Here is a 57,671-nt window from a genome sequence, read left to right as displayed (position 1 = left end):
CTGACTCTTAATCAGTGGGTCTAGGGTTCGAGTCCCTAAGGGCGCACACAGACAGGCTTTTGACCCAGCCTTTTTCGTTCGGCAGGCGCCCTTAGCTCAGCTGGTAGAGCAACTGACTCTTAATCAGTGGGTCTAGGGTTCGAGTCCCTAAGGGCGCACAGAGAAGGATTCCCGTTCGGCGGGAATCCTTTTTATTTTCCCGCTTTTCCAATAGGTAATCCAATATTTTTTGTGTAATTTTGCAGGGTATGAAGCAAGATAACCTAAGGATACATATTCTGTTCCTGCTCTCGTTCGTCACGTCTCTTGCGTGGGCGGGCAAGGGCAACGGCGGTCTGATAGCCTATCCCGGTGGAAAATGTTACATGTTCCGCATCACGCTGGCAGACAAGGCCGGTACACCCTATACGCTGGATAAGCCGGAACAGTTTCTCTCGAAAGCCTCCATCTTCCGGCGGCAGCGGCAGGGGCTGAAACTTGACTCTACCGACCTTCCCGTGACGCCCGCCTATGTCCAGCGGATCAGGAAGGCTGGTGGAAAGGTCGTGGCCGTGAGCAAGTGGAACAATTCTGTCCTTGTCCGAGGCAGCGACCGGAAGGCCCTGGAGGACTTGAGGAGGCTGCCGTTTGTGAAGGAAAGCAGACTGGTATTTGTCTCTCCCGACTCGCTCCGTCCTCTGTCCCAGCGTGTCCGTTACCGCGCGGACCTGCAGGTGCTGGACTCTACCGTCCACGACTACTATGGAATGGGCAAGGAACAATTGGAGAGTCTGGGCGGAAGGCGGCTGCATAACCTTGGCTTTATGGGACAGGGGATGACGATTGCCGTTCTGGATGCAGGTTTCATGAATGTGGACAGGCTCCCGGCCTTCAAGAACGTGAATGTCTGTGGCACGCGTAACTTCGTGGCCGGATACGACGAGGATGTCTTCAGAGAGATGGATCATGGGACAAAGACCCTGTCCACGATCGCCATGAACCAGCCGACGGTCTTTGTGGGGACGGCTCCCAAAGCCGGCTTCTGGCTGCTGCGTACGGAGGATTATCTTACGGAGAGTTCGGCAGAAGAGGACTTCTGGATCGCGGCTGTCGAGTTTTCCGATTCTGTCGGAGTAGATGTTGTCAGTTCCTCCCTGGGGTACCATGGCTATGACGACAAGTCGACGAGTTATCATTATCCGGACCTGGACGGCCGGACGGCTCCCGTATCGCGGGCTGCCTCCCGTATGGCAGGCAAGGGCATGATCCTGGTCAACAGTGCTGGGAATGACGGGATGGGGACGTGGAAGAAAGTCAACGTCCCGGCTGACGCTTCCGACATCCTTACGGTGGGGGCGATCTCTCCGGACGGTGTGAATGCCGCCTTCTCGTCCGTCGGGCCTACTGCCGACGGACGTGTCAAGCCCGACGTGATGGCCTATGGATGTCCTACGAATGTGGTGTCGGGGAGGGGGTACATCACGCCTGACACGGGTACGTCGTTTGCCTGCCCGCTTGTAGCCGGCATGGTGGCCTGCCTGTGGCAGGCTCTGCCCCATAAGTCTGCGAAGGAAATCATCGAGCTTGTCCGCAGCGTGGGAAGCAACCTCCTCCATCCTGACAATATCATGGGATATGGCGTTCCGGACTTCTGGTCAGCCTACCAGTCGGCTACACGTTGCACACAGGGCTGACCGTCGAAGGAACCTTCAGGAGACGGGTTCAGGATACGGACGGCGCTTCAGAGACAGACCTTAATGTATAGGAAGATTCAAGGAATATGACGAAGGCACTCACGCTTTACGATCTGAACAGTCTGGTAGCAGACGTTATCGACACAGCCCTGACACGGGCTTACTGGGTAGAAGCCGAACTCTCCGAGGTGCGGGAGAACCGGGGACACTGTTACATGGAACTGATAGAGAAGGACGACACCGGCAATGTGCCCATAGCCCGTGCCTCAGCCAAGTGCTGGCGCAATGTATGGTCAGCCATTTCCCCTTATTTCGTCCGCATTACCGGACAGCAGATACATGCCGGGATGAAGGTGATGCTGCAGGTGCATGCCCAGTTCCATCCTCAGTATGGCTTCTCCTGGATCGTCGATGACATCAACCCGGAGTTCACGATGGGCGACATGCTGCGTAAACGCCGCGATATTGTTCGCCGGCTGCAGGCAGAGGGGGTGTTCGACCTGCAGAAGGGACTCCGTCTGTCCCTGTTCGCCCAGCGCATTGCCGTCATTTCTTCTGAGACGGCAGCAGGTTATGGCGACTTCTGCAGCCAGCTGGAAACGAACGAGTACGGATTCCGGTTCCGTGTAGAGATTTTCCCGGCGGTCATGCAGGGCGAGCAGGTAGAGCAGAGCATCATAGCCGCATTGGACAGCATCAACGAACGTGAGTCCGAGTTCGATGCTGTCGTCATCATCCGGGGCGGGGGAGCGACGGCCGACCTCAGCGGCTTTGACACGCTGGAACTTGCAGAGAACGTAGCGAATTTCCCCCTTCCCGTCATAACGGGTATCGGACACGAACGTGATGAGAGCGTGCTGGACATGGTGTCGTTTCTGCGTGTGAAGACACCGACGGCTGCAGCAGCGTTTCTCATTGACCAGCTGTCGGTGACGCTCGGGCGCATAGAGCGTGCGCAGACGGCCATTGCCGACGGAGTCAGGAGGAAGATGGAGGCGGAGAAGATGCGCATCCGCCATCTGGAGTCGCACATTCCGGTGCTCTTTTCCGTAGTCCGCGCGAAGGAGGAGGCACGGCTTGAGAGACTGTCCCGGAACCTTTCGGAAAAGACGGCTGAACTTCTGCATCGTTCGTACTATCGTCTCGATCTGCTGGGGCAGCGGCTCCGGTCAGGCCTGAAGATCCGTCTGTCCGCCGAAGGACACCGGCTCGATATGCTTGACCAGCGCCTGCATCTGCTCGACCCTTCCCTGCTGCTGGAGCGGGGATACAGCATTACGCTGTACAAAGGCAGGGCGGTCCGTAGCGCGGCAGAGCTGGAGGAAGGAGAGGTGATTACGACGAGGTTTGCGACGGGAGAGGCCGACAGCAGGATCGAGCATCGGAGACAGTCTTCAATGTGAGAATCGTGGAAACGGCATGTCGGGATGCAGTCCTTTTCCCCTGCTCCCTGATTCCGGGCTCTTTTGCCAATGGCGGTCCTGTAACGGCAAAAGCATAATGAAAAAAAGAACGAATAGAATGAAAGATGTGAATTACGAAGAGGCTGTCCGTCAGCTGGAGGACATTGTAGAGAAGATGGAACGCGGTGAACTGGATGTGGATTCCATGGCTTCCCGGCTGAAGCAGGCGCAGGGGCTTATAAAGCTCTGTAAGCAGAAGCTGAAGCATACGGATGACGAGATACAGAAGCTGCTTTCCGACCGGTAGAACCTCCCTGCTCACGGAGGAAGAACATGACTGAAGTCAATAAAAATCTAAATGGACTTGCATGGTAAGCCGATTTTATGTACTTTTGTGTTTCAGAGTCATTAAGTTGAATTTAAATACTTATATAATATGAAAAATATGGATTGGTCAAACTTGACATTCGGTTATGTACCAACTGATTACAACGTACGTTGTTATTACCGTAACGGAAAGTGGGGAGAGGTGGAAGTCTGTTCGGATGAATATCTGAAACTGCACATGGCCGCGACCTGTCTTCATTATGGTCAGGAAGCCTTTGAGGGCTTGAAGGCTTACCGCTGTCCTGATGGGAAAGTGCGTGTCTTCCGCATGGAAGAGAATGCAGCCCGTCTGCAGAGTACCTGCCGTGGCATTGTCATGCCCGAGGTCCCTACGGAGCTGTTTGTCGAGATGGTCAAGAAGGTCGTCCGTCTCAACCAGCCTTACATACCGCCCTATGAGAGCGGAGCCTCTCTGTATATCCGTCCGCTCCTGATCGGTACGTCTGCACAGGTAGGGGTCCGTCCTGCCGAGGAATACTGTTTTCTGATCTTCGTCACACCGGTCGGTCCTTACTTCAAAGGCGGATTCTCTACCAATTCGTATGTGATTGTCCGTGATGCGGACCGTGCGGCGCCGCTGGGAACGGGAATGTACAAAGTGGGCGGGAATTACGCTGCGTCGTTGAGAGCCAACCGGCGTGCGCACCAGGAAGGGTACGCCTCCGAGTTCTATCTCGACTCCAAGGAGAAGAAGTATGTTGACGAGTGCGGTGCGGCCAACTTCTTCGGCATCAAGGACAACACCTACATTACGCCTGAATCGACCTCGATCCTGCCCTCCATCACCAACAAGAGCCTGATGCAGATAGCAGAGGACCTGGGCATGAAGGTGGAACGTCGTCCTGTTCCCGAGGAAGAGCTTGCCAGCTTCGAGGAAGCCGGCGCGTGCGGTACCGCGGCTGTCATTTCCCCCATTTCCCGGCTCGATGACCGGGAAACCGGCAAGGTCTACCGTTTCGGCGACAAGCCCGGCCCATGGTCGACACGGCTCTATGAGATGCTCCGGGGCATCCAGTACGGAACGGTCGAAGATCGGCACGGCTGGACTACGGTCGTGATAGAGTAGTCGCCGGAGGGTGATTATATGGTTCTATATTTGGACTGCTGACAGTAAATTGTTACTTTTGCAATGTAAATTGTCCGTTGACAACGGATGAAAGATTTTTCTATTAATAATATTTAAATTCAGGAGAGTAAGAAAATGAATATGACAAAGAAGATGCAGGATGCGTTCAACGCACAGATTGCAGCCGAAATGTGGTCGTCAAACCTCTATCTGCAGATGGCGTTCTGGTTCCGTAAAGAGGGCTGGAAGGGTTTCTCCAGTTGGATGTTCAAGCAGTCTGAAGAAGAGAGACAGCATGCGATGGACATGGCGCAGTTCGTTCTTCGGCGCGGAGGTGAGGTGTGTCTTACTGCGATTGAGGCTGTCAAGACAAGCTGGGCCGATGCCAAGGAGGCCTTTGTCGACACGCTGGCTCACGAGCAGAATGTCACGGGGCTCATCAACCGTCTGGCAGATGTCGCCGATGAGGAGAAGGATCGTGCTTCACAGAACTTCATCGCCAAGTACATAGACGAGCAGGTCGAGGAAGAACGGAATGTACAGGACATCCTCGACTCTTTCGCACACTTGTCAAGCCACGCCGTCGCACATATCGACAGCCATCTTGCCCAGCGTCAGTAAGAAGGAGGACATAGACGGAAGCGTGCCGGAGGCTGTCCAGTCTCCGGCACGCCTTGTTTCAGGCATAAGTTTTGCATCCTTTCCTCTAAAGGAAAAGCATTTTCTTCATCCCGCTGGCTTATAAATCACAGTTTTTATGTATATTTGCCCATTGCAAAAGTCCATGGATGGTTGGGATGCAGGAAGCCGCATGCCTGTACATCAGAATGTACCGTCGTGGCCGGGAGGTGTAAGGACTGTAAGAATCATGTTATGTTCAAATTTGTCAGAGAACTCATAGAAAGTTTTAAAGAAGGTGTTGCAGAGGGGAAATCCGAACTCGAAAGCGAGAGGCTGGCCGAGTACGCTCCTTATGAAGCGGCTTTGAAAGTAAGGGAACAGTGCAGTCCGACGGTTGAGAATCTCGCCTTGGCGTTAAGCTGTCCTTTCCGTTCCGTCCTCACTTCTGGTGTCCCGCTGCGTTTGATGGAGTTCGGACACTTGGGAGGTGGTGAAGTTGAGAGCCTGCGGAAGCTGCTCAGAAGAGATTTCGGATTGGAAGATGCCGCTGGTGTTTCCAATGTCTTAGACGCATTGGAAGAAGCGCATGACGAGGAAGACAATCTCGCACGCTCCGTGTTTTTAGCAGGGATAGACCTTTATGTCCTTACCTCTGCCGTGGAAGTAGGATACCTGTCTTTCCACGAAGTCGAAGCCCTCTGCCGTGATAAAATCAACTTCATCAGTATCCATGCAGATTCGTGGCGGCAGTTCGGACAGCTGTTCATGGAGGGTGAGTGCATCAACAACTTCATCGGGAGGCGGTTCCTGAAGAAGAGCGTACAGTCTTTGCTGGAGGAAGATACAAGTCCATGGCGAATTTTCTCATGGGAAAGTATTCCCCGGGTTCTTGGCTCTGTGCCGTGACGGTTGTGATGGCGCTTTTCTATTCAAAATAAGGATGGGGCTTTTCTATTCAAAATAAGAATGTGGTCTCTGCAGGAAGACTTGTTGTCTGTGCGCCAGGAGCTGCATGCAGAGAAGTCCCGCTGAGGACATTATTAAATTTGTTTTTCAATACATAGAAACAGAAGAGAAGAAATGATAGCAATAGAGGGTTTGACGGTGGAGTTCGGCGTGAAGCCATTGTTCAAGGATGTGTCTTTCGTCATCAACGAGCGCGACAGGATAGCCCTGGTAGGCAAGAACGGTGCCGGGAAATCCACGATGCTGAAGATTCTTTGCGGTCTGCAGAAACCTACAGGAGGGACGGTATCTGTCCCCAACGATACGACCGTAGGCTATCTCCCGCAGGTGATGAAGCTGTCTGACGATACGACCGTGAAGGAAGAAACGCGCAAGGCCTTTGCCGACACGACAAAGATGGAAGAGCGGATCAGGAAGATGGAGCAGGAGATGGCCGAGCGTACCGATTATGAGAGTGACGGGTATGCGGCGCTTGTAGAGCGGTTCACGACGGAGCATGAACGGTATATGATGATGGGAGGAGAGAACTATGAGGCTGAGATTGAGCGCACGCTGACGGGACTCGGTTTTACGAGGGAAGACTTTGAACGTCCTACACGTGAGTTCTCCGGCGGATGGCGTATGCGCATCGAACTGGCAAAGATCCTTCTCCGTCATCCTGACGTGCTCCTGCTGGATGAGCCGACGAACCACCTTGATATAGAGTCTATCCAGTGGCTTGAGCAGTTTCTCTTGCAGAGTGCCAAGGCTGTCGTTCTCGTGAGTCACGACCGTGCCTTCATCAATAACGTCACGAACCGTACGCTGGAGATCACCTGCGGCCATGTGGAAGACTACCGTGTGAAGTACGACGAGTATCTCGTCCTGCGCCGTGAACGCCGCGAGCAGCAGCTCCGTGCCTATGAGAACCAGCAGAAGGAAATTGCCGATACGAAGGCGTTTATCGAACGTTTCCGTTACCAGGCTACCAAGGCGGTACAGGTACAGCAACGCATCCGCCAGCTGGAAAAGATCGTGCCGATAGAGGTGGACGAGGTGGACAACGCTGCAATGCACCTGAAGTTTCCTCCCTGTCTGAGGAGCGGGGATTATCCTGTCATTGCGGAAGACCTCAAGAAGGTTTATCCCAGCAGGCTGCACAGCGACGGGCCGGGACAGACGGTTTTTGAAGACGTGAACCTGACAATCAGAAGAGGAGAGAAAGTGGCTTTTGTCGGAAAGAACGGTGAAGGAAAATCGACTTTCGTGAAGTGTGTCATGGGGGAGATTCCTTTTGAAGGTACACTGAAGATCGGGCATAATGTGCAGATTGGTTATTTCGCACAGAACCAGGCGCAGCTGCTGGATGAAAACCTTACGGTCCATGAGATGATAGACAGGGTGGCGACAGGTGAGATGCGCCTGAAGATCAACGATCTTCTTGGTGCTTTCATGTTCGGCGGCGAAACGTCTGAGAAACGTGTCAAGGTGCTTTCGGGCGGTGAGCGTTCACGTCTGGCCATGATCAAACTTCTGCTCGAACCTGTTAATCTCCTTATTCTTGACGAGCCGACGAATCACCTTGACATTCCCTCAAAGGAAGTGCTGAAGGAAGCCATCAAAGCCTTTGACGGTACGGCGATCATCGTGAGCCATGACCGTGAGTTCCTCGACGGACTGGTCAGTAAAGTATATGAGTTCGGCGGTGGACGTGTGAGAGAACATCTGGGAGGAATCTATGATTATCTTGAAAGGCTTTCCGTCCTCCCCCCTTTTTCTGCAGAGAAAGGAGGTACCGGCCGTGACCTGCCGGTACGCAATGGTCGCCAGTCGGCAGTTTCTTCTCCGAAAGGAAAGGTAGAGGAAGGGACTGGGAATGCCGGAGCCTCTGCCTATGCTGAACACAAGGCCCAGCAGAAGAAGATCCGTAAGGCGCAGCGTGCCGTGGAAGATTCGGAGGCGAAGATAGCAAAACTGGAAGATCGTAAACGGAAACTGGATGAACTTCTCATGGTGCCTGAAAATGCTTCGGATATGGAACTCGTAACGGAATATACCAATATCCAGCGGGAACTTGATGAAGAGAACGACAGATGGATGGTGCTTTCGGAAGAGCTGGAGACGCTCAAGAACTGACCAGTCCCGCTTCCTGTTGCGGAAGAAGCAAGGGGGAGGCTGTAGAAAGGAAGATTTTACTTTTAACTTATTAGAATATGAAAATCAAGACACTTTTACCAATGATGCTCATTGCATCTGCTCCGGTTGCCGGCATGGCGCAGGGCCAGGCTGGTATCAGAGCCGAGAATCTTGACAAGTCCGTCCGTCCGGCTGACGACTTCTTTACGTTTGCCACAGGAGGATGGCAGAAGCGCAATCCGCTCCCTGCCGCATTCTCACGTTTCGGATCGTTCGACCAGTTACAGGAGAACAATAACAAACGTATCAATACGATCCTTACAGACCTGCTCAAGAAGCAGGGAGAAACAGGAAGCGTCGAGAAAAAGCTGGGTGATTTCTATCGGCTCGCCATGGATTCTGTACGCCGTAATAAGGAAGGGATCAATCCTGTCAGACCCTTGCTTGACGAGATGGAAGGTGCAGCGACGCTTTCGGATCTCCGTGCGCTCCAGCTGAAGTATGCCGTCTTTGGCTACGGTGTTCCGTTCGACTACGGCTTTGATGCCGATGAGAAGAATGCGAAAATGAATATCCTCAACATCTCCCAGGGCGGGCTGACCCTCGGGCAGAAAGAGTACTATCTTGACAATGACAAGGCGACGAGCGACATCCGGAATGCCTATCGGAAGTTCATTGCCAATATGTTCCGTCTCTATGGATTCTCCGACTGCCAGGCACAGGCAAGACGTGATGCCGTGATGCGTTACGAGACGATGCTGGCGTTAATCTCTAAAAGCCGTACGGAGCTGCGTGATGTGGAAGCCAACTACAACAAGATGACACTCGAGGAGTTCAAGGCGAAGTACCCGGCAATACCTCTTGAGCAGCTGGCGAATGCGGAAGGCATTAAGAGTGAATATATCCAGTCGATGGTCGTCGGGCAACCGGCTTTTCTGGCAGGTGTCGACAAAATGGCTTCAACCGAGAGCGCCGATGAACTCCGTGCACGTATGGAATGGAGTGCCATCCTCGCTTCAGCCAACTATCTGAGCGATGCCGTCCGTGCTGAATATTTCAACTTCTTCAGCAAGACGATGCGCGGGACGAAGCAGGACTATCCTCGCTGGAAACGTGCCACACAGCAGGTGGAAAGGCAGATGGGGGAAGCGCTCGGACGAATTTATTGTGAACGTTACTTCCCCGCAGCAAGCAAGAGACGCATGGAGGACCTTATCGGGAACCTCCGGATCAGTCTTGCCGAACGCATCAGGGCACAGGACTGGATGAGTGAACCGACGAAGCGGGCTGCCCTCGAGAAGCTCTCGACTTTCTATGTCAAGGTGGGGTATCCCAACAAGTGGAAAGACCTGAGTGGACTCAGGATCGACCCGGCCAGGTCGTATTACGAGAATGTACAGACCTGTCAAAGATTCTGGTCAGAAGATGCCGTCAGGGAGAAAGCGGGTAAACTGGTCGATAAGGATCTGTGGCTGATGACACCCCAGACGGTGAACGCCTATTATAATCCGACGACGAATGAGATCTGCTTCCCGGCAGGTATTCTCCAGTATCCGTTCTTTGACCCCAAGGCGGATGATGCCTTCAATTATGGTGCTATCGGCGTGGTAATCGGACATGAAATGACTCATGGATTTGACGACCAGGGACGTCACTATGACAAGGATGGAAATATGACCGACTGGTGGACTGCGGAAGACGGCAGGAACTTTGAGACCCGTACGGCCAAGTATGCCGACTTCTTCAGTGCCATCAAAGTGTTGCCGGACCTCAATGCAAATGGGAAACTTACTTTAGGTGAGAATCTTGCCGACCACGGTGGTCTCGAGGTTGCCTTCAATGCGTTTGAAAAGACGGCAGAAGCCAAGAAAGGAAAGACCCTCATGGGCTTCACGCCTGAACAGCGCTTCTTCATTGCATACGCTGGCGTATGGGCCAACAATATCACCGAGGCGGAGATACGCAGCCGTGTGAAGAGCGATCCACATTCCTTGGGCGAGTGGCGTGTGAACGGTGCTCTCCCGCATATTGACGCATGGTACAAGGCCTTTGGTGTGAAGGAGGGCGACAAGCTCTTCATCCCGGAGGCAGATCGCCTGAAGCTCTGGTAAGTAGCTGCATGCAGTGAATTATAGGTAAATCTGTCCTTGCTCCGCTGTCGGTCCGGCTTCTTGAAGAAAGGTGTGCAGGCTGTGTGATGGATGGGGAAGGTAGAGCACAAGGCTGGAGGATAGATTTGCAAAGGGCGTGGATGTGGATTTCCAGTCCAATCTTTGCAGATTTTAGAAGAGGGTGTGTCAAAATATTGATTACCTATCGTCTGACCGCCTTTAATCTGTATGGAGAGCCTCTGAAAAACGGAGAAAAGACCATTTCCTTACTCGGAATCGAGTTTTGAAATGGTCTTTTCTTTATTGCCTTGTCTCATGTTGTAAGATTCTCAGAAAGAGAATTGCATTCGGACATGTCCTCTTCTTCTTTTCATTGTGTCAGTCGTCTTCCCTGTGGAATGAAGTCTTGTATCCGTTATGGTCGAACATCTGTTTCAGCAGGCGGATACCGGCCCCCGTCCTGAAAATGTGCTTGCAGGCTGAGCTGATGGCATGTTCCGAACATCTGTCCTCATAGAGGTTGACGAGGAAGTCTGCTTCTACAAGAATCTGATAGTCCATCCCCTCAATAGAATTGTACGTATGGTGATGCCCGATGAGGAAGCAGATGCGTTCCGTCTCTTCTTCTGTGAAGTTCTTCATTTGTGTCATCAGTTTCCGCGCTTCCTCCGGCCCCTCTATCTCCTGATACTTGCCGTTGCAGGATCCGTATTTCTGTTCGCTGATGTGGATGCCGATGTCGTGGAGAATGGCAGCAGACTCAAGGATGTCCTGCGTCTTGGCATCAAGTCCTTCGAGTGTCCCGATAGTAGCGGCATAGTCATGTACTTTCATGAAATGCTGAATACGCTTTGGATCTCCTTTGTCGTATTCGGTCATAGCCGCGATGAGCTTTGCATGTTTCACATCCATAGTTGTATATGTTTCTATTCGTTTGCAAAAGTAGTCTTTTATTGTTAAAGAAAAGAATTCGGAAGTCTGAATTGACAGATAATCATTGCAGTCTGGCAGACCTTGACAGTCGTAGATTCCTATGCGTGTTCCATTAAACGAGGATTCCCAATTGCCTGGGGAGGAAGCGTTCCTTTTCCATCCGATAAGGTTACGTTGGCGGTTGGCAGTACGATGTTGCTTCCACGACAAGCTGCACACGTTCCCGCAGATAGCAGAGGTGTTAGCCCTCAGCACGCCCGGTGTTCGCCGCCGACACGGCATGTGCCGGGCATCGGCTCATCGGCGGAAGGTGGTGAGTCTGGACTTGCCTTGTCGCTGGAATGCAGACAGGTAAGAGTCCGTGACGGGCTTGTGTGGAAAAGGTTTACCAGACGGCGGTAACGGAGAAAATATGGCTTTTCCGTTAAAGGTATAGATTGGAAATAGAATTAAAGGCTTATGCACTTGCAGGGTATGACTATCCAAAATCAGATGGTCTTACAAAGGGGGATAAACTACAGGATAAAATGCAGGAAAGGCGAATTGATGCGACGCCTGTCCATCAGCCTGTCTTTCTGTCTTCTACAAACGACTTATTCCCATACTATCGCTGTTTGTAAACATTTTTATGCAGCTCAAAGCTGACACATGCTCTTCTGGCTTCTAAAAGATGCCTGATTGACTTGCAACAGGTGCTCTTTTAGCGTGTTACCAACGCCCTATTGAAGTCCAATCAAGTACCTTTTGTGGACGGCTTAATAACCAATTGATTGCCTGTTGGTTACAGACCTGATTTTTGCACGCTTTGTTTTTGTTTGCAGCTGATTTGTTTGAAATTATGTAATGACTTTTCAAAATCTTGTCTGTGTTTTCACGTATTAAAATGAAAATGGTTTTGTATCGGAGGATGATAACAGCACAGACGGTTGACGGTCTTGGCTATGTCTCTGATTAAAATGGAAGAACCGAAAATATCACAGCCTCAATAAAGTGAGGTTGTGATATAAGTCTGTCTCGGACTGTTGGGACTCTTCCTGTCTGTAGGTTCCAGTAAATGTGCATCCAGCAGATGTGTGAGAATCCTTCGACGGAAACTCGTCCGGCTTTTATATCCTGTCAGTTCCATCATGTTGAGTATCGATTTGGGTGTCATGCAGAACCTGAGGATCTTCTCTGCACGTTCCTTTTCTTCCTTGGGAAGTTCTGGACAGTATCGTTCTATACTGGAAATGCGCCTTGACGGATGACCGTATTCCATTATGGGCTCGGACACCATGTCCGGCATGTCATAAGAAACAGGGCGGTAAAGTACACATTTGAATTGGTTTCCCGATTCGTCATTGATGAAGTCGATCTTCGGATACTCGTTCATGGCGCGGATGATACCCGAACCCAATCCGCGGTAAAGCATTGTCTTCGCACAGAAACTTGCCATCAGACGGTTGCGTATGAAGCTGTTGCCGAGCTTTATGTCGTCTACATCCATTCCTCCAGGCAGTTTGCCGGGAGATATGATTTCCACCCGGTTGTCGAAGATGAGCAGACGGATAGCGGCTGGTTTCAGATAGTCGCGATGGACGAGTGCATTCTGCAAGACTTCTTCCAAGGCGATCTCTGAAATCTCCAGGTGACCAACGGAATTGAAGTTCTGTCCGTCCTGTAAGGCATGCAGATTGCTTCGGAGGAACGACATCCCTTCGGAAAAGAGCCTTGGAATCGTCCCGTCAATGTCTCTGCTGTCCCGATAGCTGGTACTTCCGATGCTGTTGCCGTAGAATGAAACCGCCTTAATGACCATTTCCGGGCGGAACATCTGCGGTATGTTGCCGAAATAGAGAAGTCCGGCCAAGGTCAGCCTGCCGTCTAAGGTCGTGATCTGCATGTTGCGCATCAGGGCTTCAAAAGGGAGGCTGAAGTCGGAGGCTTTCTTGTGGAACACTTCCATGAGGTACTTGTCTACCAGCCATTTGTCAAGGTCTGCGATGCTTGTATGCTTTACGCCTTCTTCATCAGGATGATAAGTACCAGATTCGTAGAACAGCTCCAGAAGTTCATTGTTCTCTGTAATGCGTCGTTTGTCTGCTCCCTGTTTGACGAAAATATTCCCGCTGATGTCCTTGTAAGGCTTGCTTATGCCTTCCTTGACATGTATGACAAGTAGTTTCTTGCCTTCAATGGCTACGGTTTCACTTTCTACATAAAGTGTAGGGCGAATGTTCTCGTTGGCTGTATTGCCTACTTGGCTGCTGATTCTCTGTATCTCTTCGTAGCTTAATCCTTTGACTTTACCCGACTTGTCTTCTACACCGAAGATGAGGTAGCCGCCTTTGCTGTTTGCAAATGCGACAATCTCGTCTGCAATGGCTATGTCTTTGCTGAAGTGTTCTTTGAACTCAACGCGGCTGTTCTCTCCTAATGAGATGATTGTTTTTAGTTCTTCTGCATCCATGGGGGCTTATCACTTTCTGTTTGGTTAAGTACTTGTCCTTACTTATCCACAAAGGTATATAAAATAAGTTTTCTTGGTTAAGTAAACCCTGCTTTTAACATTAAATTAACAATATATTCGCCTTTTCCTATTGCTACTTAACCATTTGCGAGCAGGTGTGGTTAAGTAAATATGTTGTTGGTCAAGTGTGCTTCGTGTGTTTGTTTGTTTGGTTATGGATAATGGAGGGAATCTTGTAATTTTTATCCATAATTCCATAACGTACCTTTGTTATATATATGTATCTTTGCAGTCGATAGGGGATGAGTATCCTCTATTGTTATGAATTGTATTAATGAAGAAAGGAACAGGAATAATGAAAAAGAAAGTATTTGCAGTAAGTGGTATGAAGTGTGTACATTGCAAGGCCAATGTGGAGAATGCCTTAAAGGCTGTTGCAGGTGTCCGGACTGCTGAAGCCAGTCTTGAGGATGCTGATGTCACGGTGGAGTATGATGAGAACAAGGTGACTCCTGATCAGCTGAAAGCGGCCGTTGACAATAGTGGACGTTATGAAATGAGTCTGTAAGCCGCTGCGATTCATCCGGATAGTTGGTTCTTCGTCTGGATGGAGTATGCGGTATAAAGAGACATATTAAGTCTGATGGAATCGTGGAAAGTGGGGGCGGATCCGCAGATGAGGTTTTACTCGTCCGAGTGTTTGCTCACTTTCTGAGACCTCTGCAAAGCTCCCTTGCAGAGACTCTCGTAAATCGCAGCTTGTTGATAATCAAATATATGGTTTTGAGACAAATAGAGTTTTGCAGAGGTCTCTTTCTTGGGATCTGGAATGGAACCTTTCCCTTGTACAGAAGAATTATTCGATAAAAAGTGATAGATTATGAAACAGACCATTCCTGTTATTGGTATGGCATGTTCGGCATGCTCGGCCAATATAGAAAAGAAATTGAATGGACTTGACGGCGTTGATTCTGCCTCGGTGTCGCTTCCGGCCCGGTCGGCTCTTGTAGACTATGATCCTGACAGGATTTCACTTGAGAAGATGAAGGCCGAGATCAATGGAATCGGTTATGATCTGGTCATTGACAGGAAGACGTCGGCAGAGGAGATAGAAAAGCATGAGTACATCTTGCTGAAGCGCAGGACGCTGCTGTCATGGCTGTTTGCAATAGCCGTAATGTGTGTGTCGATGCGGTGGATAGACCTTGGCTCGCATGATGTTTCCAACCAGGTGTCATTGCTGATAGCCCTGGCAAGTATGCTTTATTGCGGCCGTCAGTTCTATGTCTCTTCATGGAAGCAGCTGCTCCATGGTGCTGCCAGCATGGATACTTTGGTGGCATTGTCTACCGGCATAGCCTTCTTGTTCAGCTCCTTCAATACGTTTTGGGGTGATGTGGCATGGACGGGTAGAGGTGTTGTGTGGCATACTTATTTCGATGCGTCGGTAATGATCATTACCTTTGTTCTGACAGGCCGCCTGCTGGAGGAGAAAGCCAAAGACGGTACGGCGTCCTCTATTCGCCAGATGATGGGCATGGCGCCTAAGACCGCCCATGTCGTTGAGGGCGGAAAGATAGAGGAAGTCCCTGTCTCGACAATAGAAGTGGGGGATGTCTTGGAGGTACGTCCCGGCGAGAAAGTGCCTGTTGACGGTGAGGTTATATCTGCGGAAAGCTTCATGACGGCAGATGCCGCATACGTCGACGAGAGCATGATTACGGGAGAGCCGACTCCGGCAGAGAAGAAGAAGGGGGCAAAGGTACTGGCCGGAACGATACCGAGTCAGGGAAAGTTCCGTATGCGTGCCTGTCAGGTCGGTGAAGACACGGCTCTGGCCCACATCATCCGTATGGTGGAGGAGGCGCAGGGGTCAAAAGCTCCCGTGCAGCGGGTTGTCGACAAGGCGGCTTTGGTATTTGTCCCAGTCGTAGCATGTATTTCCTTTGTCACATTCCTGTCGTGGTGGATTATCGGAGGAAACGCTTTCCTTCCTCAGGCTATCATGTCGGCTGTGGCGGTGCTGGTCACCGCCTGTCCCTGTGCCATGGGGCTGGCGACCCCGACGGCTCTCATGGTGGGTATCGGAAAAGCCGCCCAGAAGCAGATACTCATTAAGGATGCCACGGCTCTGGAAAGCCTGCGCAAGGTGAATGTCTTGATAACGGACAAGACCGGAACACTGACCATTCCTGACAGGAACATCGACTTTACAAAGGCTGACAACCTTCCCCTTGAAGTACGCGAGACATTGAAGCCCCATGCCCGTGAAGCGATGGAATCCCTGCAGAAGGACGGAATAGATGTCTATATGATGAGCGGTGATAAGGAGGAAGCGACCCGCTACTGGGCGGACAAGGCGGGCATCAGGCACTACCACAGCAGGGTCCTGCCGCAGGACAAGGAGAATCTTGTCAGGCAGCTGCAGGCCGAAGGGAAGCGTGTCGCCATGGTCGGTGACGGCATCAATGACACACAGGCTCTGGCACTGGCGGATGTAAGTATTGCCATCGGGAAGGGGACGGATGTCGCCATGGATGTCGCCCAGATGACGCTTATGGGGAATGACCTTTCTGCGATTCCGGAGGCGATTCGGCTGAGTCGCAATACGGTACGCATGATTTGGGAAAACCTTTTCTGGGCGTTTGTCTATAACATCGTCTGCATCCCTCTTGCCGCCGGTTTGCTCTATGCTTTCGGCATCGACTGGCAGATTACCCCCTCATGGGCAAGTGCCCTGATGGCATTCTCCAGTGTCAGTGTCGTGCTTAACAGCCTCCGCCTGAGGTGGATGAAATGAAAACAGGAATCCTGACAAACGGCAGTCTGCTGCCTGTCAGGATTCCTGTTGATTGTTGATGATCCTTTATCTTACCGGATAATCATATCTGCCGGTGTTGTAACAGCCGTTGCGTTGAGCGGGGACATGGTCAAATTCGACATTGACGGAGATGGAGTTCTGATTGTGGGAACCCCATTGATAGGTTACGCCGCCACCGATTCTGTCCATATAGCGGCTGATGCCGGCACCGTAGTCCCATCCTGTCGGGTCGTATCCGTATGCTGCCAGGCCGTAGCCGAAGGAGGAGTATCCCCAGGTTCCATAGCCGCCCCAGTAAGGTGAACCGTAACCGGCATATCCAAAGATATTCCGGAAGTTGTCTGAAGTAAAGGCTTTCTGTACGAATGCGTAGGCGCTCCAATGTTCATTGAACTGATAGCCGAGAACAGCATTGACACCGCCTACAAAGTAGTTGTCGCCGCGGTAAGTGAGATGATTCACATATCCGCCTACTGCCAATGTCGCTTTCTTTGACAGGTTGGTAACATACATCAGCGAGACATCCTGCGAGAAGCCTGCACCGTGATAGTCTCCATGCCCGAAGCTCGCAAAGGCCGATGCACCGAGGTTTACATTCAGTCCCTCATGCAGTCTCCATAGCCCGATGCCGTATCCCCAGCCCGGATAATAGAACCCGCCGGGTGTAACGGTTTGACCGTTCTCTGTGATGAGAGGCAGGTTGTTGTCTATCTGTGCCTGCTGTTCCCGGTCTTCTGCCAGTCTCCTCGCATACGCTTTCTCCGCTTCGGTGGCTTCACGTGGTCCTTGCAGACGTGCCGACTCTATGGGTTCCACAGCGGAAGTGTCACCGTTGTGTCCCCCTTCTGTGTTCTGTGCATACAGCGGTGTACACAGAACGGCTGCTATTATGAAAATATATTTTCTCATTCACTTGCAAATATAAGTATTCAGTAGTCACCCGCCAAGTATTTTAAAGATAATTAGAGCTTTTTCAAGTTGCACAGGCGATGGATACCTGTAGGTAGGAACTAACTTATAGGGAGCAGCAAGACGAGCTGGATAGTCCTGTGTTATTTTGTCCGCATAAGCAATGGAGGATCGGTGGTGAAGAAGAACACCGTAGCACCGTGGAAGACCTGCCCGGGCTCGAGTCCTTGGCTTATCTTTTCCATGCCGCTATTGTATCCTGAGTGGAGGGGCTGCAGGGAGATGCTGCTGCTTGCCTTGCCGTAAGTGTTGATGCAGAGTGTCGGTTCGCTTGAATAGACGGTCATGGCGCGGCCGCTCTGTGCGTCGAAGAGGATGGCGGCCGGCTTCTGCATATTGTCAGGATGGCGCAGCTGGTAGGCATTGTCATATCCGTTGTTCGTGCGCCTGATGCGCTCGCCGATCTCACGTGGTTTGGTAAAGTCGAACGGTGTGTTCCTTATGCGCTGCAGTACTCCCGTCAGCTGCTTTTGCTTGTTGTAGGCGTTGGACAGGAAAGCGTCGATCCACAGATGCTGCTTGAGGATGGAGCGGTGCATGTCTCCCGACAGATTGAAGCAGATCCCGTTTGTCACTTCCAGTTGTGTCCGGGCCGTCGTCGTGATGCGATAGTCCACGTCCAGTGCATTCTGATCCGACAGGGTATAGGTGACGGTCACATTCAGTTTCCCGTCCAGTCCGTTCTCTCCTTCGGAAGTCACATATCGCAGGCAGACGGACTGATTGTCCGAGCTGACCACTTCCCATGTCTTCCCAGACAGCGTCTCTTCATTGTTCTTCCCGAAGTAGACGAGGGTGGCGCCCAGGCTCTTGTCGTTCTGGTAATCATTGTCATGGGCATGACCTTTTACGACTGGCTCCAGTCTGCCGTTCCAGTTGTAGGCTGTCAGTGAGACGAGGCGTGCTCCATAGTTGCTGATGACCGCCTCCATGCCATTCCCGTTGACGATCCGGAACCGTTTCTGTTCCTGGCTATATGAACAGAGAACAATGCTGAGCATTGCTGCTGTCAGGATTGTGCGTAAATGCTTCATAGCTTGTCTGTTTTTATTCCTCACATTGCAAATTTACATAAAATCTGTGATTTCTAAGTCTTCGGGATAAAGAATTTGCTTTTCTCTTTAGAGGAAAGTCCATGAAAACGTAAGCCGGAAGTTGAATACCGTTTTTATCGTCAACTTTCCGGATCGTCATACTACAGGAATCCTCGTCGACCAGGTTTGAATGTAAGGTGGAAGGTAGTCAACCTCAAGCATTGAACTACATCTTGAAGTGTTCCCGGCTGTTGGGGACAGATGTCCCGGCTGCCGGGAACACAAATGCGGTGCTGTAATTTATATGAGATGCTGTGTGCCGAATATAAAAGCCTGACAGTGCTGCCCCTTCCGGGACAATACACTGTCAGGCTTCCGCTGGCCGTGATGAGTAAATGTGGCTCTATGTCATTTCACTTCGGCCGGTGCTTTCTCACGTTCTTCCACGCCCTTTCCTTTCTGGGAAGATTCGGCAGAAGTCTTGATGTAGTAGCGTCGGTGTGCCTCTTCCTGACGGGGGACGGAGAAGTTGCTGACACGCTTCATGTAGCCGATGATGCGGGTGAGGTAATCCACGTTCTTGGAGTGACAGCGGGGACACTCATGCAGATAACGCTTGTCGATATAGCCACAGTCGTTGCAGATGGTGTTGGGGATGTTGAAGGTGAAGTAATTGCAGCCTTCCTGTGCCGCAACACGCAGGAGCTGGCGGTACTGTGGTTCTGAGAGATGCTCCTCGAGGTTCATGTGGAGGGCGGAACCACCCGTAAGGTGTTCGATGTAGGGCGCACCGTGCAGTTTGAACTTGTCGAGGATGGTCAGCGAGTTGTCCTCTACGCGGTAGAAGTAGCTGTTGTAGCAGTCGCGCGGCACGAAGTATCCGTCCTCACGGTCCCATTTCGCATGTTTCACGCCCACGTTCTCGGCCGGGATCATCTCGCAGTTGAACATCGCCTCCTTGGTGCGGAAAGCCTTGTTCTGCTTCTCGATCAGTCCGAGTACCGTCTGTACGAACTTCTTGTAGCCGTCGTTAGGAGTTATGTCCAGACCCATGAACTCCGCAGCCTCTACCAGTCCGTTGATGCCGATGGTGAGGTACTGACGGTCGATGTTGATGTATCCTGCATCGAAGAGTGGCAGCATGTGGTTGTGCAGCAGTTCCTTGAGATTCTCGTTATACGCCAACTGAACTTTATGGCACAATACGATCACATGCTCCAGGTATTCCTTGTAGTCGAGGTCGTGGTTGACAGCATACTGGATGCAGCGGTTGAGATTGATGGTCAGTACGCTCTTTGAACCTGTCGAGACACCGCCTGCCCCGAGTGTATAGGAGAAGCCGTTATCCTGGATCTCGTTGCGCAGCCGGCAGCAGGAACTGAGTGAGTCGGCGTTGTCGCTCATATAGGTGAAGAAGCTGTGTCCTTCTGAGTACATCTTTGCGGCGAAGTCGCCCCATTCCTTGTCCTTGCAGTCACCGTTTTCAGCCAGCAGTGCCATGGTCTCTACCGGGAAGGTGAGCACGGTCTTCAGACGTTCCTGATTGAACCAGGTCATGAAACGTTTCTGCAGCCATGACAGGCTCTCCCAGTCGGGCTGTGAACCGTCGGGAAAGTAGAAGTTCCCGAAAAGCGACTCGAAATACGGACGGTCGTAATAAGAGATGTTCCAGAAAACGGCCTGGTAGTTGCGTGCCCCGGTAGGCTGGTTGAGCGAGTAGACAATCTGCTCGAAGTCATCGGTGATGATCTTGTCAATCGTACGCTTTCTGAGACTGAGGTCCACCACTTCGTCGGCCCGCTTCCAGTAGTCCTTGCCGTATTCTTTCTGGATGAAGTAGTTCATGTACATCAGGAACTCCGGTGTGGCGCAGGCTCCGGCAAGCATGGAGGAGACCATGAACACCATGTTGATGAATCCTCCGCAGAAGCTCTTGAGGTTGGTCGGTGCTGTGGAGTTGCCGCCGATGGAGGTTGTCCCGCCGATGAGCCAGGGGTACATCGTTATCGAAGCGCAGTAGTTGGCGAGGTTCGTCTCGTCGTTCTTGTAGATAAAGTGGTGGGTGAGGAGGTCGATATATTCCTCGGCCAGTTCCTTCCCGTACATCTTCTTGATGCGGTCGACGAGCAGACGGCGGTTCAGGCGGATGAATCCCTGCTTCGGCAGTTCGCCGATGAGGGTCGCGATGTTCTTGTGTTCGACGTTGGCATTGGCGTCAAACTTGGAGCCGGTGGCGGCGTTCTTGGCAATGCAGTAGTCCGAAAGGAACTTCATCTTTTCAAGTGTCTCGCGGTCTTCGGTATGCTGCTGGCGGTAGACGATGAAGCTTTTTGCTACCTTGTAGAAGCCTTCTTTCATCAGTGCCGTCTCCACCTGGTTCTGGATGTCCTCTACTTTGATGTCGTTCTGGATGTCCAGATCGGCGAGGATTTTCGACATGGTTCCCAGGTCGGTCGGTTCGTTGACGCTCTCAAATGCCTTGAGAATGGCATTCATGATCTTGTCGAGGGAGAACCGTTCCTTCGACCCGTCGCGTTTGGTAATTGTGAAGTTCTTTATTTCCATTGCTTTGCTTTTATTTTTAGGCGTCGGTGAATACTGTGTAGACATTGGACAGCATCAGTAGGGGAATGCGCCGGAGTCGGATGACTTTTGCCGCAGCGTGCATGATGATGTCTTTAGTAGAGATAAAAGTTATCCGTTTTGGACAACTTTTTTGTTTTCTGTTCTCTAAAAGTTTTCCGTTTTGATAAACTTCGATGATGCAAAGTTAGATAAAAGTATTCATTCTTCAAAGTATTGTCTGTCTTAAAAATATTGAAAAGTTCGCCTCTTTCAGAGGGTCGAGATGTGCAAATGTCAGTAAGATAAAGGTTTAAGATTTAGAGTTGTAGTTGTACTTTATTCCGTGTGGGCGAAGTGTGCTGTAAGATGTCTCGGATACATGACATCCGTGCCTTCAATGCAGATTTTCACAATGGTAGTTCTGAAGCAAGCGATAGCTTCCTTCGCTGGAATTAAACGAAATAGGGAGACAGCAGATGCTTTAAGGAATTTCCTTAAAACGCACGAAGCCGTATGTCGCTGCGATGGAAGCCGTCGGTTTCGCCGCCTTGTATAACCGCCTCTTTTCATTCCGCTCTCTGCCAGCCGTCGTGTTGCCGGCTGTGTTCTCTCTGCATCGGCTTCATTCAGCTGTCGTATTGTTAGGAACGTGTTTTTTTTGATGAAGTGATGCTTTTAGAGGCTGTATTAAATTTGTGCGCAATTAATTTTGAACACCTGTTTAAAAAACGTACTTTTGCAGTTTGAAATGTGAAGATTATGGGAGATATATCACTGATCGCCTTCGATGCTGATGATACATTGTGGGAATGTCAGTCTTATTTTGAGAAAGTGGAGGAGGAGTATTGCCGTCTGCTTGCCCCTTACGCACCGGCGGACAAGGTGTCGGAAGCGCTTTTTGCAACGGAGACGGCGAACATGCCCCTTTTCGGTTATGGCTGTAAAGCTTTTATGCTTTCATTGCTGGAAAATGCCGCCCGGGTGAGCGGCGAGCAGCTGACAGCTGACGAAGTGACGAAGATTATCAGGCTTGGAAAGGGGCTGTTGCAGTTGCCGGCCCAGCCGATAGACGGGGTGGAGGAGACGCTGAAGACGTTGCATGATGCCGGCAAATATCATCTGGTGGTGTTTACGAAAGGAGAACTGCTTGATCAGGAAAGCAAGTTCAAGCGTTCCGGACTGCATGCTTATTTTGATGATTTTGTCGTGGTGTCGGATAAGACGGAATCGTCTTATCATCGGCTTTGCCGTCAGTTCGGTATAAAGGTGGGACAGCTGCTGATGGTGGGGAATTCCTTCCGGTCTGATATTGAACCGGTGCTGAAACTCGGCGGCTGGGCCGCTCATATCCCTTTCCGTACAGTATGGCAGCATGAAGTCGTTGAAGAGTATGATCATCCTCACCTGATGAGGCTGGATGACTTTTCGCAGTTGAAGAATCTTTTGTGAGACTTGACAGGGCGGCAGTGGAAGCACCCTCTCCGTCAAGATGTCCGCCAATATCCTGTCTGCTGTAAAAATCCCCCATGGCATCCTGTCGGCAGGATGCCATGGGGGATTCTGTTTCCGGCATTCCGGAAAGGCGGGGACGGGACAGTCTTCTTTTTCTATTCCATCGTTTTCAGAATTTCCTGACAGAGCGTGTAACCCTTGATCATCATCCGGGGAATGTGGAACGGGCCTTTGAAGAGATTTCCTTTGGCGGACTGTGCGACGGTCCCGTCACGGTGGAGATAACCATACCACTCCGGATAATCGGGGTCGGGGAAATGGGCATAGGTCCATTCGCTGATCCGCTGATGGCGGTAGAGGTATTCGTCGTCGCCCGTGCCGAGATAGGCATAGAGTGAAGCGATGATCGTCTCACACTGCGGCCACCAGAATTTCATGTCCTGTGAGTAGTCCTGCGGAGGGAGGTTGCGACAGTCGCGGAAATTGATGATGCCGCCGTACATTTTGTCCCATCCCCAGTCCCACGACCAGTCGAAGATGGTGAGGGCGGTATCGAGCAGCTCCTTGTCCCAGTTGCGTAGTTTCGCCTCTTCCAGGATGAACCATGAAGTCTCTATGCAGTGTCCGGGGTTGATGGTGCGTGCCGCATTGGTATCGATGAACTCGCCATTCGGCCCCACCGTCTCCAGCAGTGCCTTGAACTCCGGGTGCATGAAGTAACGGCGGAGCAGCGAGACGGAGTCGTCGATCTGCCGGGTCAGCGTCGGGTCGTCGATGACCTCGCGGAGGCGTGATCCCACGTTGATAAGGATCATGACGATAGAGTGGCTCTGCATTTCCACACCTGCCTCGTATTTCGGGGGCAGGAAACCCGGCGTGGAAAGGAAACGCTGTGCATCGTGGAAGACCTGCAGGGCCCTCTCGGCGTAATGCCTGTCACCTGTCGCCAGTGCGTATTCTGCAAAGGCGATGGCTGCAAAGGTCTCTGAGAATACGTAACGGCGTTTGCGGAGCGGTTTCCCTTCTGCCGTTACTTCAAAATACATGTGTCCGTCTTTGTCGAAGCAATGTCTTTCGAGGAAGTCAATGGCGGACCGGGACGCATCGAGCCATGTCGGATTCTTCTCCACATTATTATATGCGAAGGCACAGATGAAAGCCCATCGTCCCTGGAACCATACCGACTTGGTGGTGTCCATCAGCGATCCGTCACGGTCAAGACAGGTGTAGATGCCGCCGTTCTCTCTGTCCCATCCGTGGTTCAGCCAGAACGGCATGATGTTGTTTGTCAGGTCGTTCCTGTAGGCCTCAGCCCATGAACGCAGATATTCTTTCTTATCCATATTTTTAGGTGATATTGACTATATCCTTTGTTTCTGGCAGGGTAACGCCGGAAGACAGCCCTTCCTTATGTAAAAAGCGATGTCGTTTACCATCAAAGTTCCGCAAAATTAGGATTAATTTGTCAATTAGCCAAGAAAAAGGAAAGGAAAATCCCTTTGTGTCAGACGGATTGCCGGCTTTCGCTTTCTCATGGCTCACCCGTCTGTCCGGGAGACTGCTGCCAATGGATGAATCGCCCGGTCGGGCGGCAGACAAAATGTTCCCATGGAAGACGGGATTTTATGCGGTTATTGACGGCAGAGAGCGGATTAAATCCAGTCGTGTCCATCCGGTTCAAGACGGAAAGCGCAGGGAACTGGTGGGAGAAAAGCTATGAAATAGTTTTACATATCGTGCCTGTCAGATAACGGTTTTCCTCCATGCCGGCACACAAAGGACAGAGGTCGGGCAGGTCGTGCTGGCAAGACGGCCGTTGTCTGTGTTCCAATCAGTGCCTGTCTGCCTGTCAATCGGTGCTTACTTGCAGGCCAACTGACGCTCTCTTGCATCGCAACTAAGCACCTGTTCTGATGGAAGGATCAAGTTCCTGTTTATAAGCAAATTAACATTACACTATATTTCCCTTTTCTCTTCTATTCCGCTTACTTTCGTTGAACTTGTCGAAGATATATCCCCATACTCTATCCAATTCAGTGGGAAGTAAAAAATAAAGACAAAACGGAAAGACGTCTGGATCTCCTCCCGGTACGTCGGGTTTTCTCTCTATTAAATCAAGGTGTATTGGGAGGCTCATTGAAAATCTGACGCACCTTGTACACGATGCGTCTCTGTGAATCTCCCACACGGGCGTGCGGAACTAAAAAAGGCAGACATCTCTGTCTGCCCTAAGTATTATTGTCCGGAACCTTGCCGGGCTGTTTCTGTTCTTCTTATTTGTGTGAACGACCTCACTTCTTGATGAACTTCTTTCCGTTCTGGATGACGACACCCTTGTATTCCTTGCCCACACGCTGTCCTGCGAGGTTGTAAATCGGGGCCTCCCCGTTCAGAGAGGCATTGCTGATTTCCGCAATGCCTGACGGGACATCTTTCAAAATAATGGTAAAGTTTTTTACACGTACCTGATGTATTGATGTCGTAAACTCAACCTTTTTTGTATTACCTTCCCATGTTGCAGTCTTCTTGTCTGAGGAAATGGTCTGTCCATGACCAGTCTTGAAACCATCAGCCAGATAGGCACCGCTTGAATAATCATCGCATATCATAACGATCTTCACGATATCCGCCTTGGCTGATGATACGGTCAATGTGCTGCCCTTGTAGATTCGGTAGGCATAATTGTTGTTAAGAGTGCCTTTTGTAATAGCAATTGTAATGCCATCTTTGGTAACAGCTTGTGGTGTTGTTCCATGGTCTTGTTCCGCACTGAATGTCACAGTTTTCTGTGCAAAAGATAAGGAGAGCTCATTGCTGCAAGTATGGCAATGAACGTCAAACGTAGAATTTTGTTCATAATAATTTGTTTTAAAGGTTTATAATCGTACAAAATTAGGTATTTCCCATGAGGTATGCAACTTAATGACGTATATTTTTCTTCCATCCCAGCCGGATGACTTCCTCATCCTCTCCCGTACTGTGTGCGCTTACAATGTTAAAATCGCTATTTTCTTACTGTAAAATTTGCATTGTCGTTCAATTTGACCTATATTTGTGACGTGTTTTTCAAGATTTAGATTTTTTACTAAATCGCATTCGAGGTTGGTAGCTTCCTGCACCAACCTCTTTTCTTTTCCGTTTCTTTCCCGTCGGACTTGACATGTCAGGAATCTTTTTCTAACTTTGCAACACCTAATCAAATTTCTATCCTATGAAACGAAATCAACTGACAGTACTTCTCTTTTCCGCCCTCCTGCTTGTGGGGTGCGGGAAGACCGTCTTGCCCTCGGAAGACGACAAGGACGGGCCTGTGCCTGCGGCTTCGACAGACGATGAGGCTGAACAGGACGTGTATAGTGTGGCAGCGTTCCGCAGCGGTTCGTTCGGCGAAAGATATGTCTGGGTGCAAGGCTACATCGTAGGGGCATGCAGCAGAAGCATCAGGCAGGCTGAATGGGAGCCGCCTTTCTCGCTTGAGGCTGCCGTTCTTCTGGCAGACAGTCCCGGCGAGACAGACCCTGAGAAAGTCATCTCCATCCAGATGGTGGGAAAGAAGATGAAGCGAGAGATCGCTTTGGCGGACAATCCAGAGAACTATGGCAGGCCGATTGCCTTTTATGGTGTGAAGCAGAAATATCTGGGAATCCCCGGTATGAAGAAGCATGTCGTAGCGAGTGAATGGCTGGACGAGTGACTTTTTGCGTGAAACATTTGCGGTAAAAAATAAAAATGCTTATATTTGCAAGCAAAATAAGAACAAAAGTTAGAAAAGCCTATCGAAACATCTTTACTTCATCAGAAGATAATAGAAATGGAGAATCTGAATGAGATGACCGACGAGCAGTTGGCATTGTCATACATAGAAGGTAGTAACGAGGCTTTCGATCAGTTGTTATTGCGCAATCAGTCGAAGCTCTTTTCGTATATCCTCTTTGTTGTGCGTGACAGGGATGTCGCTGACGACCTGTTTCAGGAGACCTTTGTGAAGATCATTACAAAACTTCAGCAGAGGAGGTATTCGCCGACAGGGAAGTTTTCGGCATGGATTATGCGCATCGCCCATAATGTCATTATGGACTGGTACCGTTCGCAGCGTGCTGGCAAGGTGATTGACGCCCCCAAGGACAATGATCTTTCGAATGTCAGAGGGGATGACACCGTGATAGCCGATGTTGAGTGCCAGTTTGTCAACAGCCAGACGCTCTCCGATGTGAAACGGCTGATGAACCTGCTCCCTGCCTCACAGCGCGAGGTAGTGTTCATGCGTTTCTACCAGGAGATGTCTTTCAAGGAAATTGCCGAGACGACAGGGGTCAGCATCAATACCAGTCTGGGACGTATGCGCTACGCCATCCTGAATCTGAGAAGGATGGTGCGGGAGCATAAGGTGAGCCTGCAGCTGGCATAGGGCAATATACGTAGGAAGGGGGACATCCCGGACGGGCATGCGGTCTGCATGCTCTCCCGGGATGTCCCCTTTCCCGTGTTTCCCCACTGCCGGTGTGTTCCGACGCCTGTCACGTGCAGGACGAGTCAGCATCCGGAACCGTCCAGCCTGCAGGAAGCTGCCGGCGTGGCATCCAGCCGTATGCCTGCCTCCTCCGGGGAAAGCGTTACGGTACCGTCCTCCAGCACGAAACAGGGAATGCCGGCATAGCCCTGTTTTCTGGCATCATCAAATACAGCATGGTTGTCGCGCAGGCGCAGAAACTCTTTCAGGTACTTTACGTGTGCGCCAATGTCGATGACCTCGTAGCGGTCATCTCCCTCAACCTGCCTGTCAACGGCAATGCAGTCGGGACAGGTGTTCATTCCATAAATCTTGATCATAATCTATACTGGGATTTGAAAGATATTCTAAAAAAATGATTTCTCTGCTATGTTGATACGATGGGAACCTTCGGCTCTTCGTGCTTTCCCTCATGATTGCGGTATGCCCGACATACGCTTTCTGCCGTATGGTCTGCTGTCCCTTTCACGGAGAGGGGCCGGGGCTGATTGTCTCGGAAGCATGGATCCGCCAGAGCTGCCCGGAAGAGACCTGTCTTGACTTAACTTACAGGTCTTGGCCGTTCTCTACCCGGACTGTGGCAGATGCCGATCTGATTCCTTCGCTTTAATGATTGCAGATTTTGCTTGCATCTACGGTAAAACCGTCTTCCGCAGGCATGAACTTGCCGCGGGCAGTGAGGAAGTCGACCAGTTCGGCGGCATCCATATTCTCAGCAGAACAGGTGTGGAAACGCTCGTCTTTTCCGAAATGTTCGATGATCGCTTTTACCAGTTCCTCTTTTGTTGCATAACTGTTTCCCTCCATCATGTGAAGGACATCATGTCCATGTGCCATATTTTCTCTTTTTTTTGTGTGTACTGTCTGACAAAGAATTTCTTTGTCCGGACTATCCATGAACAAATGCTGTGCCATCTGTTAACTTAGTTTATTTTTGATGGGGAATATTGGATAAGTCATTTAGAAAGACTACTTTTGTTTCCAAGGATGTCTTGGTGTGGCATTCTGTCAGTCACAGAAGTGTCATTCCGACATTATAGGGGAACAGGCATGCGGGCGTGAGGCCACCTTATTATATAAAGAGTCTTAACATTTATGTATAAAGAGAATTAACAATGAAAAAACTATTTGTTTCTTTCGTTGTGGCGACGATGCTGTTGACATCGTGCAGCACCGACAAATTCGTATCAGACAGTGTCAACCGTGTCCGTTTCACCGAAGCACGCAACTATTTCCATGTCGGGGGAGAGCCTGCACCGGTAGTAAAAAAAATCACTTCGCAGACTGCTTTTGAAAAGGAGTTTGGCGAGGCAACCCACATGGGCAAGGGCGGACAGCCGACGAAGATCGATTTCAGCAAGAATTTCGTCATTGCCTATATCCTCCCGGAAACCAGCCTGGAGACGGAATTCTCCCCCCTCTCGCTCACAGTGAAAGGTAGGGCGCACCTTGTCTTGAAGTACAGACTTAAGCAGGGGGAACAGCGTTCTTTCACCACACAGCCATTCTTCCTGATCGTGGTAGACCGGAAGTATGCTGATTATACGGTTGAGAAATAAAAAGGAGTGATCGGGTGTGTTCTGGAAGTCATCTCTGATGTCTTTCGCCTTTGAAGCAGCATATTCTTCCTTCACTTTCAGCCGTATAGCCTGCTCTGCGCTTTCAGGAAGAAGGCGGAATCGGATCGTCTGAAAGGCAGAAATCCATCAAAGATGATTTTCAGAACCTGCTTTAAATTGAAAAATCACAATTCAAAATTTGGCTGTTTGTTTTTTTTGCCGTATCTTTGCACCGCAATACCGCCGATATGGCTCAGTTGGTAGAGCAACGCATTCGTAATGCGTAGGTCCCCGGTTCGAGTCCGGGTATCGGCTCCATGCGGAATTAGCACATCGGTAGTGCACGGGCTTCCCAAGCCTGGGAGGCGGGTTCGATTCCCGTATTCCGCTCAGCATCGTTTATCTTCAGCAAAGAGGCGACTCACACAGAGTTGTCTCTTTTTCTATCAGAACGTAATTAAATCTTCTTCTGTTCTTTGCTTTTCCCATTATTATTGATAACTTTGCAATCCAAAAGGGGGTGACGATTGGAAACGCTTTATCCGGAAATCGGATTCAATGTCGCCGCCGGACCGATGGATTTGGAGAAACAGAATTAATAACCCTGATTTAATGATTAACCTATGAGAAAAATCATCACTTTTCTGTTCCTGGCTGTTGCGCTGACTGCTGCGGCACAGGATTTTGACCGCTACTTTGAGGATGCGACACTCCGGCTTGACTACATCTTTGCCGGCAATGCGAAGCACCAGACGATTGCCGTAGACGAATTGTCGCGCATTCCACACTGGTATGGCAAGCACGACCGACTGGCCGAAGTGCCGGTAGAGGGAAACGGACAGGTGACCGTCCGCGACCACCGCACACAGAAGGTTGTCTACCGGAACTCTTTCTCAACACTTTTCCAGGAGTGGCTGACGTATGATGAAGCAAAGAGACCGTCTGGGAAATCCTTTGAGAATGTCTTTCTTGTTCCATATCCAAAAGATACGGTGGATGTGACCATTGATCTGCGGAACAACCGGCGGGAGGTAACGGTTTCGATGACACATACGGTTGCGCCGAAGGATATTCTTATCCGACACATCGGCGAGCGGTCCGTGACACCTTACGAGACCCTGCAGAAAGCCGCAGACCCTACGCACTGCATCCATATCGCCTATGTTGCCGAGGGATACAAGGAGACGGAAATGCCGACCTTTATCGAGGATTGCCGTACAGCAATGGAAGCTCTCTTTGCCCACGAGCCATTCAAGTCACTGCGACATCGGTTCAATATCGTAGCAGTCAAGTCTCCGTCGGTGGAAAGCGGTACATCCGAGCCGTCTAAGGGCATCTGGAAAAATACCGCTCTGCACTCGCATTTCGATACGTTCTACAGTGACCGGTATCTTACGACACTTCACCTGAAAGACCTCCACGACTGGCTGGCAGGGACTCCTTATGAGCATATCATCGTACTCGTGAATACCGAGAAGTACGGCGGTGGCGGTATTCTGAACTCTTATAATCTTTCCATGGCGCATCATGCTTATTTCAAGCCGGTCGTCGTTCATGAGTTCGGCCATTCCTTTGCAGGACTGGGAGATGAATATGCCTATGACCAGGAGCAGATCAGCATGTATCCTACAGACGTGGAGCCATGGGAGCCTAACCTTACCACGCTTGTTGATTTCCATGGGAAATGGGAAAACCTCATTGACAAGAAGACTCCGCTGCCGACTCCGCAGCCTTCCGATCTGGACAAGCCGAATGCACGGCGTGACAAGTGGAAAGTGGGGGCTTACGAACCGGCCGGCTATTCCCAGCACGGTGTCTATCGGGCTTTCCCCGACTGCCGTATGCGCACCAACACGCATCCGGAGTTCTGTCCGGCTTGTCGCCTGGGACTGACGAAGCTGATCAAGTTCTATACAGGAGAGTAGGGCAGAACCTGGAGAAATAGTGGTTCCTAAAATAATAGGGGGCAGACATCCTCGCCGGTCCGATGAAGCCATCGGGCTGTGGGTCGGAGAGGGTATCTGTCCCTTGTCCGTTACGGTCGGTGTCTGATCAGAATTTTTATCTCATGGTAATCCCCCCGGTGTGAGGGATGTTTGAAGGTTGCTGTCATTCCCGTCATGCACTGATGCTTTGTAAGTGGCTTGTAATGTGCTGCTTGTGTGAAGTGTTAAAAGTGACAGCAACTGAAAAAGAAAACGGATCAGTGGTTTGACGGTATGTCCTGATTATCCACACAGGCATATCGATACAATGAAGACCGCCATCACCTTATAGGCCGGTTCTGAAAAAGGCCTTTGAAGTTTTTTTGTCATTTAGGCGGGTTTCATTTTATCAGCTGAAACCAGAGATGTTTTTAGAGTTTATCCGGGGGAAGAGGTATGCTTCCATAGCCCGGGTGTCTGTACTGACGATAATAAGGAAAGACTTATGGAAGGATTGATTCTTTTCTTATAGGACACTGATAATTTAGAGCTAATTTAGAATCAAGGTATCTATGTCAGGGGTCTGACAGGATTATGGTCAGAGACGGTCATGCCCTCCACGTTCCCGAAGTCTGAAGGGGAATGTTATCTGCAGCTCTGTAAAATCAGCTTTGGTGGCATGCGCATTTACGCTGAATCCCAAAGTGATGCCTTTCAGTTTCGGGAAGCTGTAGAAAACGCCGACCTGCTCATGGTAGGGCTTTTCCAGTCCGTTGTGAGATTTATACCCCATGTGGCGGTAAAGGTAGTAACCCAGGCTGACCCGGGCAGACAGATTCCCGTAATAGACTTCGTGGCGCGCTTCTATGCTGGCTGACCACGGGCTGTGTTTCTCTCCGATATATCCGTTCGTCTCATCAAGTTGTGCGATCCGGCTGGCGTAATCTCCATAGAAGATGCCGAAACCGAGGCCTGATACCCAGCGTCGGGCGTAGCGATAGAGCAGATGGGCATGGAAAGAATAGGCACCGTACAAGGTAAACCGTTCTTTCCTGTAATCAGGCTGTCCCTGTGGCGTTCCGAATTGTGTCTGCAGCCATTCCTCAAGCAGCGTCTTTCCCCCTATTCCCAGTGTCAGTTCCATGAACCAGTATTTTTGGAAAGGTTCTGTGACAGCCGTGTTCCGTTTTGCCGCTTTCGTCGTTTGTGCATCAGGTTCGTACACGACACCGACGAATGGCCCCAGGTAGTTTGCCCCTTTGTTCGGCCGTTCCATTGCACCGTTGCTGTGATGGGCAAAGTCCAGTCCGCCTTTGACACTCCATTCCTTTGCAAACTGATATTGCCCGTATAGTCCTGCCGTGAAGAAGATGTTCAGATGTGAACCGATGTACTCGTTGTCTATATCGTTCTGCCGGTTGTATTTTAAGGCCGTGTAGCCGATTCCTGTACCGAGGTAATAGCCCCATTGCCAGCGGCGGCCGCGATGGATGGGACGGTTAAAAATGCCGTAGAGCGTGAGAAGATTCCCTAATTTGCTTGTATACTCCACAGGCTGGGCCTCTCCCCATGGGGTGTCACGGTGCATGGTCGTGCCATGATTCAGGTTGTAACGCAGGCCGACGGAGAAAATCGGATAATTATATTCCACTGCAAAACAGTTCTCTGTCGGAGTGACATTCACCTGTGCTGCAATCGCATGTGTCTCTTTCGTCTTTGTCCAGATGCGAGGTTCTTTGCCCGGCGTGAGCGTCCGGGCAGGAGTATAGCGTATTTCTATACCGGTCTTCTGTATAGTGACGGAGTCGGAGGCTTCTGCTATCGCTGTCGGTGCAGGCACAAAGAACAATGCCGCAAGTAGTGTGAGGAGCATGGATGTGATACTTGTCAGAACATCTTGATTCTGTAGCCCAGGGTCACTTCAAGCATGTTGTTGCGTGCATTTCGCATCAGCACTTCGGCTTCATGGCTGCGTGCCAGCTTTCGGAAATAGAGATTATAGCGTGCTTCCAGTTGCCATTGCTTCCATTCGTAGCTGATGCCAAGCGGGAGGGCGAGGTCGCCGCTGTGAATATCTCTTTTAATGTTTTTATCGGCCCCATGTTTCATTTTCGCATGGGCACTTACAATGTAACCCATGTGCAGACCAGTTGTGAAGCTCCAAGGCAGATCGGCCCATGGATACCAGCGTACCAGATAATTCGTGTTGATATAGTCTAATTTGAAGTCGTATGGGCCGTATTCACGGACAGTGGGGGTTCCTGCGGCATCCGTCGTATGCAGATTGCGGTAGACACCGGACGAGCCCTGGCGGCTGTACTGCATTTCTGCGTCTATGGCAATGTTCTTTGCAACAAATACTTCTACGTAGGCCGCACCCACAACGCCTAACTTGACGTTCCCGTCGATGCCAGGCAGATTGGACAGATCCAATCCTATTTTAGGAGCGATATAGATGTCCCATATTGTGTGCTCTCCCGACGGTCGGGTGTCTTGCACAAGAGTTTTCTTGATGTTCTGAAAGCTTTCCTTTATGTTTTGTCCGATGCGCTTTGTGTTGCTCTTGTTGAATATCTGCCCTTGAGAACTCGTTAGTACGCCCAGAAAGATGACGACAGTCAATATAGTTCTTTTCATATCGTGTGGTTGGTTTTTGCTGCAAATTTAGATAAAATCCACGAACTATAAGCCTGTCTGGTAAAGAAAATGCTTTTTCTTTGGAAGGAAGATTACGATTTTCTCCAATTCTTTACAACATTTACTTTTTCTTTCGAGGGCTTCTATGCTTTCACTTACGCTGTTTTTGCATTGGCGGAGTTAAAATATCCGATTAAATCATTTTCGTTATCAAAGATTTTGTTTAACTTTGTAGCCACATAAAAAAACAAAACTATAGAACCGAGATAATATTCTGCGAGCGGATTTATCGGTCTGTCCGTAAAACCAACTGACAGATTCATGACAGGACCTCGAATGGTTGGCCGTCGTTGTTCGTTCTAAGGCGGAAAATCCTCTAATAGTTTGCCAAACTTGCAGTAAGACCTTATCCTGCAGGGAGGAAGGGTTGTCGCCTGTCCTTTCAGATGGACGGTGATTCTGTGCTGTTCTTTAGGCGGTTTCTTTTCTAGTATCCTCCTTTCTCATCTTCGCCCTTACAGAAATATGCCCAAAAGTCGATGGTGGCATATCTGCAGTGTGAGATTTTATTAATCTGAGAACTTTTCCCTTCAGGCTGGTTCTAAAAATAATCTTTGATGGATGTTCGCTTTTTAAGGGAGCAGATTCTGCTTTCTTCCTGGAAGGGAGGGACGGTTCCTGCAATGGGGATGTGATGCACTCCCGGCTGAAAGAAAGAGCTGAAGATGCGCATAAAAGCGAAGACACAAGGAGTTGACAATATCCCCGTCAGCGACGGACCGATGTGGAATTTTTAGAATATGTCCTTATATGGAGGCTGCGTTTGCTCTTTCAGCCGTATTTTACTCCCTGTTCTTTCATGAAGATGGAGTCGCTCATCTGAGAAGAAAAAGCATTTAGAAGTGTTTTGAGGAGACAGGCCTTATGAGGTCGACATGATTCACCTTATTGGATGCGTTGCCGTAGTTTATCGGGTTCTATAGTATTCTTCGTTTATGTTCATTTAAATTAATATACCAATTAAAACATTCTTATTATGAAAAAACAAGTAACCTTGATCTGGGCTTTGCTGTGTCTTCTTTTGTTGGCAGCCTGTGAAAAGCCTGTGCTGGAAGATGCTGACGGCGTGAAGCCGATTGGTAAGTCTAAAAGCAAGTTGACGAGAGTTGTGCGGATTCATCCGGCAGAAGAACTGGCCGTAGAGACAATGGAGACCCCTATGAATGCGAAGGGACAGCCTTTGAGCAGGGCCGGGGACAAGAACCTGAAAAAGATTTATGCTGTCAATGTCTATGAAAAGAAGCCTGGTGAGGAAAAGTACCAAATGTACGCCTACGGTCTATTTACCCTCCAATCGAAGATATCCATAAAAATGAATGAAAAGAATCTCTACAAGGTGGAATGTCTGAAGATAGAAGAGGGGCCTGGGCGGCTGTTCGCAGTTAAGGATAGCTTTGATCTCCCGTTGGTGCATGGGAAAAAGGAACTTACGAAGGTGTCCAACTCGTTTGTTTATTCCAAAGAGGCTAATCTCAATGAGATAAAGAAAGGTGAAACGAAGATCGAGGGCGGGCGGATTGTTCATTATCCTCGCCTTGTGAAGCTCTATGGAAGTCTTGCAGACTTCAGCCCCAAGGGGAAGACGGAACTGACGGTCGACCTGAAACGTACCGTTTTTGGGCTGCATTTCAAAGTGTCGCCTCCGGAGGAGGGGACATTGGTGGTTGATTATCCTTTTTGGCGCATCAGCTTGAAAAAGGGAGATGCAGCTTATGATGATGCGTCACCCTATTCTTTTTACGATATAGAAAGAGCCTGTCAGTCTGATTATCATACGGAATTGGACATGAAGATTACATGGACAAAGGCTGATGGTAGCGTTGAAGAGGCAACCAAGACCTTGACGGTCAAACGAAATGTGATGACTGTCGTCAATATCAAGGTGGAAGGCTCCAAGGGGCGGGGAATCTCGTTTAAAGAAGAATCTGGAGAAATGAAAACAGAGAATGTAGACTGGCACATAGCAATGTAATGTGTGTGGGGCTTTTTGACGGGGTTGCGATCCCAATCTGCTGTACAGATTGTCTGACCATAACCTCTTCAGAAGGACTCACAGAACTACATATAAGCAACTTTAAAAATCTGGTGAATTTCATTTTCTGGGATAGTACGTACTATATACAACCTCTACTTTCGGGGTTACAGGCGGTCTGTCACCAGGGATTTTCGAATAGACCAATATTCTTATGAAAACAATGGCGTGAAACTTTGGTTACAAACTAAGGTCTCACGCCGTTTTGTGTTACGAAACAATTGAAGCAGCAATGAGCTATCCTTGCGGCACTGAGCTGTATGTGATTTCAATTGAAAAATTCTACAAATGGATTTAAGGATATTCTAGAAATTAATCGACTTAACAAAAAGATTCAGAGAACAAACCAGCTACAAAATTTATCAACAGAGTCCATTGGTTGTGTGCTATGCTTGTTACCGTATATGCCTATTTGTCATTTCGTTTTATGTGGAGAAACCGTGGTAGTCTCAACTTGCAAGCTGTTCATTGTTTGTAGGGGAAGTTTTGTTTTTCAATTCTGTTATTCTCAGAATTCTTGTTCCTGTCTTTAAAATTTTTAGTTAAGCAATATGTAAAGCATATATGTTTAGTTATTATTTAAATTCTTTTTTTTATGCAACCATATTTAATAACATTAGATAAACAGCATGAAATATTATTGAATATTCTTTGTAAAGTTGATGAATTTTGTAAGAAGAATAATCTTAGATATTCTTTGGCTGGAGGTACTTTGTTGGGCGCAGTTAGACATCAAGGATTTATCCCATGGGATGACGATGTTGATATTATGATGCCCAGAAAAGATTATGATTTTTTTAAGAAATATTTCAATGGATTCTGCGAAAATTTACATAGTTTTAATAGTGTAAAAACCGATTTATTTGAATGTCATTTTTTGTGGCAGAAAGTAGAAGATCTACGTACCCTTATGACAGAAGTTGGAATTCCATTCCCTTGCTATGGGATAAATATAGATATATTTCCTATAGATGGGCTTCCTAGTAATCGTAGGTTGCAGAAATTTTTTATTTTCGCTGTTGGCTATTTAAAAAGTCTTTTTTATTTATCTTGGCAGCAAAATAATTCAGGATATAATTTAAAGTCGAAAATAAAATACCTATGTGCAAAAGTCATCGGTAGAAAGGTTATTACTGCTGTAATAGAAAAAGTCACTACGATGTATTCTTTTTCTGAATCCAGTTTTGTTGGTGCACTTACAGGAAGATACGGAATGAAAGAGATTCATTCTAAAAATGTTTTTGAGGAATATAAAAATCTTGATTTCGAAAACAAAAAATTTATGTGTATTTCTGCATATGGTATCTATTTGAAGCAGCATTATGGCGATTATATGAAGTTGCCTGCTGAAAATGAACGTGAGACACATTCATCCACTGCTTTTTGGAAATAATTTGTAAGCCGGTGGAGGAAAAAAGAGGAAATAATCGACTAATAGCCAAAAATGCTTCCATGCTGTATATACGTATGTTTATCAGTATGGCAATTCAATTCTTTACTTCAAGAATAGTATTGCAGGCTTTAGGTGTAGAAGATTATGGACTCTATAATCTTGTTGGAGGAATAATCGTTTTGGTTAATGTTTTAAGTGGATCCTTGAGTAGTGCTACCTCACGTTATATAACTGTAGCTCTTGGTGATGGTGATTTCGAAGAATTGTCTAAGACCTTCTCTACGGCTCTTGTAATACATTTGGCTTTATCTGGAATATTTCTAATCATTGCAGAAACAGTAGGCTTGTGGTTCATAAATACTCAATTAGTAATTCCTGCAGATCGTTTAATAGCAGCTAACTGGGTTTATCAAGTTGCTATATGTAGTACTATTATGGGTATTACACAAGCGCCATATAATGCAGCTATCAATTCACATGAAGATTTCAAGATATATGCGTATATAGATATTTTATCCTCTTTCTTAAAATTGGGAATAGCATTAATTGTATTATTGAACAACTCGTTTGATAATTTAATTTTCTATAGTATCCTTTATGGTGTGGTTTCTATTGGTATAATGTTTTCTTATAGAAGATTTTGTGCCACTCATTATGCTGAAACTAAATTTAATTCTTCGTTCGATCGAACATTATTTCCGAGAATGCTTTCATATTCTGGATGGAATTTGTTAAGTTCGGTTTCTTTAACATTTTGCCAGCAAGGAACTAATATTTTATACAATTGGTTTCTTGGTAATGCTATTATAGCTGCAGCTGGAATCGCTGGTATGGTACAAGCTACTTTAAATACTTTTGCTAGTAATATAATGACAGCATTTAATCCACAAGTTATAAAAGAGTATGCGCAAAAGAATTATCGTAGAGTAAATGAGCTAATAATAATGGGTGCGAAATTAACATCATTGATGACGCTCTTAATATCTATTCCCGTATTTGTTAAAATGGATTATTTGATGGGTTTATGGCTTGACAAAGTTCCGGAGGGTGCTGTTATTATTTGTCAAATACTTTTAATAAGAAATTTCTTTAATAATTTTAATCCACTTACCTATACAGCTATAACGGCCAGTGGAAATGTTAAATGGGTGAATATACTTTGTGGAGCTCTGTATCTAATCAGTTTACCAATCACTTATTCAATTCTTTATTTTACTCATTCATACATTTTTGTAACAGTTGCTGGCATTTTCACAGGGGCTTTTAGTACATGCTTTGTATATATATATATATTGAAGAAACAAATGAAAGAATTTAATATTTCTGAATATTTCCTACGTACAATATCTCCAATGTTCTTAATAGGTTGCTTCGTCTTAGGTTTATGTTTGGGAATAAAATCTTTTGTCAGTGATAATCTATATGCTTTAGTGATGATAACCATCGTTTCTAGTGTATTGGTTATACTATTGTCATTTTATGTGGTTTTTGATCATCATACACGAGAAATGACATTACTACTAATAAGGAAGAAATTGCACTTATTGTAACTTAAATGATTTTTGAAAAATTAAACATAAATTATGAGAGTGTCAGTAGTTATTCCTATTTATAATGTAAAAAAATATATTATCCGTTGTTTAAAATCAGTGCAAAGACAGACCTATACAGATATTGAATGTATCTTAGTAGATGATAAGGGGCAAGATGATAGTATGCGAATTGCCAAACAATTTGTTGATGCATACAAGGGGGCTGTTAAGTTTGTATTATGTGAACATTCTGTAAATCAGGGTTTATCAGCTGCAAGAAATACCGGTATTAATAAGGCTTCAGGCGATTATATTTTTTTCTTAGATAGTGATGATAGTATTCCTGACGATTCCATAGAGAAACTTGTTCATGAGGCAGAAAAATATCATTATCCAGAAATAGTATCCGGTATTACTCGACATATTTTGGCTGATGATAGTTATTATGATGTTAAGACGGAAAACTTCAGATGTAATGATGATGTTTTTAAAGGTTATATCCATAATAGTTGGAATATTATAGCATGTAATAAACTTATTCGTAAAGATATATTCAGTAAGCACAAAACTTTTTTTTTACAGGGAATTACACATGAGGATGTTTTGTGGAGTTTTGAGATCTCAACCTATGTTGAGAATATCATAGGTTGTCCTCATGTGACTTATAATTATTATCTGGGTGATATGAATTCTATAAGTCGTTCCTCACTATCAAAGAAAAGAGTTCTTGATAATCTTACTATTCTTGAACAAAAAACATTATATTTAAAGAAGATAAATATAAATAATGTATATTTATTAAAGCAGCATATCAAAAATGAGTCTATCAATTTAGTTTACGTATTAGTACGTCATAAGTTCTCTATTTCTTTCATAAAAGAAGTAAATGGAAAACTTCGAAAAATTTTGAAAAATAGTAGTTTAAATATGGTACGCAGTTCTGTCCCTTTATATAGAAAATTTATTTTTGCTATGGTAAGTTTATTGTGCCATTTTTTATAAGTATAACCTTTTGGCGGAATTAAATTAAGTTGCCAAATATGCTTAAAAAGTTGCACATATCTTTGATTTTTAGCAACTTAGTGGTGTATAAATCATTAATTTCAAACCAACATATAAACAACCTTTACACAAAATTCGTCAAAATCCTCGAGATATGAAAGCTGTTTTCTGAAATTCTCGTCAATGAACATGGCAATATCTCTTGGCGTGGCCAATTCCAAAGTTCTCGGTCTTGGAAGTTGTGGCATTGTCATTGGCAGTAGAGTCAGAAAGCATTGACAGCGAGAAGTGGTTGGTTGACTATAGGCTACAAGAGTATAAGGACAAGCTCCTCACCCTCATCTCACACAGGCAGTTCAATGATTGCAGAAAGGATACAGCAGGCTTATGCGAAGAAATATTCAGGCGGGTGGCTATGAAAATGGTCGGTGCGGAAGAACTGTTCTTTGTGGATTCCAAACCCATAGAAGTCTGCCGTTTCGCCAGGGGAAAGCGTTGCAGGATGGGAAGGACCGGTGATTTTTCACAAGCTCCTGATTTTGGCTATTGTGCTTCCGTAACCCTTGTTATTTCGGGTATAAGTTGCACATTCTCTTTGGGTTGACCGGTATCATACATTCTTTCGACCTGTCAAAGGCCAGTGTCGCTGACCCAAAATACATGAAAGATGGGAAGTTGACTTATCACGATTGCAGCATATACGGAGATAAGGGATATATCGGCGCAGAAATACAACTCGACTTATTCGAGACGGTACACATAAGACTTGAATATCCGTATCGGATTAATCAGAAGGATTGGAAGCCTGCATTCATTCCATTTGCCAAGGCAAGAATATTCGATCGTTGTTAGAGCGTATTATTTGGTTTGTTTTTTCTTTATATAAGAATAAGAAGATTTGGCGTAGTAAGGGATTAATTCCGCTATCATTGCTGAACTTAGGAAAGCGAACTTATATCCAATGTGTGGAAGCTTTATTCCTGTAAAAGTCATATTCATTAGATTTAACCTTAACATCCTTCGTTTTATTATGTGATTTTGATAAAACAATTTAGGCCAATTATATACTGAGATGAAAATTGTTATGCTATCTGTGATGATGCCTGCTGTGGAAAATATTCGCGGTACGAGTGCATTGCCTTACCATTTGCTGGCTGGTAGAGATAAAAGTATAGAGGTGATTTTGTATTCGTATAATTTAAATAGGTTATCCAAGGTACAGATAGACTCTGTCGCAAAAGAACTGAATATAAAGATCCATTTATTACCAGTACCGTGGTGGTATAATTTTGTACTTAGATTCCTTTTGCCTTTTAGAATCTTTTTGAAGAATCCTATTGGAAATTATATCTCTTTAAGTACAGTACAATTAGATATTATTGGCAAGGAGAATGCTGACGGTATATGGATTTATGGAGAAGAATTATCTTGTGTCAGTAACCAGTTAAAGGATTTTAAGCGGGTACATACATTGCCTGATTGCGAGTCTCTTTATTACTATAGAATGCTTGGCAAGCGTTTTGTTATGCGAGACAAAATGAGATATTGGAAATCAGTATTTGTGTTTCCTAAGTATTTAAGGATGGAGAGGTTGTTTGATATATCTTCAAATATTCATTATCATTTAGTAGGAGAGGCAGATGTGGATTTTCTTAAGGAAATAAATCCAGGAATTCAGGCTCACTTCTTACGTCATCCTCACTACCAACTGGCAAATCCTGCCAAGGTTATTTCTTTTTCTTCCAAAATAAAGTTGCTGATCGCAGGGCAATATAATTTGTATATGCAGCAGGATGCCGATGAATTAATCAATTGTCTTTGTTCGTCCAGATGCACAGAAGATTTGAAAGAGCACTACGTGATAACGTTCTTAGGGAAAGGATGGGATACTCATGTCCGGCATCTTGAGGAAGCTGGATACGAGGTACATCATATTCGGTTTGCACCGAACTATATAGAGGAAATTATAAAGCACGATATCCAGATAACACCGATCAGCATCGGTACGGGCACCAAGGGAAAGGTGCTTGATGCGATAGCAAACGGATTGTTGGTCATTGGCTCTTGGTATGCGTTGGAGAATATAGCTGTGGAGCACGGTGTTTCCTGTCTGCAGTACCGTACTGTTGATGAAGTCATTTCGATGTTGAGAAAAATATATTTATGTCCCTCGCATTATGAGGAAATTGCGCAAAGTGGCAGGAAATCGGTTCTGCGCTTTCATGATGGGGAACTTACCGCACAACAGATGTTTTCTTTATTGCAAGCATAACCCTTGAATAAGTTTTCTTGTTCTGAAGATGTTGGAACCAGCTGTGGGAAAAGTATCCCGACAGGTGTGTGCAGCACTGACTTTAAGACATGAGCTATTGTGCGGGAGGAGATTGTTTCGCTTTTTTATAAGCGAAGCCCGAGGGGGCAGAACTGTAAATATGATAGGCTGATTCATCCGGAGGCGTAAGCTGAGACACAAGGTAGACGCATTTCCGTACTATTCTGAAATACGATGATAAATCTTTGGATAAGGCATGGCTCTATGAGTTCTCATGTGAAGACAAGACGTTGATGCAATCATATACCATGCTTCGTTCAATGTCTTCGGACAGCGTACCATGTATTTTATGTGCGGTAACCAGTATAGATAGTATCTTCCGGATTTATTGCTGCGCCCGGCATATTATGGTAATGTCTGTGTTTTTTTAATCTTAAGTAATCCATGTTGCTGTATATAGGACTTTTCTTTTTTATTCTTCTTGTTAATTATCTGGCTGACAGACATAAGACCAGACAGATACAAGGATTGTTCCTTTCTTTTCTTGTTTTGTCGGTGTTTGTTGGTGTCTCTGACATGCTTGGAGGCTACGACCGGTATATATATGGAGAGTTGTTTGATGAGGTTGCTTATATTACACATATAGGAAGCAGTTATAATGATGCAACTATTCTTAAATTGTATCCTTCTGAGTTTGGATACGCTGGTTTTAACATCCTCATTTCAAGTATATCCGGCAACAGGTATGTCTTTATATTATTGACGACCCTGGTTATTTATACCTTGTATTACTATTCATTAAAGAAATATTGCATCAACTTCTTTTTTGCGGTGGCTCTTTTCCTGGGTCTTATGTTCTTCTTTACTTTTACCTACCTGAGGCAGATGATAGGAGTCGCGATTGTCTGGCTGGGGCTGCAGTACATATATAAAAGGAATCCGTATAAGTTCATTGGATGTGTCTTGCTGGCTGCCACCTTCCATAACTCAGCCATTATCGTGTTGCCTTTATATTTCGTACCGCTGAAACGTTTTAACACAAGACATATTATGGTTTTTATGTTTTTCTGTCTGTTGTTGGGACTTTCGGCAGTACCTTCTGCTTTGTTCAGTATATATGGTGATGTTGCAGATATGCAGTTGCGCTCCATTTCTTATGCAGATCAGGAAGTTGGCTTCAGATATGAGTATATTATCGAGGCTTTCATCTTCCTTTATATTGTAATAAAGAATTATGATAGGATACCTGATACGGAAAAGGATTCTGTTTTACTCAATGTTATGCTTGGTTTTTGTGCGATACTGTTGCTCTTTGTGCAGTCTCTGAATGGGGGGCGTTTAGGATGGTATTACCTGATCGGTGTCATTGCCACTCTGTCAACCATTTGCAATGACATGCATGTAAGCAGGAGCACGAAAATACTTGTCTTGGCAATCTGTTTCGGCCTGTTTGCCCGAATCGTCATGCAATGGGGCTATTTGCTGTCACCTTATAAGACTTTCTTTACAAACGGTGTGCGCGACTATGATCCTGTCTACGACAGATTCGAATATGACAGTCGATATGCGGTTGATAAATTCTATAAGAAATGATAACAGTTCTCACCCCTTCTTATAACAGGGCAGCCTATCTGGAGAAGTTGTATATAAGCCTGTTGAGTCAAGACTTTAATGATTTTGAGTGGGTTGTTGTAGATGATGGCTCAACAGATGCTACCGGAGTGACCGTGGACAGGTTCGTCTGTGAGGGCAAGATGAAGATTACTTATGTAAAACAGAACAATGGGGGAAAGCACAGAGCCTTGAACAGAGGTGTGAAGGAAGCCAATGGTAGTCTGGTTCTGATAGTAGATAGTGATGACAGTCTTCCGGAGGATGCTCTGTCAACGATAAATAAATACTATTTGAAGATTAAGGATAACCCTGCCGTAGGCGGAGTCTGTGGTGTCATGGCACATCATGACGGCACTGTCATAGGAAGAAGAAGGATAGCTGAGTCTATGGATTTAAGTTCCATTGACATGCGTTATAGGTATGGATTCGAAGGAGATGTCTGTGAAGTATTTAAGACCGAGGTTTTACGAGAATATCCGTTCCCGGAGGTAAACAATGAGAGGTTCTGTCCGGAGGCTTTGGTGTGGAACAGAATCGCAAGGAAATATCAATTACGTTTTTTTGATAAGGTGATCTATTTCCGCGATTATTTAGCGGGAGGTTTGACTTCCAGGATTGTCCGGATAAGGATGGATAGTCCTGTTGCTTCGATGATATGCTATGCCGAATTGAATGAACTTGACATCCCTGCGAGGTATAAGATGAAAGCTGCAATTAATTACTGGAGGTTCCGATTGTGTTCCCACGGCCGTAAAAAGTATCCGAGATTGAGGGGAAGATGGAATCTTGTCGCTCCATTAGGATGGTTGGCTCATTTGACAGATCTTTTAAGGATAGCATGCGTTTCTCACGCATAGTCCCCCATGTCTTATACCGGTTTGCTTTCTGAATGATAGATTCTGCAGTGTGTAAGTTCCATTGGGAGTTGTGTTCCCGACCGGTTGGGAATCGGATTCCCAACGTCCGGGAATGACATTCCCGGTGCTTGGGAACACTGTTCCCGTTGACAGGCATGAGGCGGGCTTTTTGTCAATGGAATAAGATAAAGGCGAATGAGAATATTACAGGTCATAACATCCTTGGAGATGGGAGGAGCAGAGACCTTGGTAGTCAATCTGATACCACGGCTGCGGGCATTGGGACATACGGTGGATTTGTGTGTTTTCAACGGTACGGAGACACCGCTGATGCAGAGGCTTAGAAGCATGTGCCCGGAGGTGAAGATCTATTCGCTGGGACGTGGTGTTTATAATCCTGTCTACATTCTCAAACTGGCAAAGATCATGCGCGGATATGATATCGTCCATACACATAATTCCTCCCCGCAGCTGTTCGTGGCACTTGCGGATGTATTCTGTCCAGTGAGAATTGTCTCTACCGAGCATACCACTTCCAATCGCAAACGCGGCTGGAAGTGGTATGCTCCAGTTGAGAGCTGGATGTATGGCCGGTACAGTCATGTCATCTGCATAAGCCGGATTGCTGAAGAAAAGTTGCGGGAATACATGGGAGGAGACTGGCAAGACAAGACAAGCCCCCGGTACAGCCGTATCTCTACAATCAACAATGGTGTAGATGTGGAAGCAATCAGCTGCGCCGGACCGGATGAGGCTCTTTTATCCCTGAAGAAACAGCGGAAATCTATTCTGATGGTTGCCGGTTTCAGGGATGCCAAAGATCAGGATACGGTTGTCAGGGCTTTGGGGCTGCTGGATAAAGGATTGTTTGAGGTGTGGTTTGCTGGAGTCGGTGTACGCCAGAATGCAGTTGAGCAGTTGGCTGCCTCACTGGGTGTAAAAGACAGGGTGAGGTTTCTTGGATTGCGTACGGACATACCGAATGTGCTGCGGGCAGCGGACATTATCGTAATGTCTTCCCATTGGGAAGGGCTGAGCCTCAGCAACGTGGAGGGCATGAGCGTGCACAGGCCGTTCATAGCATCGGATGTGAACGGACTGCGGGAAGTGACAAAGGGCTATGGCCTTCTTTTCCCTCATGAGGATGCTAAGGTGCTGGCAGATGAAATTAATCATTTGTCAAGTGATGAAGCTTATTATAATGAGATAGCTGAACGCTGTTACAATAGAGCTTTGGAGTTTGATGTCAACAGAATGGTGAGCGGATACAGTTTTGTTTATAACGACGTAATCTCTAATGGCAGAAGATAGAATAGCATACTTAGATCTGGTGAAGTTCACAGCGATGCTCCTTGTATGTGTGGGTCACTGCTATGTTATGGAACAGGCATTGGAGAGTTCTGTTAGAGCTGTTATTTATTCTTTCCACATGCCTTTGTTTATGTTGCTGTGCGGGTATTTCTCCAGTCGCAGCTTAGAAGTCCCTATAAGAACTCTTTTTATAAAAAAGTGTAAACAGTTGTTGGTTCCGGTTATATCCTGTACAGTTGCAACCGTTTGTCTATGTGTGTGGGGGGGATTTGTAGAGAAATAATTGGGTGTGTTTGGTTCCTTAAAACTCTTTTTGCTTGCTATTTAATAGCAAGAGTTGCCAAATATATTAAAAAAACCTGTAGGGATTACATTTCTGCTTTCATGGGTAGCACTTTTAATCATTCCATCTGGTGGAACCTTGATGATAAATTTCCTATATTTCTATTTTTGTATGGGATATTAAATTCATAAATATCAGACGGGCTTTCAAACCTATCGGGTTGCTCTTTTCTGTGTTTCGCTTTTCTTTTTTGTTATTGCAGTCTGCATGCGTTGGGCAAATCCATGTGATAAGGTTGATCTCAGTTTACTTGTTTACAGTCCGATGAAGTTTATGATTCAACTTCTGGTAGGCTTTTCTGGTTCAATAGTTGTCATAGGAATCTGCGAGCTGATTTATAAGATATTTGGGAATGAACGGATAGGAAGGCATATCTTATCCGGGCTTAGTACGGTTGGAAGATATACTCTGGGCATATATGTCGTTCAGACTTTTATGATAGAGCGGACATTGACAGAATATGTAAAATGGAATGAAGTTTTTATTTCATCGGCTTTTACAGACTTTGTTTTTATCCCTCTGATCGGTAGTGTCATGTGTTTTGTATGTTATTATGTGGTTCGACTAACGCAGCCCATTAAGATAATAAACATCCTTTTTTATGGCGGACAGAAGTGATGCCCTTCTCTTTCTGATCCCCTATGGAGTTGTGTCCGGCACGGTGTGGAGTGAGAAACATGTAAAATAATCACATTGATGTTTCCTTTTCCTATATGGACTTTAGGAGGATTTTTACTTGCAGTCGGGTCTCTATGGCTGAAATGACATGGGAATGTAGCCGATGGGTCAATGAATGAGTATTCCAAACTGTTTGTTTCAGCCTCAGATTGCGAGGACGAGAGATCCATTCGGGAGGAATTGTCAGACTTGAATATCTATATATGCTAAGAAGAGATTTTTTCGTCAAGCTCATAGATTGCTGTTATCGTGAACCGTTGATGAAGTTCAGGATAATGAAGGAGAAAGGGTTCTCTTTGTACAGAACGAGTAATACTTATCCGTTTGTATTTATGGTTGACGGCAGGATTCCGCATGGTGGGATGTTCGACAGGCTTAAAGGACTTATCACTGTTTTTGCTGTTTCCAAAGCATTAGGTAAACCGTTCAGGTTGAATTGGAGCTATCCGTTTGTATTAAGCAAATACCTTGAGCCAAATAAGTATGATTGGATAATTGATGAAAGCCAAATGAACTTTGGCCTTTTGTCATATAAGAATATTATAGCTTACGGGGAAATCGTAAATCCTTCCCGCTTATGCAAGAAACGTTCGTCGGAGACGCATTTCTATTATGGCTATGACTCCTTGGACAAGGTGAATGCTCATTTTGGGACAGATTATAAGTGGGGGGAGTTGTATAGAGAACTCTTCCGCCCGACGACTTATCTTCAGCGTTATCTGGAACGTTATCGGACGGAGATAGGAGACTGCTATATTGCAATTCATACCCGCTTTATGAATCTCTTGGGCGATAAGACCGAGACAGCAGTTAACCCGGAGCTGGATTCTGACAGCCAGAAGAATGCGCTGGTGGCTTCTGCCGTCAATGCTATAAAAAAAATCTCTTCGCAGCATTTCGGTATGAACGTCCTGATAGCTTCGGATTCTATGGTATTCATTGAGAAAATAAAAAAAGCAATGCCTGATGTATATATAGTGCCCGGAACGGTAAAGCATATAGATACTGCCGGTGAAACTGATGATTCGGAGAATATAAAGATGTTCACAGACTATTATTTGATCAGCGGTGCGCAAAAGGTATATAGCTTATGGCATGAAGGAATGTGGAAGAGTGCATTCCCTGAGTATGCAGCAAGGATCGGGAATGTGAGTTTTGAACGTGTTGAGTTCTAAAGTAGGTAGGGGAGGTTGTTTCGCATTACTGCTGCAGACCTATCTTGGGACAGTCTGTTGAAAGGGCTGCTGAAGTTGCTGGATCAGCACTTTGAATTTATCGGTGGGAAAATATACTGAATGTGCTTCGCATTATCGAGATGTCTTCACATTGGGAAGAATTGAATTTCAGCGGGGTGATTGAATGAGTATGTATAGACTTCTCATGGTATTGGTTTTTTACGGTCTGCGTAATATGGACGTGCTTTTGTATATGAGATCCGGAGAAGAGGACTGCCCGTTGAAGAGCAATATCCGACGGGCGTGTTATAAACAAGGAGCAACTTGATATTGGAAATTTCGTAGCAGATATGGCAGTCGAGAACAAAGTAATTGTCGGGTTAAAGGCTGCTTCCAGTATTTTCGGCAGAACATTCTGTTCAGTTAATAGCTGCCTGACTACAACCGGTATGGAAGCGGGGTATATTCTGGACTTCGGCAGAGATAGAGAGTTTGGGCGGCGAATAGATCCCGGCAGCCTTACAGGAGTATTTATTGTTTATGGATTACATCTTCAATTGTGAAATTACTAAGCAAGCTTATGAGTGTTGTCGGCTTAGTTGCTTATATGTAAATTGTCTTCGACATCTTAATTTTAGAACCATCCTAAAAAGAGTGCTATATTGATTTGTATAAGCCGTTATGGAAAAAAAGAAAATAGTAAGACTGACCACTGCAGGCGAGAGTTTAGATGACCTTTTGGTAGGACAGTTGAAGTACCTTAATCAGCATTTCGATGTTGTTGCGGTCGCAAAAGATGATGGTCGGTTGCAAAAGGTAAGAGGTAGAGAGGGAGTCAGAGTAGTCAATGCACCTATAGAACGTCCAATTTCTTTATGGAAAGATCTTGTTTCTTTAGTCTGGCTGTTTTTTTTCTTTCAGAAAGAAAAACCATGGTGCGTTCATGCCAATACACCCAAGGGATCTCTGTTGGCTATGGTGGCTGCCTGGTTCTGCCGTGTCCCACATCGGATTTATACGGTTACAGGCCTTAGGTATCAGGGAGCAACAGGGGGATTGAGAATAATCTTGCAGACTATGGAGAAAATAACTTGTGCCTGTGCGTCTAAGGTTATTCCGGAAGGAAAGGGGGTTCTTGAAACTTTAAAGCAAGACCATGTCACGAAGAAGCCACTGAAGGTAATCTGGAATGGTAATATTAATGGAAAGGATACTTCTTACTTCTCTGTCGAGAGGTTGCGTGAAAAATGCAGCTTAGATAATGGGAGGAAACTTTTGGATATTCCAAGGGAAAGCCCTGTGAAAGAAAGCCTCCGCAGGGAACTCGGCTTCGAGTCGGAGGATTTCGTTTTTGTTTTTGTCGGCAGAATTGTCAATGACAAAGGAATGCGGGAACTGTCTTTTGCTATGCAGGGCTTACTTGGAGGAAAACACCCCCTTCGGCCGAAACTGCTTCTGGTTGGGAACTTTGAACCAGAACTCGATCCACTGGATGCTGAAGATACATCTTTCTTCATGCATAATCCTTCGGTTCGATTTGTAAACTATCAGAAAGATGTGCGCCCTTATCTTGCTACTGCTGATGCCTTGGTGTTCCCTTCTTATAGAGAGGGGTTTCCCAATGTGGTCCTTGAGGCGGGATGTATGGGATTACCGTCTATCGTAACTGATATAAATGGTAGTAACGAGATTGTGCGAGAGGGAATAAACGGACGTATTGTTCCTCCTCGTAATCCAGAAGCTCTGCTTGCTGTCATGGAATGGACGTTGTCGCACCCCTCAGATGTGGCACGGATGGCTCAGAACAGCCGTAGGATCATCCAGGAAAAATATGAGCAGAAAGATGTATGGAAGGCTTTGAAAAATATGTACACATCACTTGATTAGTATATGTATAGGTGTTTCTTCAAACGGGCAATAGATTTCAGCGCTGCACTTGTTGCATTGCTGGTTTTCTCACCTTTGTTGTTGACTGTCACGATATGGCTGCATTTCGCAAATAAAGGTGGAGGAGCGTTTTTCCTGCATTCGAGGGCAGGATGGCATAACAAGGTGTTTAATGTCATAAAATTCAAGACCATGACCGATGAGAGAGATGAAGAGGGAAATCTTCTGCCTGATGGACAGCGATTGACGAGAGTCGGCCGATTCGTCCGCAGCACTTCTTTGGACGAGTTTCCCCAATTACTCAATGTGTTAAAGGGAGATATGTCATTAATCGGGCCAAGACCTTTGTATGCTGATTTTTTGAAGTGCTACGATAGTTGTCAGATCAGACGGCACGAAGTGCGGCCTGGCATCACGGGATGGGCGCAGGTAAATGGCAGGAATTTTGTGAAATACAGCAAAAAGTTTGAATACGATGTATGGTATGTTGATAATCTCTCTTTTTCACTTGACTTGAAGATTCTATGGATGACTTTTCTTAATGTCATAAAGAGAGAAGGAGTAGGAGAAGGAGAAGTGCAGGACGAGATGGTTGATGATTTAGGGTTTGGTGAAAAACTCAGGCTGTTAAGGAGGAATGGTAGATGAAAGAATATGGTTCTGATTTTCATTTTCTGAACTTTCCATGTGTTGCTGGTGGAAAAACTCTGTTTGATTATTACCCAAATGCTGTGTTCTTGGCTGATGGTCGACAGGCCATTGAATCCCTGATAAATTACTATAAATGGAAACGAATTTGGATACCTGAATATTTCTGCTGGGAAATCATTGCGTATATTCTCCTACATTGTGAGATTGAAGTAAAAACATATCAGGATAACCCTGTTGTCAAAGACCATCAATTTGTTGGTCATCTACCCTTCCAAGAAGGGGATGTTTTGTTGTGGATGAATTATTTCGGGTTAAGAGAAATAAAACGGATCAACGTTCCCATTCCAGTCATAGAGGACCACTCCCATAATATTTTCAGCGAGTGGGTCCGGAAAAGTAAGGCGGAATTCTGTATAGCGTCTTTACGGAAGACACTACCCTTGGCAGAAGGCGGTATACTCTGGAGTAACAGCAAGGATTTGTCAGAGCTAGGTTCAACAATAAAGGAGACCCTGTTGAACGAAAAGGTTGCTCGAACAAGATGGCAGGCGATGGCAGAGAAGGCACTGTATCTTTCCCAGGATAATGAAGCCTCCATCCCTGACCTGAAAGACTCTTACAGAGAAAAGTTTCTTCGGACAGAACAATGTTTTGGTAGTCTGCCCGTTAGCCGTATTTCTTCTCTGGACAGACAGGTCTTAGAAAAAATTGACATTAAGGACTGGAGTGAGAGGAGAAACCGAAATTGGAAGATGGTGGTGAAGCAATTATCTTTCCTCCTGAAGGAAAACGGAATTCGATTGTTAGTGCCGGAAAGCGAATCCTTGATCCCTTTCTCACTTTTGCTTTTGTTCCCAGATAAAATGAAGCGTGAGCGGTTTAGGAAAGGTCTGATAAGCAAATCTATTTATCCGGCTGTCTTGTGGGAGATACCGGAGACCTGTTCTCGTGAGTCTAGAATTGTTTCGGATGGAATATTATCAATACATTGTGATGCTAGATATAGTGCTGATGAAATAGGGGAAATGGGATGCCAAATCTGTACTTTGCTAAAATCTTTTGAAGAATGACGAGGATAATTGATTTTGAAAATAGAACGGAATGGGACAAAATCGTCAGGTCTTTCCCTGATTATGATGTATATTTCCTTAGTGGTTATTTAGCATCTTTTAAAGTTCATGGTGATGGAACGCCTATCTTGGTTTATTACCAGAGAGGGGGATTGAGAGCCGTATGTGCCTTTATGCTCCGGGATTTAAATGATGAGGTATGGGCACAAAGGTATATTGGGAAAGGTGTTCTTTTTGATGCTATTACCCCATACGGATATGGCGGTTGGCTTTTAGATGGAAATATTTCAGAGGAACAGGTAGGAACTTTCTGGTCAGAAATAGGCACGTTCATGAGGGCGCATCATATTGTTGCGGCCTTTACCCGTTGGTGTCCCTGGTTGAAAAATCAAGAGCTTTTGAGAGGATGGTCAAATGTCATAAACCTGGGTAAAACAGTTTACATAGATTGTTCTTCGGAAGAGGTCATTTTCCAGAACCTGAAAAGCAAGGATCGTACAACCATAAGAAAAGCTATAAAGATGGGGATAGTGGTGGAGCATAGTGAAGACTTTTCTCTATTTGATAAATTCCGTAGTATTTATAATGCTTCGATGGATAAAGATAACGCAGATCCGTATTATTATTTTGGATCATCTTTCTACGAGTCTGTAGCCAAGGATTTGCCTGGAAATTGGAAGATGTTTTATGCTGTCTTCAAAGGTGAAATAATTGCCATGAGTATTATTCTTATGTGCAATGGCAGGATGCATTATCACTTATCAGGTAATGTGCAGGAGTATCGCAGTCTTAATGCTACAAATCTTATTCTTTATGAAGCTGCCAGGTATGGAGCTCGACATGGATATAAGATTTTGCATCTCGGAGGTGGCGTGGGGAGTGGTGAGGATCCGTTATATAAGTTTAAAAAAACATTTAACAAAAAAGGGGATTTAGGTTTTTGTATCTCCAAGGATTGTTTTGATAAGGAAAAATATTCAGATCTGATAAAGCTTCGGAAGATGTCTACGCCATCTTTTGATGTGACGGCATCCTTCTTCCCACTTTATAGATTGAAATAAAAGAAACAAAGATGGAACGAAAACGTATTTTACTTTGTCTCGCTCACATGAGCGGTAATGAGATGAGATACATCCAAGAGGCGTTTGATACCAATTGGGTGGTGCCATTGGGGCCGAATGTCAATGGGTTTGAAGCAGATCTGAAGCGGTTTGCGGCATCCTCCGGTCGTTCCCGGAGAGGGGACGCCTCTGTGAAGGAGGTATATCCACAGACGATCATGCCACATGAAAACAACCCGGAGAACCTGTGGAGGGAGTCCTTAAAAGGGATGGCGGAGAAGCATGTCGTGGCACTCTGTTCGGGGACGGCAGCCGTACATCTTGCTTTGGTGGCATTGGGAGTGACGGCTGGTGACGAGGTCATCTGCCAGAGTTTCACCTTCTGTGCCAGCTCACACCCCGTGACTTACCAGGGCGCAACGCCTGTCTTTGTTGATTCAGAGCAGGAAACATGGAATATGGATCCTGTGCTGCTGGAAGAAGCTATCAAGGACAGAACAGCCAAGACCGGTAGGAAGCCGAAGGCTATCATCGTAGTTTATCTCTATGGGATGCCTGCAAAGATCAGGGAGATCCTTGCCGTGGCGGAGAAGTACGATATTCCGTTGGTTGAGGATGCTGCCGAGGGACTGGGTTCAAGATATGAAGGGCAGGTGTGCGGAACATTCGGTGCCTATGGTGTCCTGTCGTTCAATGGCAACAAGATGATCACCACTTCTGGTGGCGGGGCTTTGGTCTGTCCTGATGAGGAAGCGCGCAATAATGTGATGTTCTATGCGACACAGGCGCGCGAGGGTTACCCTTATTATCAGCATGAGAAGATCGGTTACAACTATCGCATGAGCAATGTCTGTGCGGGTATCGGTCGGGGACAGATGACGGTGCTCGACGAGCACATCGCCCACCACCGGCACATCGCCCGTCTGTACGACGAGGCTTTCAGCGAGATAGAAGGCGTCACTTTCCATGGCAATCCTTCACCGGAATATGATTCCAATTATTGGCTGAATACGATTACACTTGCCCCTTCCGTTAAAGTGAAGGGGCAGGAGAGTGCCTACAAGACGACTGTGAAGGGTGCTGTCGGCGGTGCTGCCGGTGTCGTCCATTCCGTAGGCAACGCCCATACAGATTGCGAGCCGAATGCGAATGTCGAGGCGATGCGTGTCTTTCTTGACAAGGCGAACATTGAAAGCCGTCCTCTGTGGAAGCCCATGCACAGGCAGCCATGTTATCAGGATTGTCCTGCGTATGTCAATGGTGTCAGCGAGAGCCTTTTCAAGGTCGGCATGTGTCTGCCGAGCGGCCCGCTGGTCTCTGACGAAGATGTGAAGTATATTGTGGAGACGATAAAGGGCGCTATCGAGTAAGCCTCCTCTTTAAAGAAAACAGTTTTAAGGGCTGACGTCGTAGATCTTCGTGTCTGCGGTGCCAGCCCTTCCTGTGTTTCCCCATAGATACTAGATTATGGCAATATCTTGTTTGCAAAATCTGTCAACTCAATGCAAGAGTCATTGGAATGTAATGCTGATGGTCGTAGGATTGAGAATTTGCTTATACTGTCAATCAACAGAAATGACAGACGGTTATATTTTAAGTGTAAATAGTTTGTCTAAAAGTATATGGCGCAAAAGTACTAAAAAAAAATGAACGGACGAAGAAAATACAGGAAAAGTAGTCGTCATTTTCGGATTATTTTTCTCTCTTCTTCCTTGATAATATCCTTTACAGCTATAGGCTGAAGGGACTGCAATAACATCGTAGAAGTCAATGATTTGAGAATTGTCGATATACTTTTTAATTGCGTCGTCACATTGTCGTTCTCCGTCGTGTTGTCCGATTCTTTCGACAAAGGATCCAGCGGCTGTTCGGCTTCGTAATTTGCCCGGCATGCAACTGCCATCCGACGGGTCTGTGCAAGTCTTGCCTGCACTTCTTCTCTCGCCCCATACTGTTGGTAGGCTTTCTCTGCGCTCATGTACAGGTCGTATGCCGGTCGCCATACCTGCAAGAACATATAGCACAGCCCCATCCGGTAGTACACATCCCCCTTTTCACGATCATAGCATACTGCAAGTGTCTTTTCATAATACGGGATGGCCTGTCTGTATTGTCTCATGTTGAAGAGGCTTTCCGCTGTGGTGAAATAATAGACAGACCGCTCATGTGGAGCGAAGGCATCCAGATAGGGGATTGCCGCTTCAAGGTGTCTGGCGGCTGTCTTGTAGTCCCATTCGTGGTAATAGCACAGACCGAGATAAGCCTTGAACCGTGGATTGAGGTTGTATTCCTTGTCCAGGCGTTGGAAAATCAGCAGGGCTTCATGATATTTGGCGGATGCGAAGTAGTCCAGTGCTTTCCCCAGTTCTTCCGAATCCTTGCTTTTCTGAGCGGAGACAGGAAAGCACATCCCGGAGAGCAGCAGGCAGAGCGCCAGTCTTTTGATAATCCCTTTCAGAGCCATGCGATTTTCCTTATCGTCTCATTGCCATACTGTATGAGGTCGATGTCTATCAGCACTTTCCCCAGCTGGTGGTTCTGGTGCGAGTCGCCCATGACCTGCTCTGTCCGCTTCAGTATTTTCTCTACTGCTGTGCGTGACAGTTCTGCCTCGAAAGTCCCTATGCAGTTCAGGAATCTGTCCGACTTTATTCCGATCGGTTCTGTCCATTCCGGTTCAGAGAATGTAATGCCGTCAAAGCTGTGTCCCAGCAGTTCCTTTGCTTTGAGTAGATTCTGTTCCTGATGGAGATTGGAACCAAGAGCAATGATCATCTTCATATGATACAAAATTAGACAAAAATCCCGAACTATAAGCCGGTCGGAGGGATAAAATGCTTTTTCTTTGGCGGAAAGTTACGGAAGGTTAAGTACAAGTTCTGAAATGTTTGTGAGAATTTAAGACAAATCGTTTCGGATTATGTGATAAAACGTGTACTTTTGCATTCATATAGTCCAAAAGAACTTTTTTATGAGGCGATATATCTTTATCCTTCTCTCATTCCTTTCGATGTTGTCTGCCACGGCGGGCGGCCCGATCCGATGGAATCAGGCCTATCAGACGTATATAGACCAGTACAAAGACATGGCCATCGAGGGAATGCTGAAGTACGGCGTACCGGCCAGCATCACCCTGGCGCAAGGTCTGCTGGAGAGCGGGGCAGGGCGGGGCACACTCGTCCTTCAGGGCAACAACCATTTCGGCATCAAGTGCCATGGCTGGACGGGGCGTACCATCAGCCATGACGACGACGAACTGGGAGAGTGTTTCCGTGCATACGACAGTGCGTTGGAAAGTTTCGAAGACCACTGCAAGTTTCTCCGCGACCGTCCGCGTTACCGGAGCCTGTTCAGCCTGGACAAGACCGATTACCGGGGGTGGGCATACGGATTGAAGCGCGCCGGGTATGCCACGAGTCCTACGTACGCACAGAACCTGATCAGTATCATCGAACTCTATAAGCTGTACGAGTATGACCAGGCGAAGCATTTCGATCATTTCATGGCCCGCCACAGTGGGGAAGATACAGCCGTCCGTGTTCCGGACAGCGGTCTGCCGGCAGCCGTCCAGCTGGCAGGTGCACATACCATCCACAAGTATAATGAGAACTACTATGTCGTTGCAAGGCCGGGAGACACCTTCAAGTCGTTGGGCAAGGAACTGGATATCAGCAGTCATAAACTGGCGAGGTATAACGAACGGAAGAAGAAAGACCGTCTTGTCGCTGGCGAGTTCGTCTGGCTGAAGAAGAAACGGCGGAAAGCTCCAAGGAATTTCAAACACCATCCCTATTACGTACGTAAATCGGAAAGTCTGTACGATATTGCCCAGAAGTATGGCATCCGGCTGAAGAGTCTTGTCAAGAAGAACGAGAAGATTGCCGAGCGTGGACTCCGTATGGGAGATGAAGTACGGTTGTACTGATTTTCCCCAGGGTCTAAAAGAGCTGGAGAAACCTGTCTCCTGAACAGAATAAGCCGAAGGCGGACATATCACGATAACATGATATGCCCGTCTTCTTCCTTTGCCGACCTCCTTAGAAGTCTGTCAGACACTTGTCAAGTGTCCGGGTGATCGCCTCTTTGTCGAGGTTCTGCCCGATGAACACCAGCTTCTGCATACGGTCGCCGTAAGGCTCTTTCCAGTCCTTCTTTATCTTGGGGTTGTTCTTCAGGAACTCACGCAGCTGGAACTGCGGCATGGTGGCATACCACTGTCCGGCATTGCGGAGATTCACCTGCTTGCCGGCCTGCTCAAAGACATAGCACACGTCTTTCTCATTGGAAAAATAGCAGAGCCCCTTGCAGCGGATAACCTGCTCCGGCCACTGACGTGCTACAAAGTCGTCAAAGAAATTGATATCAAACGGCTTCCGTGCGTAGTAGACGAAGGTCTGGATGTTATACTCCAATGCCTCCCCGCTCTCTTCGTTCTCCAGTCCGTGATGATGGTGATGATGGTGGTGCCCGTCCTCCTCGTGGTCGTGGTGGTGTCTGTCTTCGTGCCCCTCGTCGTTTCCCTCAATCTCTGCAATCCATGAGGCGGAGGTGGCCACTTCGTCGAAGTTGAACGCCTTGGTATTGATGATCTTGTCGAGGCTGACATCGCCATAATTGCACTCGATGATTTCCGCCTTGGGCTGCAATGAGCGGATGATGCTCTTCACCAGCCCCAGTTCCTCCTGGTTGACGTCATCAACCTTATTGAGGAGGATGATGTTGCAGAACTCAATCTGCTGGATGAGCAGGTTCTCGAGGTCGTCTTCCTGCAGGTCTTTCTTCAGCAGGTCGTTGCCGGCGGAGAACTCGTCGCACATCCGCCGGGCATCCACGACTGTCACGATGGAGTCCAGTACGGCCTTTCCTTTCTTTGCCAGATTCGGGTACATCTGCGGGTAGGCACAGATGGTCTGCGCTATCGGTGCCGGTTCGCAGATACCGCTTGCCTCGATTACAATATAGTCGAACTTGCCCTGTGAGACAATATCGTTCAATTGCTGTACCAGATCCATTTTCAGTGTACAGCAGATGCAGCCGTTCTGTAAAGCGACGAGCGAGTCGTCTTTCTGGTCAACGACACCTCCTGCCTCAATGAGATTCGCGTCGATGTTCACCTCGCCGATGTCGTTGACGATTACGGCGAACTTGATTCCTTTCTCGTTGGCAAGTATCCTGTTTACCAAAGTTGTCTTACCGCTGCCTAAATAGCCTGTAAGCAGCAGGACAGGTGTCTCCTTTGTCTTCATTCTCTTCTATGTTTTATGTGATGGATTCTCAGCTGGCAAAGATACAAAAATTATGCCATGTAAAGCCCGCTCTTGCAGAAAATACATGAAGACGTGTTCTGAAAATCCACATTGGTCTGTCGTTGAAAGGAATCTTGTCAACTCTTTGTGTTGTTGCGCTTCTACGCGGCATCTTCTGCTTTCTCTTTCGGTCGCACAGCCCGCTCCTGCCGTGTCCTTTCTGGAAGGAGGCGGCAGGATGTTTTTGAGGGTCAGTCCTAAAACCCAGTTGCAAGCCTATCCTCTTAAGCA

Annotated in this window: 47 protein-coding genes, 4 tRNA genes and 1 pseudogene (1 of these 52 cut by a window edge); 37 read left to right on the top strand and 15 right to left on the bottom strand. The window is 47.0% G+C overall.

All coding sequences use genetic code 11. The features are described 5' to 3' along the window. The 10 genes from HMPREF9141_RS10410 to HMPREF9141_RS10365 all read left to right on the top strand — a co-directional run. Positions 1-46 (top strand) — tRNA-Lys (locus HMPREF9141_RS10410) (it extends 27 nt beyond the left edge of the window). Positions 47-85: 39 nt separating this feature from the next. Beyond that, a tRNA-Lys gene (locus tag HMPREF9141_RS10405) sits at positions 86-158 on the top strand. Positions 159-248: 90 nt separating this feature from the next. Further along, positions 249-1,673, top strand: coding sequence for a S8 family serine peptidase (locus tag HMPREF9141_RS10400; protein WP_007368699.1), 1,425 nt, complete (start codon positions 249-251; stop codon positions 1,671-1,673). 86 nt (positions 1,674-1,759) lie between these two features. Further along, the gene (gene xseA / locus HMPREF9141_RS10395; protein ID WP_007368698.1) at positions 1,760-3,076 is read left to right on the top strand and encodes an exodeoxyribonuclease VII large subunit; all 1,317 of its coding nucleotides are present in this window, start codon (positions 1,760-1,762) and stop codon (positions 3,074-3,076) included. Between the two features lie 118 nt (positions 3,077-3,194). Next, a complete protein-coding gene (xseB, locus tag HMPREF9141_RS10390; RefSeq protein ID WP_040555064.1) occupies positions 3,195-3,383 on the top strand; it encodes an exodeoxyribonuclease VII small subunit in 189 nt (62 codons plus the stop codon). Positions 3,384-3,512: 129 nt separating this feature from the next. Continuing rightward, entirely contained in the window at positions 3,513-4,529 is a 1,017-nt protein-coding gene (locus HMPREF9141_RS10385; protein ID WP_007368696.1) for a branched-chain amino acid aminotransferase, read from the top strand. A 135-nt stretch (positions 4,530-4,664) separates the two neighbouring features. Further along, a complete protein-coding gene (locus tag HMPREF9141_RS10380; RefSeq protein ID WP_007368695.1) occupies positions 4,665-5,150 on the top strand; it encodes a ferritin in 486 nt (161 codons plus the stop codon). Positions 5,151-5,402: 252 nt separating this feature from the next. After that, positions 5,403-6,056 (top strand): hypothetical protein, encoded by a 654-nt coding sequence (locus HMPREF9141_RS10375; protein WP_007368694.1) that lies wholly within the window; start codon positions 5,403-5,405, stop codon positions 6,054-6,056. Between the two features lie 174 nt (positions 6,057-6,230). After that, positions 6,231-8,231, top strand: coding sequence for an ABC-F family ATP-binding cassette domain-containing protein (locus HMPREF9141_RS10370; RefSeq protein WP_007368692.1), 2,001 nt, complete (start codon positions 6,231-6,233; stop codon positions 8,229-8,231). A gap of 77 nt (positions 8,232-8,308) precedes the next feature. Then, a complete protein-coding gene (locus HMPREF9141_RS10365; protein WP_007368691.1) occupies positions 8,309-10,342 on the top strand; it encodes a M13 family metallopeptidase in 2,034 nt (677 codons plus the stop codon). Between the two features lie 378 nt (positions 10,343-10,720). Here the strand turns inward: HMPREF9141_RS10365 and HMPREF9141_RS10355 are convergent, their stop codons facing one another. Then, positions 10,721-11,254 (bottom strand): HD domain-containing protein, encoded by a 534-nt coding sequence (locus HMPREF9141_RS10355; protein ID WP_007368689.1) that lies wholly within the window; start codon positions 11,252-11,254, stop codon positions 10,721-10,723. Between the two features lie 1,003 nt (positions 11,255-12,257). Further along, positions 12,258-13,724, bottom strand: coding sequence for an RNA-binding domain-containing protein (locus HMPREF9141_RS10350; RefSeq protein WP_007368687.1), 1,467 nt, complete (start codon positions 13,722-13,724; stop codon positions 12,258-12,260). Between the two features lie 355 nt (positions 13,725-14,079). On the opposite strand from HMPREF9141_RS10350, the gene HMPREF9141_RS10345 reads away from it, so the two are divergent. Continuing rightward, positions 14,080-14,292: a heavy-metal-associated domain-containing protein gene (locus tag HMPREF9141_RS10345; RefSeq protein ID WP_040555063.1), complete on the top strand. Its 213-nt coding sequence runs from the start codon at positions 14,080-14,082 to the stop codon at positions 14,290-14,292. 312 nt (positions 14,293-14,604) lie between these two features. Continuing rightward, on the top strand, positions 14,605-16,524 hold the full coding sequence (locus HMPREF9141_RS10340) for a heavy metal translocating P-type ATPase (protein ID WP_007368685.1): 1,920 nt from the start codon (positions 14,605-14,607) through the stop codon (positions 16,522-16,524). A gap of 66 nt (positions 16,525-16,590) precedes the next feature. On the opposite strand, the gene HMPREF9141_RS10335 is transcribed toward HMPREF9141_RS10340, so the two are convergent. The 3 genes from HMPREF9141_RS10335 to nrdD all read right to left on the bottom strand — a co-directional run bounded on the left by HMPREF9141_RS10335 (position 16,591) and on the right by nrdD (position 21,113). Then, positions 16,591-17,454, bottom strand: a complete 864-nt coding sequence (locus HMPREF9141_RS10335; RefSeq protein WP_007368684.1) for a hypothetical protein — start codon at positions 17,452-17,454, stop codon at positions 16,591-16,593. A 143-nt stretch (positions 17,455-17,597) separates the two neighbouring features. Further along, complete coding sequence (locus HMPREF9141_RS10330; protein ID WP_007368683.1) at positions 17,598-18,548, bottom strand: aldose epimerase family protein; 951 nt, start codon at positions 18,546-18,548, stop codon at positions 17,598-17,600. Between the two features lie 408 nt (positions 18,549-18,956). After that, the gene (gene nrdD / locus HMPREF9141_RS10325) at positions 18,957-21,113 is read right to left on the bottom strand and encodes an anaerobic ribonucleoside-triphosphate reductase (protein ID WP_007368682.1); all 2,157 of its coding nucleotides are present in this window, start codon (positions 21,111-21,113) and stop codon (positions 18,957-18,959) included. A 759-nt stretch (positions 21,114-21,872) separates the two neighbouring features. On the opposite strand from nrdD, the gene HMPREF9141_RS10320 reads away from it, so the two are divergent. Next, positions 21,873-22,562, top strand: a complete 690-nt coding sequence (locus HMPREF9141_RS10320; RefSeq protein WP_007368680.1) for an HAD family hydrolase — start codon at positions 21,873-21,875, stop codon at positions 22,560-22,562. Positions 22,563-22,720: 158 nt separating this feature from the next. Here HMPREF9141_RS10320 and HMPREF9141_RS10315 read toward each other — a convergent pair whose 3' ends face one another. Both HMPREF9141_RS10315 and HMPREF9141_RS10305 read right to left on the bottom strand, forming a co-directional pair. Continuing rightward, positions 22,721-23,908: an AGE family epimerase/isomerase gene (locus tag HMPREF9141_RS10315; protein WP_007368679.1), complete on the bottom strand. Its 1,188-nt coding sequence runs from the start codon at positions 23,906-23,908 to the stop codon at positions 22,721-22,723. 948 nt (positions 23,909-24,856) lie between these two features. Continuing rightward, positions 24,857-25,345, bottom strand: coding sequence for a hypothetical protein (locus HMPREF9141_RS10305; protein ID WP_007368676.1), 489 nt, complete (start codon positions 25,343-25,345; stop codon positions 24,857-24,859). A 431-nt stretch (positions 25,346-25,776) separates the two neighbouring features. On the opposite strand from HMPREF9141_RS10305, the gene HMPREF9141_RS10300 reads away from it, so the two are divergent. Further along, positions 25,777-26,259, top strand: a complete 483-nt coding sequence (locus tag HMPREF9141_RS10300; RefSeq protein ID WP_007368674.1) for a DUF6359 domain-containing protein — start codon at positions 25,777-25,779, stop codon at positions 26,257-26,259. A 117-nt stretch (positions 26,260-26,376) separates the two neighbouring features. Next, entirely contained in the window at positions 26,377-26,973 is a 597-nt protein-coding gene (locus HMPREF9141_RS10295; RefSeq protein ID WP_007368673.1) for a sigma-70 family RNA polymerase sigma factor, read from the top strand. A 125-nt stretch (positions 26,974-27,098) separates the two neighbouring features. Here HMPREF9141_RS10295 and HMPREF9141_RS10290 read toward each other — a convergent pair whose 3' ends face one another. Together HMPREF9141_RS10290 and HMPREF9141_RS10285 are read right to left on the bottom strand one after the other, a co-directional pair. Further along, positions 27,099-27,395: a hypothetical protein gene (locus tag HMPREF9141_RS10290; protein ID WP_007368672.1), complete on the bottom strand. Its 297-nt coding sequence runs from the start codon at positions 27,393-27,395 to the stop codon at positions 27,099-27,101. A 286-nt stretch (positions 27,396-27,681) separates the two neighbouring features. Next, positions 27,682-27,912, bottom strand: coding sequence for a YecH family metal-binding protein (locus HMPREF9141_RS10285; RefSeq protein WP_040554821.1), 231 nt, complete (start codon positions 27,910-27,912; stop codon positions 27,682-27,684). A 278-nt stretch (positions 27,913-28,190) separates the two neighbouring features. On the opposite strand from HMPREF9141_RS10285, the gene HMPREF9141_RS10280 reads away from it, so the two are divergent. From HMPREF9141_RS10280 to HMPREF9141_RS10265, 4 genes are all read left to right on the top strand, one after another. Beyond that, positions 28,191-28,634, top strand: a complete 444-nt coding sequence (locus HMPREF9141_RS10280; protein WP_007368670.1) for a hypothetical protein — start codon at positions 28,191-28,193, stop codon at positions 28,632-28,634. Between the two features lie 242 nt (positions 28,635-28,876). Beyond that, positions 28,877-28,952, top strand: a tRNA-Thr gene (locus HMPREF9141_RS10275). Between the two features lies 1 nt (position 28,953). Continuing rightward, positions 28,954-29,024 (top strand) — tRNA-Gly (locus tag HMPREF9141_RS10270). Between the two features lie 233 nt (positions 29,025-29,257). Then, positions 29,258-30,559 carry a M64 family metallopeptidase gene (locus HMPREF9141_RS10265; RefSeq protein ID WP_007368669.1) on the top strand — a complete coding sequence of 434 codons (1,302 nt, stop codon included), beginning with the start codon at positions 29,258-29,260 and terminating at the stop codon, positions 30,557-30,559. Positions 30,560-31,157: 598 nt separating this feature from the next. Here the strand turns inward: HMPREF9141_RS10265 and HMPREF9141_RS10260 are convergent. Continuing rightward, a complete protein-coding gene (locus HMPREF9141_RS10260; protein WP_007368668.1) occupies positions 31,158-32,432 on the bottom strand; it encodes an acyloxyacyl hydrolase in 1,275 nt (424 codons plus the stop codon). 14 nt (positions 32,433-32,446) lie between these two features. Continuing rightward, entirely contained in the window at positions 32,447-33,196 is a 750-nt protein-coding gene (locus HMPREF9141_RS10255) for an outer membrane beta-barrel protein (protein WP_007368667.1), read from the bottom strand. Positions 33,197-34,232: 1,036 nt separating this feature from the next. Between HMPREF9141_RS10255 and HMPREF9141_RS10250 the strand changes: the two genes are divergently transcribed. The 17 genes and pseudogenes from HMPREF9141_RS10250 to HMPREF9141_RS10175 all read left to right on the top strand — a co-directional run bounded on the left by HMPREF9141_RS10250 (position 34,233) and on the right by HMPREF9141_RS10175 (position 53,504). Further along, positions 34,233-35,228, top strand: a complete 996-nt coding sequence (locus HMPREF9141_RS10250) for a hypothetical protein (RefSeq protein WP_007368665.1) — start codon at positions 34,233-34,235, stop codon at positions 35,226-35,228. A gap of 655 nt (positions 35,229-35,883) precedes the next feature. Continuing rightward, a complete protein-coding gene (locus HMPREF9141_RS10245) occupies positions 35,884-36,681 on the top strand; it encodes a LicD family protein (protein WP_007368664.1) in 798 nt (265 codons plus the stop codon). Between the two features lie 86 nt (positions 36,682-36,767). Beyond that, the gene (locus HMPREF9141_RS10240) at positions 36,768-38,231 is read left to right on the top strand and encodes an MATE family efflux transporter (RefSeq protein ID WP_257009601.1); all 1,464 of its coding nucleotides are present in this window, start codon (positions 36,768-36,770) and stop codon (positions 38,229-38,231) included. 33 nt (positions 38,232-38,264) lie between these two features. Then, positions 38,265-39,215, top strand: a complete 951-nt coding sequence (locus tag HMPREF9141_RS10235; protein WP_007368662.1) for a glycosyltransferase — start codon at positions 38,265-38,267, stop codon at positions 39,213-39,215. 38 nt (positions 39,216-39,253) lie between these two features. Then, positions 39,254-40,049: pseudogene (locus HMPREF9141_RS10230) on the top strand (IS982 family transposase); the annotation flags it as partial. 238 nt (positions 40,050-40,287) lie between these two features. Continuing rightward, positions 40,288-41,487 (top strand): CgeB family protein, encoded by a 1,200-nt coding sequence (locus HMPREF9141_RS10225; protein ID WP_007368657.1) that lies wholly within the window; start codon positions 40,288-40,290, stop codon positions 41,485-41,487. Positions 41,488-41,931: 444 nt separating this feature from the next. Then, positions 41,932-43,080: an EpsG family protein gene (locus tag HMPREF9141_RS10220; protein WP_007368656.1), complete on the top strand. Its 1,149-nt coding sequence runs from the start codon at positions 41,932-41,934 to the stop codon at positions 43,078-43,080. Next, entirely contained in the window at positions 43,077-43,958 is an 882-nt protein-coding gene (locus HMPREF9141_RS10215) for a glycosyltransferase family A protein (RefSeq protein ID WP_007368655.1), read from the top strand. The genes HMPREF9141_RS10220 and HMPREF9141_RS10215 overlap by 4 nt, the downstream gene beginning before the upstream one ends. A gap of 195 nt (positions 43,959-44,153) precedes the next feature. Beyond that, positions 44,154-45,269, top strand: coding sequence for a glycosyltransferase (locus tag HMPREF9141_RS10210; RefSeq protein ID WP_007368654.1), 1,116 nt, complete (start codon positions 44,154-44,156; stop codon positions 45,267-45,269). After that, positions 45,256-45,552 (top strand): acyltransferase family protein, encoded by a 297-nt coding sequence (locus tag HMPREF9141_RS13930; protein ID WP_257009600.1) that lies wholly within the window; start codon positions 45,256-45,258, stop codon positions 45,550-45,552. Before HMPREF9141_RS10210 ends, HMPREF9141_RS13930 begins: the two co-directional genes overlap by 14 nt. Before the next feature lie 998 nt (positions 45,553-46,550). Continuing rightward, a complete protein-coding gene (locus tag HMPREF9141_RS10200; protein WP_050788058.1) occupies positions 46,551-47,465 on the top strand; it encodes an O-fucosyltransferase family protein in 915 nt (304 codons plus the stop codon). A 290-nt stretch (positions 47,466-47,755) separates the two neighbouring features. Next, positions 47,756-48,028 carry a GxxExxY protein gene (locus HMPREF9141_RS13110; RefSeq protein ID WP_306420030.1) on the top strand — a complete coding sequence of 91 codons (273 nt, stop codon included), beginning with the start codon at positions 47,756-47,758 and terminating at the stop codon, positions 48,026-48,028. Between the two features lie 118 nt (positions 48,029-48,146). Continuing rightward, complete coding sequence (locus HMPREF9141_RS10195; RefSeq protein ID WP_007368651.1) at positions 48,147-49,352, top strand: glycosyltransferase family 4 protein; 1,206 nt, start codon at positions 48,147-48,149, stop codon at positions 49,350-49,352. 3 nt (positions 49,353-49,355) lie between these two features. Next, positions 49,356-50,000 carry a sugar transferase gene (locus HMPREF9141_RS10190; RefSeq protein ID WP_007368650.1) on the top strand — a complete coding sequence of 215 codons (645 nt, stop codon included), beginning with the start codon at positions 49,356-49,358 and terminating at the stop codon, positions 49,998-50,000. Further along, the gene (locus tag HMPREF9141_RS10185; RefSeq protein ID WP_007368649.1) at positions 49,997-51,073 is read left to right on the top strand and encodes a hypothetical protein; all 1,077 of its coding nucleotides are present in this window, start codon (positions 49,997-49,999) and stop codon (positions 51,071-51,073) included. The genes HMPREF9141_RS10190 and HMPREF9141_RS10185 overlap by 4 nt, the downstream gene beginning before the upstream one ends. Continuing rightward, positions 51,070-52,134 carry a GNAT family N-acetyltransferase gene (locus HMPREF9141_RS10180; RefSeq protein ID WP_007368648.1) on the top strand — a complete coding sequence of 355 codons (1,065 nt, stop codon included), beginning with the start codon at positions 51,070-51,072 and terminating at the stop codon, positions 52,132-52,134. Before HMPREF9141_RS10185 ends, HMPREF9141_RS10180 begins: the two co-directional genes overlap by 4 nt. Before the next feature lie 11 nt (positions 52,135-52,145). After that, complete coding sequence (locus HMPREF9141_RS10175) at positions 52,146-53,504, top strand: DegT/DnrJ/EryC1/StrS family aminotransferase (protein WP_040554815.1); 1,359 nt, start codon at positions 52,146-52,148, stop codon at positions 53,502-53,504. Between the two features lie 311 nt (positions 53,505-53,815). On the opposite strand, the gene HMPREF9141_RS10170 is transcribed toward HMPREF9141_RS10175, so the two are convergent. Together HMPREF9141_RS10170 and HMPREF9141_RS10165 are read right to left on the bottom strand one after the other, a co-directional pair. Then, the gene (locus tag HMPREF9141_RS10170) at positions 53,816-54,598 is read right to left on the bottom strand and encodes a tetratricopeptide repeat protein (RefSeq protein WP_007368646.1); all 783 of its coding nucleotides are present in this window, start codon (positions 54,596-54,598) and stop codon (positions 53,816-53,818) included. Then, positions 54,589-54,915 carry a 2-amino-4-hydroxy-6-hydroxymethyldihydropteridine diphosphokinase gene (locus HMPREF9141_RS10165; protein WP_007368645.1) on the bottom strand — a complete coding sequence of 109 codons (327 nt, stop codon included), beginning with the start codon at positions 54,913-54,915 and terminating at the stop codon, positions 54,589-54,591. Before HMPREF9141_RS10165 ends, HMPREF9141_RS10170 begins: the two co-directional genes overlap by 10 nt. Before the next feature lie 190 nt (positions 54,916-55,105). Here HMPREF9141_RS10165 and HMPREF9141_RS10160 point away from each other — a divergent pair, with 190 nt between their 5' ends. Further along, on the top strand, positions 55,106-56,059 hold the full coding sequence (locus HMPREF9141_RS10160; RefSeq protein ID WP_007368644.1) for a glucosaminidase domain-containing protein: 954 nt from the start codon (positions 55,106-55,108) through the stop codon (positions 56,057-56,059). Positions 56,060-56,171: 112 nt separating this feature from the next. On the opposite strand, the gene HMPREF9141_RS10155 is transcribed toward HMPREF9141_RS10160, so the two are convergent. Then, the gene (locus tag HMPREF9141_RS10155; RefSeq protein WP_007368643.1) at positions 56,172-57,380 is read right to left on the bottom strand and encodes a CobW family GTP-binding protein; all 1,209 of its coding nucleotides are present in this window, start codon (positions 57,378-57,380) and stop codon (positions 56,172-56,174) included. A gap of 28 nt (positions 57,381-57,408) precedes the next feature. Then, a partial coding sequence (locus tag HMPREF9141_RS13715) for a hypothetical protein (protein WP_218916012.1) occupies positions 57,409-57,671 on the bottom strand: 263 nt, incomplete at its 5' end.

Origin of the sequence: Prevotella multiformis DSM 16608, from assembly GCF_000191065.1 — a bacterium.
GTDB classification, from domain to species: Bacteria; Bacteroidota; Bacteroidia; order Bacteroidales; family Bacteroidaceae; genus Prevotella; species Prevotella multiformis.
The sequence above is the reverse complement of the archived record's forward strand: the minus strand, read 5'-3'. Positions and strand labels throughout refer to the sequence as shown.

Bases quoted from the DNA above. Each gene is read 5' to 3' on its own strand.
- HMPREF9141_RS10320 (WP_007368680.1), top strand. From the start codon at position 21,873: ATGGGAGATATATCACTGATCGCCTTCGATGCTGATGATACATTGTGG.
- xseA (WP_007368698.1), top strand. From the start codon at position 1,760: ATGACGAAGGCACTCACGCTTTACGATCTGAACAGTCTGGTAGCAGAC.
- xseB (WP_040555064.1), top strand. From the start codon at position 3,195: ATGAAAGATGTGAATTACGAAGAGGCTGTCCGTCAGCTGGAGGACATT.
- HMPREF9141_RS10350 (WP_007368687.1), bottom strand. From the start codon at position 13,724: ATGGATGCAGAAGAACTAAAAACAATCATCTCATTAGGAGAGAACAGC.
- HMPREF9141_RS10220 (WP_007368656.1), top strand. From the start codon at position 41,932: ATGTTGCTGTATATAGGACTTTTCTTTTTTATTCTTCTTGTTAATTAT.
- HMPREF9141_RS10215 (WP_007368655.1), top strand. From the start codon at position 43,077: ATGATAACAGTTCTCACCCCTTCTTATAACAGGGCAGCCTATCTGGAG.
- HMPREF9141_RS10295 (WP_007368673.1), top strand. From the start codon at position 26,377: ATGGAGAATCTGAATGAGATGACCGACGAGCAGTTGGCATTGTCATAC.
- HMPREF9141_RS10190 (WP_007368650.1), top strand. From the start codon at position 49,356: ATGTATAGGTGTTTCTTCAAACGGGCAATAGATTTCAGCGCTGCACTT.
- HMPREF9141_RS10365 (WP_007368691.1), top strand. From the start codon at position 8,309: ATGAAAATCAAGACACTTTTACCAATGATGCTCATTGCATCTGCTCCG.
- HMPREF9141_RS10210 (WP_007368654.1), top strand. From the start codon at position 44,154: ATGAGAATATTACAGGTCATAACATCCTTGGAGATGGGAGGAGCAGAG.
- HMPREF9141_RS10175 (WP_040554815.1), top strand. From the start codon at position 52,146: ATGGAACGAAAACGTATTTTACTTTGTCTCGCTCACATGAGCGGTAAT.
- HMPREF9141_RS10340 (WP_007368685.1), top strand. From the start codon at position 14,605: ATGAAACAGACCATTCCTGTTATTGGTATGGCATGTTCGGCATGCTCG.
- HMPREF9141_RS10235 (WP_007368662.1), top strand. From the start codon at position 38,265: ATGAGAGTGTCAGTAGTTATTCCTATTTATAATGTAAAAAAATATATT.
- HMPREF9141_RS10315 (WP_007368679.1), bottom strand. From the start codon at position 23,908: ATGGATAAGAAAGAATATCTGCGTTCATGGGCTGAGGCCTACAGGAAC.
- HMPREF9141_RS10250 (WP_007368665.1), top strand. From the start codon at position 34,233: ATGAAAAAACAAGTAACCTTGATCTGGGCTTTGCTGTGTCTTCTTTTG.
- nrdD (WP_007368682.1), bottom strand. From the start codon at position 21,113: ATGGAAATAAAGAACTTCACAATTACCAAACGCGACGGGTCGAAGGAA.
- HMPREF9141_RS10370 (WP_007368692.1), top strand. From the start codon at position 6,231: ATGATAGCAATAGAGGGTTTGACGGTGGAGTTCGGCGTGAAGCCATTG.
- HMPREF9141_RS10330 (WP_007368683.1), bottom strand. From the start codon at position 18,548: ATGAAGCATTTACGCACAATCCTGACAGCAGCAATGCTCAGCATTGTT.
- HMPREF9141_RS10400 (WP_007368699.1), top strand. From the start codon at position 249: ATGAAGCAAGATAACCTAAGGATACATATTCTGTTCCTGCTCTCGTTC.
- HMPREF9141_RS10160 (WP_007368644.1), top strand. From the start codon at position 55,106: ATGAGGCGATATATCTTTATCCTTCTCTCATTCCTTTCGATGTTGTCT.
- HMPREF9141_RS10375 (WP_007368694.1), top strand. From the start codon at position 5,403: ATGTTCAAATTTGTCAGAGAACTCATAGAAAGTTTTAAAGAAGGTGTT.
- HMPREF9141_RS10255 (WP_007368667.1), bottom strand. From the start codon at position 33,196: ATGAAAAGAACTATATTGACTGTCGTCATCTTTCTGGGCGTACTAACG.
- HMPREF9141_RS10225 (WP_007368657.1), top strand. From the start codon at position 40,288: ATGAAAATTGTTATGCTATCTGTGATGATGCCTGCTGTGGAAAATATT.
- HMPREF9141_RS10300 (WP_007368674.1), top strand. From the start codon at position 25,777: ATGAAACGAAATCAACTGACAGTACTTCTCTTTTCCGCCCTCCTGCTT.
- HMPREF9141_RS10265 (WP_007368669.1), top strand. From the start codon at position 29,258: ATGAGAAAAATCATCACTTTTCTGTTCCTGGCTGTTGCGCTGACTGCT.
- HMPREF9141_RS10165 (WP_007368645.1), bottom strand. From the start codon at position 54,915: ATGAAGATGATCATTGCTCTTGGTTCCAATCTCCATCAGGAACAGAAT.
- HMPREF9141_RS10385 (WP_007368696.1), top strand. From the start codon at position 3,513: ATGAAAAATATGGATTGGTCAAACTTGACATTCGGTTATGTACCAACT.
- HMPREF9141_RS10245 (WP_007368664.1), top strand. From the start codon at position 35,884: ATGCAACCATATTTAATAACATTAGATAAACAGCATGAAATATTATTG.
- HMPREF9141_RS10285 (WP_040554821.1), bottom strand. From the start codon at position 27,912: ATGGCACATGGACATGATGTCCTTCACATGATGGAGGGAAACAGTTAT.
- HMPREF9141_RS10380 (WP_007368695.1), top strand. From the start codon at position 4,665: ATGAATATGACAAAGAAGATGCAGGATGCGTTCAACGCACAGATTGCA.
- HMPREF9141_RS10355 (WP_007368689.1), bottom strand. From the start codon at position 11,254: ATGGATGTGAAACATGCAAAGCTCATCGCGGCTATGACCGAATACGAC.
- HMPREF9141_RS10335 (WP_007368684.1), bottom strand. From the start codon at position 17,454: ATGAGAAAATATATTTTCATAATAGCAGCCGTTCTGTGTACACCGCTG.
- HMPREF9141_RS10185 (WP_007368649.1), top strand. From the start codon at position 49,997: ATGAAAGAATATGGTTCTGATTTTCATTTTCTGAACTTTCCATGTGTT.
- HMPREF9141_RS13930 (WP_257009600.1), top strand. From the start codon at position 45,256: ATGGCAGAAGATAGAATAGCATACTTAGATCTGGTGAAGTTCACAGCG.
- HMPREF9141_RS10195 (WP_007368651.1), top strand. From the start codon at position 48,147: ATGGAAAAAAAGAAAATAGTAAGACTGACCACTGCAGGCGAGAGTTTA.
- HMPREF9141_RS10290 (WP_007368672.1), bottom strand. From the start codon at position 27,395: ATGATCAAGATTTATGGAATGAACACCTGTCCCGACTGCATTGCCGTT.
- HMPREF9141_RS10170 (WP_007368646.1), bottom strand. From the start codon at position 54,598: ATGGCTCTGAAAGGGATTATCAAAAGACTGGCGCTCTGCCTGCTGCTC.
- HMPREF9141_RS10240 (WP_257009601.1), top strand. From the start codon at position 36,768: ATGGCAATTCAATTCTTTACTTCAAGAATAGTATTGCAGGCTTTAGGT.
- HMPREF9141_RS10260 (WP_007368668.1), bottom strand. From the start codon at position 32,432: ATGCTCCTCACACTACTTGCGGCATTGTTCTTTGTGCCTGCACCGACA.
- HMPREF9141_RS10155 (WP_007368643.1), bottom strand. From the start codon at position 57,380: ATGAAGACAAAGGAGACACCTGTCCTGCTGCTTACAGGCTATTTAGGC.
- HMPREF9141_RS10200 (WP_050788058.1), top strand. From the start codon at position 46,551: ATGAAGTTCAGGATAATGAAGGAGAAAGGGTTCTCTTTGTACAGAACG.
- HMPREF9141_RS10280 (WP_007368670.1), top strand. From the start codon at position 28,191: ATGAAAAAACTATTTGTTTCTTTCGTTGTGGCGACGATGCTGTTGACA.
- HMPREF9141_RS10180 (WP_007368648.1), top strand. From the start codon at position 51,070: ATGACGAGGATAATTGATTTTGAAAATAGAACGGAATGGGACAAAATC.
- HMPREF9141_RS10345 (WP_040555063.1), top strand. From the start codon at position 14,080: ATGAAAAAGAAAGTATTTGCAGTAAGTGGTATGAAGTGTGTACATTGC.